The sequence below is a fragment of the Bacteroidota bacterium genome, assembly GCA_039821555.1.
GTDB lineage: Bacteria > Bacteroidota > Rhodothermia > Rhodothermales > Rubricoccaceae > JBCBEX01.
Map to the genome: position 1 here is coordinate 1 of JBCBNX010000027.1, position 44,491 is coordinate 44,491.

A 44,491-nucleotide genomic window follows, 5' to 3' on the forward strand; every position below is an offset into this window, starting at 1 on the left:
GGCGTGTCGCTTGGGTGGCATCGGCGTGGCTTGGAAAAGCGCCGAAGTTACCTCACATTTTCCAGACAGAGCCTAGCAGCATGGATACAGCAGGACGACAGGGAGGTCCCACCGTGGCGGCGCGTCTGGTGGCAGAGACGAAGGCCGCGCTGGCAAGGGTGGCTAACACCGACATCTACACGTTGGACGAGGCCGCGGCGAACCGCGAGGCAGACCTCCTACGGCCGCTAATCCGTGGACATGCCACCCGCTACTACCGCGATGACGCCCCGCTCATCGCCGACGCCGAGTACGACCGCCTCTTCCATGCACTCAAAGGCATCGAGGCGCGCTTTCCCACGCTTGTCACGCCCGACTCGCCCACCCACCGGGTCGGCGGCGACCCGCTCGACCGGTTCGAGAAGGTGCGCCACCCGGAAGCTTTGCTCTCGCTCGGCAATGCCTTCGACGGTGACGGACTGCGCGCCTGGTACGAGCGCATCCAACGCAAGCTGGCTGACGAGGACATCGGGACAAAAGACGAGCCGGCACAGCCTGCGCTCGTTGCCGAGTTGAAGATCGACGGGCTGGCGATGGCGCTGACCTACGAGCAAGGCGTGCTCACGCTTGCAGCAACACGCGGCAACGGCACGGTCGGGGAAAACGTCACGGCGGGCGTTCGGACGGTCAGGGCGATCCCGTTGCGGCTTGCCTCGCCTTCCTCCACATCCGCCGCTCCCCCCGGCGATCTCTTCGCCGCTTCGCCTGCGGCCCCACGCTCACCAGCGCGCATCGAGGTCCGAGGCGAGGTCTACATGGGCACGACAGACTTCGACGCGCTCAACGATCGCTTGGCTGCCGAGGGAGCCAAGACGTTCGCGAACCCGCGCAACGCCGCCGCCGGGAGCCTCCGCCAACTCGACCCAAACGTGACGGCGCAGCGGCCGCTGAGCTTCTTTGCCTACGGCCTCGGCCCGAGCGACTTCGGCGACGGATCGTCCCCATCTGGTCAGCAAGAGGCGCTCAACGTACTCCAGACGCTTGGCTTGCCCGTGAGCCCGGAGACGCGGCGGTTCGCCTCCATCGACGAGGTTGTCGCGTTCTGCGAGGCCTGGACGGCACGCCGTGACGACCCGACCGCGCTCGACTACGAGATCGACGGCGTCGTCGTCAAGGTGGACGACTTCGCGCTGCAAGCCAAGCTGGGCAACGTGGCGAACGCGCCGCGCTGGGCCATCGCGTTCAAATTCCCCGCGCGTGAGGCCACGACTCGCCTGCTCGGCGTCGACCACAACGTCGGGCGGACCGGCGCGATTAAGCCGGTCGCCGACCTCGACCCCGTCGGTATCGGCGGGGTGACCGTCTCGAAGGCAACGCTCCACAACGCAGACTACCTCGCCGACCGCGACATCCGTATCTGGGACCTCGTTGTCGTCAAGCGCGCAGGCGACGTGATTCCGGCCGTCGTTGGCCCCGTCGTGGACGCACGGACCGGCGACGAAAAGGTGTACGAACCCCCGACTATCTGCCCATCCTGCCGCCAGCCTATCGAGCGAGCAGATGGCGAGGCCGACACGTACTGCGTCAATGCCTCGTGCCCGGCGCAACTCAAGCGGCTGGTGCAGCACTACGCCCACCGCGGCGCGATGGACATCGTTGGGTTGGGCGAGAAGGTGGCCGTCCAACTCGTCGAAGAAGGGCTCGTTGGGCACCTGGACGACCTATACCGGCTCGCGGAGCGCCAAGACGCATTGCTCGCGCTCGACGGCTACAAAGATAAAAAGGTCGAGAACCTCCTGGCGGGCATCGAGGCGTCGAAAGCACGACCGCTGCGGCGCCTCCTCTTCGGGCTCGGCATCCGGCACGTCGGCGAGACCGTCGCCGAGACACTCGTGGAGGAATACGCTTCCCTCGCTGATCTCGCCGCTGCCGATGTGGAGACGTTGACGGCCATTCCAGGCGTCGGCCCTGAGATTGCTGAGGCGGTCCGCGCGTGGTTCGATCACGCGCCGAATCAGCAGCTTGTCGATGCGCTCCGCAGTCTAGGCGTCAATACGGTTCGGCTACCCGAAGAGGAGCCGGTGGTTGCTTCCGAAGGCGGCGAAGGACCGCCGCTCGCGGGCAAGACGGTCGTGCTTACGGGCTCGCTCTCCGGCCGCACGCGCTCGGAGGCGAAGCAGCAACTCAAGGGCCTCGGCGCGAAGGTGACGAGCAGCGTCACGACCAAGACGGACCTGCTGGTCGCCGGAGAGCGCGCAGGCTCGAAGCTCGACAAAGCACAAGCGCTTGGGATCCCGGTCCTCTCTGAGGCTGACCTCGACGCGCTCCTGGACAGCGGGCGTGAAGGAGGAAGAGAATAGCGTGAAGAGCAAAGGGGCGAGGCCGGGACGCGGGTGAACTAGCTTGACGGCGGACGTGGGACGCGCATCTTTCACCGCCTCACCGCCTCACCGCCTCACCGCCTCACCGCCTCACCGCCTCACCGCCTCACCGCCTCACCGCATGCGCCGCCTGCTGGTCGTAGCCTACTACTTCCCGCCCTCGGGTGGGCCGGGCGTCCAGCGGGTGCTCAAGTTTGTGAAGTACCTCCCGGCGCTCGGCTGGCAGCCCACGGTGCTCACCGTCGATGCTGGGGCCTATCCGAGCCACGACCCGACGCTGTCGAGCGACATTCCGGCGGGCATCCGTGTCTACCGTACTGCCGCCCTCGACCCGTTCGGCATTTACGCGAGGGCTACGGGGAAGTCGAAGTCTGACGCCGTGACGGTGGGTGCTGTGGAGCAGACTCCATCGCTTGTCGAGCGGACGGCGCGGTTCGTCCGGGCCAACGTGTTCGTGCCCGACGCACGCGTTGGCTGGGTGCCGTTTGCCGTGCGTGCCGGGAAGCGCGTCATCAAGGAAGCACAGGAGGCAGGGCGTCTCATCGATGCTGTGCTCACGTCGGGGCCGCCGCACTCGGCCCACCTCATCGGCCGCGCGCTACACCGGAAGTTTGGTACCCCTTGGGTGGCGGATTTCCGCGACCCGTGGGCCCGCCACGCCTTGGCTGAGGTGTTGCCGATGACAGGCTTGGCAAACTCCCTCGACCGCCGCATCGAGCAGAGCATCCTCAGCGAGGCGAGCCGGCTCCTCACAGTCAGCCCCTCGTGGCGGCAGCACCTCGCAGAGCAAGCCGGGCGCTCCGAGAGTGACGTCGCCCTGGTCCACAACGGTTTCGACGCCGACGACTTCGCGCACGCCGCGCCCATCTCATTGCCGGACACGTTTACGCTCACGCACGTCGGTAGCCTCTACGAGACGCGCGACCCGGTGGCGCTCTGGGACGCGCTCGCAGACCTGCGTGCTCAAGGCGCCACTCCGCATCTGCGGATCCGACTCCTGGGGAGTGTGGCCGACGCGGTGCGCAGGAGCCTCGCCGCCCGAGGTCTTGACCGTATCACTGACATCGAGCCGTATGCGCCGCACGACGCGGCCATTGCCGCGATGAGGGCCGCGACGCTGCTGCTGCTCTCCATCGAACCGTTCCTGCTCGACCAGGGCATGATCACCGGGAAGCTCTACGAGTACTTGGCCGCCGGGCGTCCTGTGGCCGCACTCGGTCCGGTCGGCGGCGATGCTGAGGCCATGCTGCAAGAGACGAAGGGCGGTACGCTCTTGGATCGGTCAGACCGAGAGGGGCTCGCTGCGCTGGTCCGTCGCCACTACGCGGCATGGGCGGGCGGCGCTCCTGTAGATGGTGCTCACCGGAGCGCTGTAACTCCGTACTCTCGCCAGGCGCAGTCGCAACGTCTCGCGCGAGTCCTCCGTTCGCTGTGCTGAGACACGCCCCTTTGCCATGTCATCGCCCGAAAGCTCCGCCCGTTCTGCGCTGACGCCGTCGTTGCGCCGTCGTTTTGCTCGCACCGAAGCCTTTCTCAGCACCTCGCTCCCTGCCCCGGCGCGCCTGCTCGACCTCGGCCCGCCCAACACGCTCGGCGAGCGGTTGAAGAAGCGGGGCTACGAAGTCGCGTTCACAGGGACCGCGGACCTGGATGAGCACCCCGAGGCGGCGGTAGCGCAGGTCGCAGGCGCCGACGCCGATGCCGTCACGGCGTTCGAGATCCTCGAACACCTCGTCAACCCGCTCGGCGTGCTCCGGGCGATCCGGGCACCGCGTCTCTTCGTCACCGTCCCTATGCGGCTGTGGTTCTCGTCGGCCTATCGCAATCCACGCGACCCGTGGGACCGGCATTACCATGAGTTCGAGGACTGGCAGTTTGACTGGCTCTTGGAGAAGGCGGGGTGGGAGGTCGTGCGTCGGGAGCGCTGGACCAACCCACCTCCTCGATGGACGGTCGGCGTGCGCCCGTTGCTGCGCCGCGTGACGCCGCGCTGGTACGTCGTTGAAGCTCGCCGCGCCGAAGTCGAGGACGGCTCGGCGTAGCTTTCTGACTATCGTTCCAGCCACGCTTCAGGCTCGTATGCCTCACCGACCCGTCATCGTCCACCTCGCTACGGCGCACAAGGCCAGTGATCCGCGCATCTTCCAGAAAGAATGCCGCACGCTTGCCCAGGCTGGCTACGACGTTCGCTACGTGGTGCCGCACACGCATGACGGGGTGGTAGATGGCGTGCAAGTGCTCGCGGTCGAGCCGCCGCGCTCGGGCAAGGAGCGCATGACCGTGACGACGTGGGCGGTCTTTCGCCGCGCGCTTGCGCAGCCGAAGGACGCCGTCTTCCACTTCCACGACGCCGACCTGCTGGTCCCCGCGCTCGCGCTCAAGGCACTCGGCCGCCGTGTGGTCTATGACCTTCATGAGGACGTGCCTCGCCAGGCGCAGTACTTTCACTGGGTGCCAAAGCGGCTTAGGCCGCTCGTGGGTGCGGCCTATGGCAGCCTCGAAGTTCTGGGCGCAAACGTGTTCGACGGGCTGATCGTCGCCGAGCCGGTGATCGCCCGACGGTTTGCAGCGTATCGGCCCACGCTCGTCCACAACTTTCCGCTTCGCGACGAACTGATTCCAGCAGCGCCGACGCCGTTCTCCGAGCGGCCGCCGCACGTGGCCTATGTCGGCACGATTACAGAAGTGCGTGGCATCAGAGAGGTGATTAGCGCCATGGGCCGACTTCCGCAAGGGGGCGGCGCACGACTTCAACTCGGCGGCAGCTTCCATCCGGCTTCGCTAAAGGGCGAGCTCGAGCGCGATCCTGGCTGGGCGAGGACGGACTACCTAGGCTATCTCAGCCGCCCGGCCGTCGCCCGGGTGTTCGATCAGGTTCGGGTCGGCGTGGTGACGTTCCATCCGGTCGAGCGCTACCTCGGCAACTACCCAACGAAGCTCTTCGAGTATATGGCGGCAGGGATCCCTGTGGTCTGTTCGAGCTTTGCGCAACTCAGGCCGTTTGTCGAAGGCGCTGGCTGCGGACTGCTCGTCGACCCGCTCAACCCCGACAGCATTGCCTGGGCGATTCAGTGGTTGCTAGACCACCCCGCCGAGGCGGAAGCGATGGGTCAGCGGGGCCAGGCGGCCGTCCGCGAGCGGTACCACTGGGCACCAGAAGGTGCTGCGTTGGTGAATTTCTACGACCGCCTCGTTGGGAGCCCGCCTGCCATTGATGTGGCGACGCGCTCTCGCTACGAGGTGCAGGCGTGAGCGCCGACGCTAGTCAACGCTCGCTCTTCCGACGGCTTTTGGGGCAGGGGGGGCTCTACGCACTGAGTAACCTGGGCGTCAAGGCAGCAGGGTTGCTGCTGCTCGGCTTCTACCTCGACCCAGATCTACTCACAGCGGCGGAATACGGCTACCTCGTCCTTCTCGAAACGACGGCGCAGGTGCTGGTGATTGTCGCAGGGCTCGGTATCGGGTCGGGCCTGCTGAAGCTCGCTACCGATCAGTCGTACGCCAACCGGCGGGACGCCTTGCTGACGACGGCATTGGCAGCCTCGTCGCTGTGCGGGGTAGGTGCCGTGGTGCTTGTTGGAGCGGCTGCGCGCCCACTTGCGGGTTTTCTCCTCGACGACGCGGAGGCCACCCTGGCCGTCTGGCTGATGGGCGCCTATGCAGGGCTCAAGGTGGTGGCGGCCGTGCCCTATGTGGTCCTGCGCGTGCGGGAGCGGGCTGGGTTGTTCGCCCTGGCCGCACTCACCGAGATCGGCTTGCTCCTGGGCGGCGTGGTCTACTTCCTCGCCGTCCGGGACTCCGGGCTCGTGGGCGTGATGCAGGGCTTCGTGCTCGCCGCCACAGGAGCCGTACTGTTGCTGGGGGGTGGGCTGTTGAGAACCCTGCGCTGGGAGTGGGACTCCCGGCTCGTGCGCCCGCTCCTGAAGCTCGGCGTTCCACTCGCGTTCGCGGCCGTCGCCAGCATCGCGCTCAACGCGGGCGATCGCTACATGTTGAAGGCCTTTGCTGATGCGGAGGTCGTTGCCGTCTACGGGCTGGCTGCGAAGTTCGGGGGCGTCATCAACATGCTTTTCGTGCAGAGCTTCAACCTGGCTTTCTCCGTGCTTGGGCTCAAAGCCATCGCGGCAGAGGGCCGAAGAGCACCGCTGCCGTTCCACCAGCGCATCGCTCGCCTCTACACCGTGGTCACAGGATGGGGCGTGCTCGGACTCGCTCTGTTTACGCTTGACGTGACGGCTTGGCTCTCGCCCAACCCGCTCTACCTTCAGGCTGATCTGCTCGTGCTGCCCATTGCCCTCGGTTTTCTAGTCTACGGGCTCTACTTCGTCGGAATGAACGTGCTCTACGCCCACCAGGCCACGGGCACCATCGCAGGCGCCGTGGCTGGGGCGGCGGCGCTGAACCTAGCGCTCAACGCCGTGGCGATCCCGACGCTCGGCGGGCTAGGCGCGGCGCTGACCTCGTTCATAGCCTACGCCGTCCTGGCAGCCGTGACGCTCGTGCGCGCAGCCCAAGTCGGTGGGCTGGAGGTATCCTGGCGTTCGCTCGTCGTTGTAGTGCTCGTCGTCGTGGGGCTCTGGTGGATAGCCCAGGCAACGGTCGACTGGGAACCGCTTGAGCGGATCAGCGCTCGGCTAGCCCTGCTTGCAAGCTATCCGCTTCTCATTCTCGTGCTGGGCGTCTACACGCGGGAAGAACTGCAGACGCTGAGAGCCCGGCTCACGCGACGCTGAGAGTCTGACTCACGCAACGCTGACGAGGGATGACGAATGGGAGCGAGCAGGACAGCGTACCTTTCACGGTCCGACTCGTCCCACCGCTGATGGCCTCCAACGACTATTTCATTCGGCTGCGCGATCTTCTCGCGAGCGTGCTACCGCGCGAGGCGGAACGGCCCGACGCCCGTCGCCGTGCCTTCGCGATGCTGTTTTCACTTGTGGTGGCGACGGTGCTTTGGTTTAGTGTCAGCATGGACGAGTCGTACAACCTCGGCGTAGACCTGGCTATCGAGGTGCGCCGTTTGCCCGACGGTCAGGCCCTGCGCTCGCCTCCTCGCTCGCCCGTACGCGTGACCGTGCAGGGGCGCGGCTGGGACTTGCTGGCGCTGAGCCGCAACCCCCCGGTCCTGACCGTCGATGCCGAGGAAGACCGCATCAACCTGCTGAGCGCGGCCAGCGAGATGGGACGGTTGCCCACGGGTGTGCAGGTCCAGAGTATCGTACCCACGGTGCTACCCCTCGACCTCGACGAGGAAGTGGAGAAGCGCGTCCCTGTGCAACTACGTGGGGCTCTCGAACTGGATGCTGACCACGAGTATCTCGAGTCGCCGAACTTGCAGCCCGACTCGGTGCGGGTGGTCGGTGCGCGCACCATCCTGCGTGACTTGGTGGCGTGGCCGACCGTCCCCGTGGACATGGACGATCTCGACGCGTCGTTCGAAATCCAGGTTGCCCTTGAAGACACGCTAGCCGCGCTGGTCGAAATAGATCGCACTCAGACGAGGCTGGCGGTGCGGGTGGACCGCTTCACACAGGCGACGCGCGAACTCGTGGTGCAGGTGGTCGGCGTGCCGCCTGGTGTGCAGGCTGTCCGTTTGCTCCCCAGCCGCGTGACTGCAACCTATCGGGTGCCTGTGAACGACGCGCTCTTTGCTCAAGCACAGACCACGGACGACTTCTTCGCGTTCGTCCCCTACGCCAACATTGCTCGCGACACGACCGGGACGGTCAGTCCTTTTCCGCAGCTCCCGGCAGACCTCCCGATCCGAGATGTGTCGCTGGAGCCGTCGCGTCTGCGTTACTACACGGTTGTCGAGTAGGATTGCATGCTCTTTCTCGCGCTCGCCGTTGCGTGCAGTCTCTCCATCGCGACCATTTTCAAGCTAGCGGCGCGTCACGACCTCGATCGCCTGAGCTTGCTCACGGTGAACTACGGCGTTGGGGCTGTCGTGGCGCTGGTGCTCATCTTGACGGACCCCGCCACGCGAACCAGCGGCTTCGACATGGACGCTGGGCTGCTGGCCCTTGGCATTGGTACGGGCGCGCTCTTCATTGCAGGCTTCTTGGTGTATGCGCTTGCAGTGCGCGACGCTGGGATGGCACTCGCGTCGGCCGTGATGAGGTTGGCCGTCGTGCTCCCTTTCCTAGCCTCCTGGCTCGTGTGGGGCGAAGTGCCGACGTGGGGGCAATGGCTTGGGCTTGCTGTGGCGGGTGTGGCCTTCGCGTTGCTAGCACGCCCTGCGCAGGCGACCGTGGGGGAAACATCCGCCTCGCGCTGGCGGCAGGCGCGGATCCTGGGGCTGCTCTTCGTGGCCGGAGGGCTCGGGGACGTGGCGATGAAGACCTACAGCGAGGGCTACGGTGCCACGCACAACAGCGCCCTCTTCGGCCTCCTCCTGTTCGTCGCCGCGTGCGGTGTCGGACTTGTGCTGATGGTGGTGCGCACGTGGCAGCGCCCGACAGCGGCCGAGGTGAAATGGGGCGTGGTGCTGGGGGTCGTCAACTACGGATCCGTCGCCTTCATCATTGCGGCGCTTAGCGCTTTGCCAGGCACGCTCGTCTTTCCATTCAACAACATCGCCATTGTCTTTGGCGCGGCCGTGCTGGGTGTCTTGGTATGGCGCGAGCAATTGGGGCGGGCCAACCGCATCGGCCTTGTTTTTGCAGCACTGGCGCTGGTGCTTCTCACCATCTAGCAGGCACCAGTTGTCCGTCCCGGCGCGTTCTTGCGCGACCTGCATTGTCTGCCTCCTCCATGCGCCGCATCCGTGCCCTGACTATCGCTGCCCTTGCCCTCGTGGCGGTAGGTGTCGTGCTTTCACTGGCCATTCAGGCCTGGCTACGCAGGACTGCGCTCACGGAGACCGAGGCTCGAACGATTGTCGTCGATACGCTGCTACGTGACCGCCCCGAAGCGTTTCTCGTGACCGGCACACTGGAGTTCGCGACCGGTCTCGAACAGCGTTCGAGCAAAGTGCTCCTCCCTGGCGTGCTCGATATCGATCTGGGCACGACCGTGGTTCGTGTCCGGGCACCGGCTCGTGCGGCATATGGGTTCGACGCGGCAGCGTGGCACACCGACGCCCTCCGGGTTCGCGGCGACACGTTGGTGTTGCCGCTGCCCCAACTCACCGTGTTTGCTGTCGAGCCCGATCTCGCAGCGATGGAGATGGAGACCGAGACAGGGTGGGCACGCACCCAGGGGCGGAGTGGCAACACCCAGGAGCGCGCCGCGCTTCGTCAACTGCTTCCGGCGATGCGTGATCGCGCCGAGCGCTATCTCCTAGACGCAGCGCCCCCACGAGCGAACACCACAGCCGCCATTGAGCGCCTGCTGCGTCCTGCCTTCGAGGCAGCTGGGTGGAGTCCCGTGATCGTGTTCGAGGACACGCCCTCCCCCGTAGCCGAGCAGCCTGGGTAGGCACTGCGTCTCATCGTCGAGCCTACTGATATGAGTACACGTACTGCCGGAGTTGTTGATTCTCGGCCTCCGCGTGCTCCTTTTCAAAGCGGAGGAGGTCGCGGATCGAGACGACGCCCACGAGCTTCTCTCCGTCCGCGACGGGGACGTGCCGGAAGTGGCCTTGCTGCATCAGCCGCAACACTTCTTGGTGCGAGGTGTCCGCCTGCACGACGACAACATCGGGGGTCATCACCTCAGCGACGGTTGTGCTTCCCGGGTCAAGACCGGGGACGACGACGCGGCGGGCCACATCGCGCTCGGTGAAAATCCCGACGAGGGTGCCTTCGTCGAGGACGAGCGTGGCGCCAACGTTGTGCGACGCCATGGTGGAGGCGGCCGTAAGTGCGGAGGCAGTGGGAGGGACGGAGACAGGTGGACCATTGCGGTGCACCACATCGACGATGCGAGACATGGAACGAGCGGTCTGGTGAGAGCATCGAAAGAAGAAGTGTACGCGACGCGAAAAGCGCTTCCAAGAGCAGCGAGGAACGTCTACTTACCTCTTCGGTCATGCGTACGCTCCGCTCGTGCCCCCTGTTGCCTCATTGTGCCATGTCTCGCCCCGACCCAGACGCCGTCTACATCGACTCGCCCCTGGGCCTCGTGACGCGCGAGGGGGTGCGGTTTAACACCACCGAAGCCCTCGTCCGAGACTACGCCGGTCCGGTGCTTGAAAAGGTACCCCTGGACGTGCTGGTACGCCGCGCTCTGGTCTGGCTTGACCTAGGCCGGACTGTCGCACTCTGCGTGCTCCTGCCGCTGGTCGTCTACGCGCACCCGCTGCTAGCCGTGCTCGGGACGCTCCTCGTCTATGTCGGTACTGAGGTACTGGCTCCGGCCTCCGCGTCCAGACCTGTGGCCGAGGTGGTGCGGTGGCTGCGGATGCCATGGCTCATAGCTATACCGTATGTGGCCGTCTTGAGCGTACTCGGCTATGAGGGGCGCCTGCTCGCGGTTGGCGTAGGTCTAGTTGGGTTCGTAGCCTTGCGCCTCGGAGCCGTAGCTGCGCTGGCGCGCCCGATCGTTGCTCCGCTCCAGGCAAAGCTCTACCGCCTTCCCGTGCCCGACCAGGTGCTTCGTGGGTTCATCGCCCAGGCGGCGATTCGGTATGGCATCACGCTACCCGGAATGGAGGACATGGAGGAACGCGTTCGCACCTTTTGGCGGCGAGGCAAGTCCTGAAGTCACGTCGCACGGTGCCAACTCGACGAAGCCCCCTCTCGAGTGCACGCTACACGTCACAGTGAATCGGCCTGCACGTCAGGACTGGATGCGCTGTGGTTGCGAGCTAGGTTGGGTAGCACAAGGCATGAGAGCCCATATGGATGCATACGCCTCGGAAAACCAATGAGGTGTCTCGAACCTCGTCGGTCCGAATATGGCTCGTTGCGCTGAGACATGGTGTCGGGGCATATCGGTAGACGGCTTACAGCATGAGGGAACGTCACGGCGTCGTTACCGAATGTTCGCGCTGAATCTAGCATGAAGGAAAGATGGAGAGGAACTTGTCAGCATGTTTTGGAAGCGCTTCCGAAAGCGAATATCTTTGTACTCAAGCCCGACACGCCGTCGCTCTTTGTCACTATTGAACATTCAGAGAGGACTCTACTTTGTCTCTTTTAATTGCGTTTAATAGATAATACAACTTAGAAAGTTAGTAGCAAGCTCTGTCTGGCTGTAGGTTTGCATACAGTCTGAACAGGTTCTCACCCTCCTAGCCCTCCCCCGACTATGCAAGCTCGCCTGGCTGCCGTCCTTGGCAACGATCGTGTGCATCTCACGCCCCTCCGGATTGAGAATATCTACACACACTACCGCTGGAACAACGACCCTGAGCTATGCTACTTCGATAGCGAACAGCCCTTCGAGAAAGAGTCGTTCGCCGGCTTCAAACGGCGATTCCTTCAGCTGGCACTCCACCCTCAAGCCGACGCCCACGACTTCGAGATCCACCGCGTCGCGGACGGCGCGCTCATCGGCGTGGCCTACATCGACCGCATTGACTCGTTTCACCGGCGGTGCCGGATCAGCTTAGCCATCGCTGAGCAGAGCGCGCAGGGACTCGGCTACGGCCGCGCGACGCTAGACGTGTTGCTCCGCTGCGCCTTCGACGAGCTGAAGATGCACCGGGTCACAGCGGAGGCTTTCTCATTCGCCCACGTGTGGAAGGGGCTGCTCGACGCGGTCGGTTTCGAGGCGGAGGGCCGTCTCCGCGATCACCTGTTCCGCGACGGCGCGTTTCATGACAAGGAGACGTTCGCGCTGCTCGAAGAGGAATACCAGGCACGTCAGGCCACCCGACCCCTGTTGGTGGAAGCTGCCTGAGCAGCCACGCCCTGGCAAAAGCACAGCCCGCTTCGGTTCGTCCGAGGCGGGCTGTTCCATGGGGTAGGTTGTGCGTTGTGCCGCTTAGTTACGCTGGAGCCAGAAGACGAGGATATCGTCGGCGAAGCGCGGCTCTTGGCTGCGGCGCAGGAGGTGCGTCAACAGTTCGTGTACAGGGCGGTCCGACCCGAACGACGACTTGGCGGCCTGCGCAACGCCGATCTCGCCAAACTGCTGACCGCTCATGGAAGTCTGTTCGATGAGCCCGTCCGTGTAGCACAGGAGCGCGCTCTGGCTGGGAAGCTCAAACGTCTTGTCGTGAAACTCAGCGCCGGGATCCAGGCCAAGGACCATGTCTGAGTACTCGACGATGCCTGCACGGTCGGGCATGACCAGAATGGGGCGGCAGTGGCCCGCGCTCGCGTAGGTGACCCGGTGATGGTCGGGCTCCCAGAGCATCAGCAGCAGTGAGGCAAACGTCTCCTCCAAGACCTGGTCCTTGATAAGCATCTCGTTGACCCGCCGCATGAGCGTCCCTGGCGAGGTCGTGTACTCGAGCATCGTGTGGACCATCGAGCGGATGTAGGACAGGAAGCTGAAGGCGTAGAATTTCGCCTGGAGCCCCTTGCCCATGATGTCGCCCACCGTAAAGAGGTAGGAGTTTGGGCCCGCCTGTACCCAGTCGAAGAGGTCGCCTCCGCCTGCTTCTTTGGGCTGCGTGTAGAACAGCGTACGATAGCCGGGAATGTTCGGCAGCGTCTTCGGGAGGAGCTTATCTGAGAAGTCCTTCGCGAGATTGCTGTTGAGCTTGGTCTGGTAGACTTTCGTCCGCTCCAGAATCTGCCGGACGCGGTTGAGGAGATAGTCGACGTCGAACGGCTTCGAGATGTAGTCGTCGACGCCTTGGCCAAGGCCTTGGGCACGGGCGGTCTCGTCGCTCTTCGCCGTGAGGAAGATGAACGGGATGGTCCGCGTGCGGTCGTCGTTGCGCAGCGCAGCCAGGAGGGCAAACCCGTCCATCTTCGGCATCATGATGTCCGAGATGATGAGGTCGGGGAGCCCGTCCTCGATCACGTCGAGGGCAGACTCGCCGTTGTCAGCGCTGCGCACGCGGTAATACTTCCCGAGGCGGTATTCCAGCAGGCGGCGCAGCGTCTGGTTGTCTTCGACGATCAGAATGGAACGGTCATGCATAGGTCGTCGTCGGCGCCGTCGATCCAGAACTCGAGACGTTGCCGTCCCTCTGAAGTGGTGGTGTAGGAAAGGTCGTTGGTGCAGGCCATCACCATCAGGAGGCCGCGTCCGCGCTCGGGCGGTTTGTGGCCCGTGAGGTGCAGCGTCTGAAGGGTGAGCTGGCGTTGCAGGTCGAAGCCCTGTGAGTTGTCTTCGATGGTGCACCGTAGGCGGTCGGCCCCCGGCCACATCGACAGGGCGATCTCTGGTGCGGTCCCTCCAAACTGTGCGTGCTGCACGAGGTTCGCCACCCACTCGTGCACCGCCAACTTAACCACCTCCAGCATGAAGCTGCTCAATGACGGCTCGAACGTACCGGCCTCTTGCCAGTGCGAAAACAAGCCATGCACCTCGTCGATCACCGAGTCGAGGTCGGTGAAGCGATGCAGGGTGGAGCGGGAGGGGGGAAATGAGGCGGAAGTCATGGCGGCTACCGACTTCACGTAGGGGTGTGTGACGAACCGGGGTGGCTCAGGGGCACGGCTGGCAGGCCGCTGCTCATGCGGAGCCTGTCGACCCCGACGACGGGGTCGCCGAAGCATTGGCGTTGCCGTTGATCTGCTGGAGCGCGGACTCTACCGAGGGAAACTGCCGGAAAACCTTGTAGGTCCGCGTGAGCTGCACGACGACCTGCACGGGACGGGAGACGCTCGCGAAAACCACCTGGCCGCCGAGCGGCGTAAGCTGGCGATACATCGAGAACACGGCCCCGAGTCCGGTCGAATCCAGGATGCCCGTCCCCGAGTAGTCGAGAACGAAGTGGCGAACGCCAGCGCGAATGTGGTTCTGGCAGGTGGACTTGAACTGCGCCGCATTGCGGAAGTCAAGGGCCTTGCCGATGCGAACAACGGCGGCGTGCGCGGACACTTTCTGGATCGTGAAGCTCATGACGGAACGGAAGGGTAGAGCCGGAAGGCGGAAACATGGGTGGGTCGATCCGCAACAGATCGGTGAGCCGTACGACCAATATCGTACCACTTCTGGTCGCCCGCGTCGAGACTGCCCGGAGAAGAGCAATACTCCACTCAAGCGGGAACGGCGGCATCCCAGAGGCCAGCCGCTATGGAAGGAAGTGTGCGTCCTAGCGAGGACAGGCACTCAGGCCGACGGGGCGGGATGCATTCTGTAATGAAGAGCGGGTGATTCGAAATACGGGAAGCCATCGGCTGCGCCGTGGACGGCGCAGATATGCCGTAAACTGCGACGCCAAACCGCAACGCCTCCGTGCTGCCGCAACCCTCGTGGTTTCCAGTGCCCCGACTCCACGCTGCTCCCCCGCCCAAGATTGACGAGGGCCGTCTGTACGGATGGCCTCGATACTGCGCGTGGGCGGTGCTTGTCCTCGCGGTTGCGCTGGCCGGATGCCGACGTGACTCGGCGACCGTGCCAGCCGACCTGGACCTGGAGGAACGCCCCGACCAAGAATCGTGGGACGCCACGCTCCTCGTCACCCGGGACGCCCAGCCGCGTGCTCGTCTAGCCGCGCCGTACCTCGCCCGCTACGACCAGGCCGATAGCTCCTACGCGCTCTTCCAGCCCCTCCCAGACTCGGCACGCGCGTCCAGCGACACCGTCCGCGTCGAGGTGCAGCTCTACGACGAGGCCGGAGAGCCTTCGGCATTCATGACCGCCGACCAGCTGCGCTACTTCGATCGCCGCCAACGGTTTGAGGCGCAGGGCAATGTGCACGTTGTCACCGCCGACGAGAAGCGGCTCTACAGCGAGCATCTCGTCTGGGACGAGCAGTCGCGCCGCGTCACCACCGACGGCTTCGTGCGCATCGTCACGCTGACCGAGCAGATCCAGGGGTATCGCCTCAACGCCGACGAGAGTCTCGACACCTACACCATCGCCCGGGTCACCGGCCAGGTTGAGGTGGAAGAGTGAAAAGGGATTCAGCGCTCCTCAGTTGGCATTGTGCGCAAGCCGTGGTGCTCGCGCTCGTCGCATTTGCCGCACCTGTGGTCGCGCAGGAGGAGGCTCCGACGACGCGCCTCGTGCAAATCGTCAACGCCGACTCCGTGGCGGGCGTCGTGGAAGACGGGCAACGTGTGCGGCGGCTGATTGGCAACGTGGTGCTGCGGCAAGACGAGACGCGCCTCCGCGCCCAGCGCGCCACGCAGTTCCTCGACTTCGACGTGACCGTGTTCGAGGGCGACGTACGCATCGTCGAGGACGGCGACACGCTCACGGCGCGGCTCGTGCGCTACAACTCGGCCTCCAAAACTGGCGAGGCCGAGGGCAACGTGCGCATCGCAGACTCGTCCGCCGTGCTCTTCGCGCCGAGTGCGACCTACGACTCGCGCGCCAAGACTTCCTACTTCACCGAGGGCGCGCGCCTTGTCGAGGACGACGCCACGCTCACGAGCCGCCGCGGCGCCTATAACTCGCGCACGAAGGTGGCCACCTTCACCGACGATGTGCGGCTCACCGACAGCACGACCGTCCTCACCAGCCGCCGAGGCATCTACAACACCGAGACGCGCCGCGCCGACTTCGCGGGCGATGTGCGCCTCGAACATCCTGACACCTACCTCGAAGCCGACTCGCTTACCCACTTCCGCGAGGTGCAGCTTTCTGAAGCGCACGGCCGCGTCTTCATCGAGCGCTTTGGCGACGAAGAGCAGGACGAAGGACCGGACGGGGCGTCCGAGGCCGACCGCGCTCCGGTGGCAAATGAGGCGGCTGTGCTGGCGGACAGCCTCGAAGCCCCTGCCGCCCGTGACTCGACCCTGCGCACGCTGCTCTTTGGCGACCGCGCCGTGCACGACGAGCGCCTCGGGTTCAGCCGCATCGACGGCCGGCCACTCCTCGTCACGCTCCGTACCGACTCGACCGGCGCCACGGACACGCTCCTCGTTCGCGCCCGCATCCTCGAAGCCTATCGTCTCGATCCAGCATCGCTCGATAGCATGGAGACGGCGGAAGCAGAGCGGCGCGTAGCCGCGAGCCGTGCACCCGCGGACAGCGTCGCAGCGGACAGCGTCGCAGCGGGGGATGGTGCGGGTACCGTGGGGATTGAGGGCGAAGAAGAGGAGGGCAGCGAGATGGACGGCGTCTCGCCAGAGAACGAAGCCGATCCGCTCGCTCCCCGGCAGGACGTCACGGGCGAGCAGGGAGGCGAGCTCCCGGACGCGAGACTTGACGAAGTCGCCGTCGACTCCCTGCGAGCACGGGATGGAGACGACTGGGAGGCCGTTGCCGATTCGCTTTTCGCTGAGACACCGCCTCCAGGCGCAGATCCAGAACTTGGTCCGTCTGCCCTGCGACCTGCAACCTACGACCTGCGACCCGGCACCGAGATCAGGCGCCTCGTTGCTCGCGATTCCGTGCGGATCGTGCAGCCCGACCTCGTGGCCGTGGCCGACTCAGCGGTGCTCGACCGCTTCGAGATCCCACTGCCGGAGACGGACCGGCCAGACTCGATAGGCGTGGCTTCGCTGGAGGCGGACGCCGACCCAGAGCCAGAGCAGCGCGATGTGTTGCGGCTCTTCTCGCGGCCGTCGGTGTGGGTGGACGAGACGCAGGTGACAGGTGCGGCGATGACCGTACTAGCCCGCGCTGAGACGCTCGACACGCTTCGAGTGGACGACCAAGCCTTCGCGGCGCAGCGCGATACGTCCCTCGCCCGCGTGAATCAGATTCGTGGCCGCACCATGCTCGCGCTCTTCGAAGACGAGGTGCAGCCCGACAGCACCCGCGAGAACACACTGCGGCGTCTTCTCGTCTGGCCAAACGCCGAGGCGATCTACTTCCGCGCCAAGGAGCAGCCCGAGGACGCCCCGCCGCTGGCGCCCGACAGCCTCCTCGACGGGGCCGTGCAGGTGAGCGCCGACAGCATCGCGTTTACGTTCGCCCAAGACACACTGCGCGCCGTGCGCGGGTACCGCGGCATCGAGGGGCTGAGCTATGCTGCCGACATCGTGCCGTCCACCTTGCGGCTCGACGGCTACGTCTACACGCCGGAGCGCCGTCCGTCGCAGGGTGGATTGTTGCGGCCGGGCAGCCGCGAGGCCGTACGGCTCGGCCTCACCGACTCCCTTGCTGCGCCGATCTTCGACATCCCCGACGTAGACGCCGCACGCGACAGCGTCGGCGCCCGCCTCGACAGCCTGGACGCCGAACGCTTCCGACTCGACTCGCTGCGCCAAGATTCGCTCGGCACGGTTCCTATTGAGGTGCGCTCGCCACCGCGTGAGGTGCCCGGCGTCCAGAGCGGCCAGGCGCCGGGACCTGAGGGGAGCCCAAGCAATCAAGCGGCGAGGCGACTTCGCCGTGAACTTGGCGAAGTGGGTCGTAGGCGGACGCGTCTCCGTCGCAAAGACTCTCGTCGCCCCAAAAAGCCGCTGCCTTTATGCTGACGAGGCCGCTGCCTTCATGCTGACGAGGCCGACGGCCCAGCGCGCCGCAGCAACCAGAGGAAGAAAGGCACACCACAAAGCGCGGTCAGTACGCCGACGGGAAGCTCTTGGTAGGGCAGCACCGTCCGAGCGGCTAGGTCGGCGAGGACCAGGAACGGCCCGCCGACCAGGAAGGCTATGGGCACAACGCGCCGGTGGCTCACGCCTGTCACAAAACGAACCGCGTGCGGCACAATCAGCCCAACGAATCCGACGACACCCGCTGCGGCCACAAGCATGCCGGTCACCAAGGCGCTCCACACGATAAGCCCCCACTTGATGCGCTCGATGGGCACGCCGAGCGCGCGGGCCGCATCTTCGCCCGTGAGCAACGCGTCGAGAGGGCGCGCCACCAACCAGAGGAGGGTAGTACCGAGGAGCGCGGTGCCAAGTGGCAGCCAGAGCGTGGACCACTGCGCTCCGGCGAATGACCCGAGAAGCCAGAACAGCACCGCGCGCATCCGGTCGGCGTCGGGCGAGGCAAACGTCACGAACGCCGTCACCGCGGCGAACAACGCTGAGAGCGCTACGCCCGCGAGGAGGAGGCGGGCCGTCGGGAGGTAGGAGCCCTCCCGTGCGACGAACACCACCAGCGTCATCGCGATGAGGGCTCCGAGGAAGGCGGCTAGAGGGAGGCTCAGCGTGTTGCTTAGTAGGGGAGGCAGAAACCCGAGGTAGAACAGCGACGCCCCGGCACTCGCGCCGCTCGACACGCCCAGCAGGTACGGCTCGGCCAGGGGGTTGCGCACGAGCGCCTGCATCCCGACCCCGACGACAGCAAGTCCTCCGCCTACGGCGAAGGCCAGCATCACGCGTGGGAGGCGCAGGGACCAGACGATAGTCGAAGCCGTAGGGTCTGAGGGCGACACACCCGTTAACCTGGCCGCGATCACCTCCATCACGACGCTGGGAGCCAGGTAGACACTGCCGAAAAGAATCCCTGCCAACACAGCCAGCAGCGGTACGACGCCGAGGGCGAATCCCCAGACGAGACGGTTCACGGTCATGCCACGGTCAGCGCACGTGCGGCGTATCCCGAGCACGCACGCGGAGAGAGCACGGGATCGGCGCGGGGCAGTAGGACGGGCTGGGGCGACACGTGGCGTGCATGAAGCGAAAAGCAGAAAGTGTACGGTTGCCCAATCTAGCATGGGGCGCACGGCGCGTGTAGATGGGTCTCGATGGGGCCGAATACACTATGAGTGTACACGATGGTGTACAGCGTTGACCAATCGGATAGAAAAAAGTTGGAACAGGATTTCGTTTTCACCGATAGATGTGCTTACTTTATGTAACGGGTCGCGCCACCGGAGCTACGATTTGCTCTCTCCATCCCTCCCAAATCACCCGGCGACGCCCCCTTCACCCCGTATGTCGTACACGTTCATCCTCAACCCAGCTGCCGCCCATGGGCGGGCCGGTCGGCTTCGTGGCCGGCTCAGCGACCTCGCCAAGCGCCTCGGCCTGGCGTTTGAGGTGAAGCAGACGCAGCGGTCCGGCCATGCCACCGCTCTTGCGCAGGAGGCTGGCCACCCTGGCCACCGCGTCGTTGCGGTCGGCGGCGACGGGACCGTTCAGGAAGTCGCCACAGGACTTGTCGGCTCCGGAGCGACCCTGGGTATCGTCCCCATCGGCACTGGCAACGACTACGCTCGCTCCCTCGGCCTGCCTACTAAAATGGACGAGGGTTTGCGGATGTTGCCGTTCCTCCAGCCCCAAACGACGGATTTGGGGCGAATCGGCTGGACAAATGTAGATGGCTCTGCGCACGAGCGTCTCTTTGTGAACGCCATCGGCGTCGGTTTCGATGCGCGCGTGGCCGTTCTGGCCGAGCGCTACAAACAGCTTCCCGGGCAGGCAGCCTATCTCGCCGGTGTCTTCAGGGGGCTTAGCTCGTGGACCAACCCGAACGTCCGCGTTGCGGCCTCGGAGCACGCTGCCGTGCTAGCGGGCGCAGAGGAGCCTCCGGTTTCTCCATCGCCGTGGTTCGACGGCCCCTTGTTCCTACTTGCTATTGGCAATGGCTGGTCGGTAGGAGGAGGCTTCCGCCTTACTCCAGACGCCCAGCCTGATGACGGGCTCCTGGACCTCTGCGTACTGCGCGGCGTCACCGCGGGCCGTGCGCTCCAACTCCTGCCCCGCGCGATGCGCGGCAAACACACGACCGCCGAGGAAGTCGCGCTTGGCCGCGTTGCCTCCGTCGCCCTCGACTCTGAATCCCCGCTGCCCATTCATGCGGACGGCGAGATTCTGACTACCAGCGCCATCCGGCTTACCACCACCATCGAGCCGGGTGCCCTGTCTGTGCTGCGTCCCTGAGCGCGCAGCCTCCACCACTCACACCACCGTCCACACCATCCCTCCAACTCACGCCCTCTGCTTCCAATGAGCAAGAAGCGCATTTTCATCGTGGACGATGACCCCAAGATCGGCGAGCTCTTCGCCACGGTCTTGAACCGCGACGGCTACAACGCGACCTCCTTCACCAGCGCCACCACCGTCCTCGACGAGATCGACGACGGCAAAGTCCCGGATGTCATCCTCGCTGACCTCCACATGCCGGACATTACCGGCATCAAGCTGCTCGACGAACTCCGCGACCGCAACCTCGCGCTGCCGGTGATCATCATCACGGCGCAGTCGTCGGTGACGACGGCCGTCGAGGCGATGCGGCTGGGGGCATTCCACTACCTCTCGAAGCCGGTCAACCTCGAAGAGATGCGCGCCCTCCTCGCGAAGGCGCTCGACCTCTACGGCGATAAGAAGGAGCTCAAGGAGATCCGCACGCAGCGCCGCAAGAAGCACTCGGCAAGCAAGATCCTCGGCAAGTCCGACGAGATCCAGCGCGTGCGCGACACCATCGACACGTTGAAGGATATCCCGAATACTATCGTGCTCGTGCGCGGTGAAACAGGGACCGGCAAGAACCTGATCGCCAAGACGATCCACTACACCTCGCGGTGGAGCGGGGGCCGCTTCGTCGAGATCAACTGTGCTGCGCTGCCCGACAACCTCCTCGAATCGGAGCTGTTTGGCTACGAGAAAGGCGCCTTCACGGACGCCCGCGCAGCCAAGCCTGGCCTCCTGGAGATCGCCGACGGCGGCACCCTCTTCCTCGACGAGATCGATTCGATGAGCCTCCCACTCCAGGCGAAGCTCCTCAGCTTTCTGGAGAGCCGCACCTTCCGCCGCCTCGGCGGGGTGGACGACATCAAGGTGTCGACGCGCATCATCTGCGCCACCAACGCCGCCCTCGAAGAGCGCATCGCCGAGAAGGAGTTTCGCAAGGACCTCTTCTTCCGCATCAACGTCGTCTCGATCAAGCTCCCGGCGCTCCGCACGATGGGCCGCGACCTGCTCATGATCGCGCGTGAGATCGTGAAGGGCTTTGCGAAGGACTTCAACAAGGAGATCGACGGCTTCACGACGGAGGCCGAGGAGAAGCTGCTCGCCCACGACTGGCCTGGCAACGTGCGCGAACTGCGCAACGTGCTCGAACGCGCTATGATTTTTGCGCAGGGGCAGAGGATCGAAGCCAAAGACCTCATCCTGCTCAAGGCCGATGGTCTCGACACGGACGACGCCGACGGCTACTTCCGCTTTCGCTCAGGCGGCTCCCTCGAAGACCTCGAGCACGAGTACATCCGCCACATCCTCACCGTCCGCTCGAACTCGTCCTACGCCGACGTGGCCCGCCTGCTGGGCATCTCGAAGAAGACGCTCTGGGAGAAGCGCAAGAAGTACAACCTCGACGAGGAACTGGCCGAGGCCGCCGCATAGAGGGCGGCGGCGTAACAGTCAAAGGCTACGCGCACCCCGATGTTTGATAGGAACCTCGGGGTGCGTACTATGTAGCCTAACGACACCAAATTGTAGGTTACACGGCATTCCCCGCCCTTCCGCTACTGGATATGACCGAATTGTGGTGCTGGCGGTGCCAGCAGGAGACGCCGATGCTGGATGAGGATGAGTGGCCCGAGATGGCCGCCGCTCTCCGACGCGGCATCCGCAACATCAAAGCGCGGCGACAGGCGACCGGCGCCAGCTTGGCTGAGGTGACGGAGGGCAACAAGCTGCAGGCTCAGTATGCCGAGGCGCTCGATCTGTACGAGCGACTGACGGGCTACCGCGAGACGAACCCTCTCGCGCTGCACCACCACCGAGTATCGATCTACGGCCCTCCGTGCCAGACGTGCGGCAAGCCGCTTCGCACGCCAAAGGCCAAACTGTGTGCAGCGTGCGGTGCCCGCCGTGCCGTGTAATCCGCGGCTGCAGGCCGACGCGGGGCTCCAGCGTTCTCAACTCGTGCGGGCGTCCACGTCTACCTTGCCTCGTTCCAACCTCACGGCATCAGCCCCGCGCGGCTGAGCCGCCATCTGTTGTTGGCGCAACGTGGACATCAGGGTGCTTCCGTTCCCTCCTCTTCAGCCTCAGCAGAAGAACCCATGGTGACTTCGGCCTGCTTCACGTAGGTGTCGAGCCACTGATCTTGCTCCCAGAGCATGTGGAGGATTGACTCGCGGGAGCGGTAGCCGTGGCTCTCGGCGGGGAGGAGCACGAGGCGTGCGGTGCCGCCGAGGCCGTTGAGCGCACCGTAGAGCCGCTCGCTCTGGAGCGTGAACGTGCCCGGGTTGTTGTCGGCCTGGCCGTGGATGAGCAGGATCGGCTCGTTGATCTTCTCGGCGTGCATGAACGGGCTCATGTAGGCGTAGAGGTCGGGGGCCTGCCAGTAGGTCCGCTCCTCGCGCTGGAAGCCGAACGGCGTCAGCGTGCGGTTGTACGCTCCACTTCGGGCAATGCCCGCGCGGAAGAGGTCCGAATGCGCGAGCAGGTTGGCCGTCATAAACGCGCCATAGGAATGGCCTCCGACGGCGACGCGTTCCGAATCCACCACACCGCGCCGGACGCCTTCCTCAATGACAGCCGCCCCGTTCATCACGAGCTGCTCGCGGAAGCTGTCGTTGGGTTCAGCCTCGCCCTCCCCAACGATGGGGAAGGCGGCGTTGTCGAGGACGGCGTAGCCGCGCGTCACGTAGGGCACCGCGCCCCAGTAGCTCACGCGGGTAAACTGGTAGGGCGAGTCGGAGCGCTGCCCGGCGGCGCTGGCGGACTTATACTCGCGCGGGTAGGCCCAGACGAGCGTCGGGAGCGGGCCGTCGCGCTCGGCGTCGTAGCCCGGCGGCAGGTAGAGCGTGGCCGAGAGCGGGACGCCGTCGGCGCGCTCGTACTCCACCGTCTCCTTCTGCACGGCGGCGAGTTCGGGGTACGGGTGCGGGAAGGCCGTCACGGCACGGTCCGTGCCCGCATCGAGGTCGCGCAGGACGTAGTTCGGCGGCTCTGTGGTCGTCTCGCGGCGGGTGAGAAGCTCTGTCGAGGCGTCGTCGAGGAAGGCGACGGGGCGCTCGTAGAACGGAGCTTCGGAGCGGAAGAGCTCCATCGTCTCTTTCGCCGTAAGGTCGAAGCGGCGCACGAAGGGGCGGTTGCCTTCGGGCGAGGCGCCCTGGCCCGTCAGGAACATGGCTCCGTTGTCCAGCAGCAGTTCGTTGTAGCCGGCGTCATTGCGGACGGTCATCGGTCGACCGGGATCGTTGTAGCGGTCCTCGAAGGAATACTCGAAGAGCAGTTCTGGTGCTGCATCAAGGCTGCCCGGCGTGAGGCGGTGTACGCGCAGGGCGCGGTCGGCCCACCAGTACTCGTAGAGGATCGCGGTATCGTCGTCGCCCCAGGTGAGGCTGGAGAAGCGGAGCGCGAGTTCAGTCCACGGCGTCGGCGCATCGTCGAAGGGGGCGGCGTGGACGAAGAGCCGGTCGCGGACGTCGGCCTCGGCTCCAGCATCGCCGCCGTCCTGCGCTTCGGTCCAGACGAGCGTCGACGGGGCGTCAGCGCGCCACTGCACCGAGCGGGGGCCGGTCCGTACCGAGCCAAACGCGATGGGAATACGCTCAGCGAGCGGCAGGGTCGCTACGGTGTGTACCACGTCACCCGAGGCGAGATCGTGCACGGCGATTGTGTGCGGGAAGCGCGACCACGGGACGAGATACGAGTAGGGCGGCGTAATTGTCTCCGTGAGCAAGTACTGCCCGTCTGGCGATGGCGCGAGGGCCACGTTGAGGCTAGGCGACCCGAACGACTGCACCGTCCCGTCGAGGCGTGCGACGACGAGTTGGCTCGTGACGTAGTGCTCCAAGAGTGCCTCGTCGTGGGCGCTTTCGAGGAGGTCCTGGTAGGTGCGTGCTGGGGCGGCCTCGCCTGCGGACTCGCGCACGACCGGGCCCGTCGGGACGAGTGCGACCTCGGGGGCCGCGCCTCGCCGGCTGGGAATCGTCCGCACGACGACGCCGTCGCTGCCCGGCAGCCACACGAACGGGGCACGCGGCGCAGCGTCATTGATGGGCGCCTCGATCCACCGGCGTGCGGTGCCTGCCGCTACGTCGGCCACCCACAGCTCGACCTGAGACGCCCGGTCGAGCGTGAACGCCGCGTAGGCTCCGTCGGGGCTCCACGCCACGTTGCGGATGCGCGGTGCGTCGGGGAGCCCCGAAATCGAGCGCGGATCCCCCTCGCCATCGACGGCGCGGAAGGCCAGGTCGCTAAACGACGAACTCCGCGTCGGTCCGGGACCGTTGAGGCGAGGGTTGATGCGAATGCCTGCCAGCCCGATTTCAGGCTGTGCCATCTCTTCGATGCCGGGAAGACCTGGACGCTCCAGAAACGCCATCACCGAGCGATCGGGGCTCAGGGTCACAGAAGGTGTGCGCGGCGCATCAACGAGACGAGCCAGCTCGGGAGCTGGCGACTGGTAGGACACGGTGGCATCTTGAGCGAGCAACGGCGAAGCAAGAAGGCACGTGAGGGCGAGGAGCGAGAGGGCGCGAGACATAGGCGAAGTCGGCAACGAATACACGGCAAGGACAGCGGTAGCGCGGTGGGCTGAGTCTACGAACAACGAAGGCGCCCGGGACACGTGAGAGGTCGAGCAGGGTCGTCGCGACGAAACGGAGAACCGGCGAAACGGTCGCTATGGCGGGCAGGGAAGCTGACCTCGCCGTAGCTTTCAACTTTTTCCCAACCGCGCATTGCCGATGCGATTTGTCCTCACGCTCTTCGTCCTCGGGTCCGTACTCGCCTTGTCAGCCTGCTCTGGCCCGCAGAAGCCCGACGATCCAGCGGACGTACCTACTGCAGGCCAGGCTCCAGACTACGAGACGTTCGACCCGGCGCCGTACGATCGCGAGCCGGTCGCGCAGACGCAGACGGGGCCGATTCAGCACGATGTGCCCGAGACCCTGATGGCTGGGCAGGTGGAACCGCCTGAGCCCGAGGGGCCACGCTACGTGCAGGGCTTCCGTATTCAGGTGTTTTCGTCGCCCGACAAGGCTGCCGCCGACCGCGTCGCTGACAACGTGGAGGCGTGGTGGCGCTCCGTACGCCGCAACCCCCGCGTCCCGTCGTCGATGGTGGGCAATGCTACCCCCGAGGTGCTCTACCTCCAGCCCTACTACCGGGTGCGGATGGGGCGCTTCCGGTACCGGGACGAGGCCGAGTCCGCGCTTGGGTTTGTCCGGCAGCGCTTCGGCGATGCGTTCTTGATGCCCGAGCGCATCCGCGTCAGTGGCTGAGCCAGCTAGTTGCCGCGTCTGGCCCGGAGTCGTTTCAGCGCGGCCAGTCCGCCTTCGCTCTCGGGATTGAGCGACAACGACCGCTCGTAGGCGGCGATGGCTTCGTCGGTGCGCCCCGCGAGCGCGAGCGCTTCGCCGAGACTGTCGTGCACGTTCCAGGAATCTGGGAAGACGTCCGCGTTGTAGGCAAAGATGAGCAAGGCCATCGTGGTGCTGTCCTCGCCAAGCGTGGCATACCCAGTTGCGTTGATCGCAGCCTCGTTCAGGATACCCGCGTCGAGGCCAGCATCGAGCGCAGCGCGGAGCACCTCGGTGGCCTTCAACGGAAAGCCAGCGTCCAGGTAGACCCCGGCCTCGTGCATGCCTTCGCGAAGGGTGGTCATGGCGGGCACCCGCTCCAGCGTCGCGGGTTCTTCGGACCGGACAAGGAAGTCGATGCGACCCTCCGCATCGCGTCCGAAGTGGAGCGCCCGGTCGCCCGATTCGTGCACAAACACGTCGCGCTCGGCGGTGGGGAGGTAGTGCTGGTCATTGAGGGAGAGGCCCCGCTCAGTTAGCCGCACCGGGCGAAGTGCGGAGACGCCCCAGGCACCGCGCGCCCGCTCGTCACGCGAGCAGGTCCGGCAGAAGGTGCCGAAGGTGTAGTCGCCGACGTAAGGAGAGAGGTCACGCCCGTCGAGCGGCACGGACAGTGGCATGACGGGAGAGGGAACGTCATCGTAAAACGCCTCGGCGATAACCTCGTTGATGCGCTGGCCTACGTTGACGAAACCGCCCCCTGCCTCGTGGTTGCGGTTGGTGACGATGAACACCCCGACGTTCGCGTCCGGGTAGAGCGTCAGCGAGGTCCAATAGCCGAGCATGCTCCCGCCGTGGCCGACCGTGCGGATGGCGGGTCCGTCAGGCAGGTCGAAGCCGGGTGATTCCCAGAAGCCGTGCGTGACGCCGGTGAAGCCTGGGGCCGGACGAAACTGCGGCGCGAGGACGGCCCGGGTAGCCGCCGGGGAAAAGAGCCGGCCCTGCCCGCTGGCACCGCTGCCAGTCATAGCTTCCATAAGTCGGCCCATGTCAGCCGGCGTGGCGTCGATGGACGAGGCGGGCGTGGTGACATACACCTCGTAGGGCTGCGCCACATACGCACTATCGACCCAGCCGTGACCTACGGCAAGGTCATCGACGTGCGCGGTGTCGACCTCGACGAAGCTGCGCTCCATGCCGAGCGGTGCGAACAACTCCTGCCGCATCGCCTGGTCGTAGGGCAGCCCCGTAACGCGTTCCAGAACGAGGCCCGCGAGTGTGATGCCGTAGGTGTCGTACCGGAAACGCTGTCCCGCAGCGTGCGTGCGGCGGAGGTTGCCGGCCTCCAAATAGGCAGCCAGGGAGGGCCGTTGCGCTTTCCGCTGGGCCAGTGTCTGGTCGAGGTCCCAGACGTGGCGGTCGAGCCCGATCTGATCGAACGCAGCCGTGTGCGTGAGCAGGTGCTCGATGGTCACCGGCTCGTCGGATCCGCTCAGGTTGGCGATGCCATCGACGTACGCGGACACGTCGTCGTCATAGGCCAGCCGCCCGTCGTCGATCAGCCGGGTCACGGCCAGCGCGGTGAGGGCTTTCGAGACGGAGCCGATGCGGAACAGCGTGCGCTCGGGGTCTACGGGACGGCTAGAGGCGACATCGCCCACCCCATAGCCGCGTTGCACCAGCGTTGCCCCGTCCTTCACGACGACGACCGCCACACCAGGAAGGTGCGTGTCGCGCATCTCTTCCTCGACGATCGCATCGATGGTGGTTGTCAGGTCATCGACGGAGGGCGCCGGCTGCGCATCGAGCCAGGCACTCGACGAGAGCAGCGCAAAGACAGAGAGCAGGGCGGGCAGGAACGAGCGCATGGAGACAAGAGGTACTGCGTGGAGGAATCGTGCTCAGGTCCACGAGCGCTCGACCTCAAGGATGCGCCGCCCGGCGTCAACGGCTCTCAGGCCGGCCGAACGTCTCATCGGTCACGGGGAGTCCGTGTGCAGCCCGAGTCGCTTGCGAAGGTCATCGACACGCGTACGACCGACAGGGAGCTCGACGCCCGACCTCAGCACGGCCGAGTAGCGACTGCCGGGGCGCACACGGAGCTGCACGATGTCGCCGAGCCGGACGAGGTAGGACCGGTGGATCTGCACGAACGAGGTCGGCAGGATCGTCAGGAGCCGTTCGAGCGACTTCGCATGGAGTCGGACGCTGCCGTCGCGGAGCACCAGTTCGGCATAGGAGTCTGCCGCGTGCACGTGCGCGATGTCGGCGACGGGGACCAGCTCGATGCGCCCCGGCGAACGGACCGCCAGCGTGGCGGCAGGGTGCGCCGCGCGCGCACCGCGCAGTCGGTCCAGCGTCAGCGCGAGCCGGTCTTGGTCGAACGGTTTCGGGACGAAGTCGAGCACGCCAACCTCGAACGCTTCGAGCGCTCGCTCCGTGTGCGCTGAGACGACCACGGTGTGAAACGCACCCGCCACGACGTCACGGAGAAGGTCGAAGCCGTCTTCGCCGTGGAGGTTGAGATCGAGGAAAACGACATCCGGCGGCATCGCATCGAGGACAGCCCGCGCGTCCGTGAGCGTCGGCGACACGTCGACGCGCGTCAACTCACTGCCTGCGAGGCCGCGCAGTAGCCGCTCCAGCCGCTGTGCGATGATGCGCTCGTCTTCGACAATCAGGACACGCATCAGCGTGAGGAGATAGGCTTGAGGTCGAGCGGAAGCAGGACGCGTGTCACCCAGGCGCCTGATTCGGGACCCGAGTCGAGCGACCAGCGGCCCGGCGCGCATTCGTCGAGCTGAGCACGGACGTAGCGAAGGCCACCGCGCTCTGGACGGACCGCAGGCGATGCCGAGGCGAGAGGTGCCTCAAACGTGAGGGCGCGGTGCGTGTCCGTGCGCTCCTCGCACAGCACGAACGTCACCCGTCCTTCTGGGTACGCGTTGTGCGTGATTGCATTCTCCACCAGTGTGTGGAGCACCGCCGGAGGAATCGGCGCGTCCATGTCGACGTTTTCCGTCGCCAACGCGAACGTGTTGCCCTTGCGGTAGCCCATCACATCGAGATGCGCGCGGCATAGGGCGAGTTCGTACGCCATCGAGATCACAGTCTGGTTCGACACCTCGGCGAGCATCTGGAGTTCGCTAGACAGCGCCTCCAGCGCGCGTGCCCCTTGCTGGGGGTCTGTCTCGACCCATTCGATGATGGATGTGAGGGCATTCATCAGGAAGTGAGGGTGGAGGTGTTTGCGGAGCAACTCAGCCTCCAGCCGGGCCTTCGTCGCCAGCGTGGCGATGTGTCGCTGGTGCTGGCGACGAGTTTGCAGCCCGAGGTTGGTCAGCAGCCCGGCGAGGAGGACGCCGAACGCCGGAAAGAGCGCCGCCTCCATGAAGTCGAAGCGGGCCACGGCCAACGCAACCAAGCATACGGCGACGCCTGAGAACGCCAGGCGTGCACCTGGCTTGCGATGAAAAGCGGCCCAACCGACGACGCCTGCACTCAGCGCAAAAGCCACCGCGAAGACCGTGAACGTACCCACTTCATGCGAGCCGCTCGCCAAAAGCACCACGGCCAACAGCGTAGCCACACCGAGCGCAAGCGCGCGACCCTGTGGCACCACAAACTGCGCGGCGAGCGTTGCCACCACCAACACCCCCGTCATCCAGGTCAAGGCCTCAATGACACGCAGGCGGACGACGTGCCAGTCGTATGTGTAGCCGATCACGACCCGCCAACCCTCGGCCACGAGCAGCAGCGCCATGGTCAGGCAGAGTGCCCCCGTCAGCAGCGATGCCCAGCGTCGGTCGGCAGTAAAGAGGAGCCCGTGGTAGAGCGCGATCAGCACAAAGGCACCGAGGAACACGAGCGGCAGCGCGATGCCGTAGAGGGGCTCTCGTAGAAGTGCACGGTACTCCCCGGCCACAATGTGAAGCAACAAGCCGTTGGCCCCGTCGGGTCGATGAAACGACGAGAGTCGGAGCGCGAGAAGGTGGGGTCCTGCCGCCGCAAGGCTGTCCGGCACGCGGAACGAGGCGTCCATCGGACCTGGCACCTCCTCGCCTGGGGAGGAGCCAACATGGCCAGTAGCGCCAAGACGGGCACCGTCCCAATAGACCTCGCGCGCTGCGGCCCCGGCCACCAGGAGCCCGAGGGTCTCCGTCGCGGGCACGTCGATGTCAATCCGTACCCAGAGAACGCCCGCCGAATCGGGCAGGGCATGGATCGCAACGTTGGACCAACTCGCATCGTCCGCCGCCGCCGTTGCCCAGCGGGGGGCGTCGCCGTACTGATAGCGCGCCTCGGTGGCTACGGTGAGCGGCCATGGCGAGGCGCCAAGACACCCACTCAGCGCAAGTCCGAAGCCGAGACACACGAAAGTTGGGAACGCAAGTCGACGTGTGAGAGGGCCACGGCGTGTACGCGGGCCACGGGGCTGAGGCGAGCGATGCCGCCTCCTCAAAACAGCTCGTCCGTCTGCGCCTGAATGCTCTCGTAGACCACCGGCGAGCCGTCGCCTGACGCATCCGGTAGGGGTTGCTCCATCGCCCGGAAGAAGTCGGGGCCGTAGGTCCGCGTCGTGAGTTGGATCGGCATGGGGAGTGCGTGACCAAAGGCGAGCACCTGCTGCTTCGAGTCGAGGGTGGCGAGGATCTTCCGCAGCGCGCCTGCGCCTGCCGTGCCCACAAGTGCCGCCGCGATGTCCTTCTCGTCCGAGAGTTGCGCGACGATCTTCGTCCCGATCTGGCTCAGCACCTCCTCGTCGATGCCGCTCGGGCGCTGGTCGACGATGAGCAGGCTCACCGAGAACTTGCGCATCTCGCGGGCAATTTTGCCGAACGGTGTCTCGCGCGCGGTCTGGGGCCCGAGGAATTTGTGCGCCTCCTCGATGGTGATCAGGAGCTGCTGAGGCTTATCGGCGGGGTCGCCGGAGCGCTCGAAGTCCTCGTAGCGCCGCTCGTAGCGGTCGCGCAGCCGCCGCGTGAGCACGTTCGCCACGAGGAGGTAAATCAACAGGTTGTTGTACTTCCCGAACTCGAAGACGACCGACCTGCCCGCATCGATGCTTTCGAGGAGCTGATCCAGGATGTCGATGCGGGTGCCGCGCGGCTCCATCCTGAAGAACGGCAGCCCGCTCAGCCGGTCGAGCTTGCGCTTGAGCGCGAGCAGCGAGCCCTCGTGCGCGCCCGTGTCGGCGGCGATCTCGCCGATCTCCTCGGTCGAGGCGTCGAGGAGCCGGACGAGCCACTGGTCGCCGAACTTCTTTTTGAGCTGGAAGGTGCTCTCGGCGGAGGTCGCCGTCAGGTTGAGCGTGTCCGAGAGCGGGAGGATGTCCTCGGGTGTGATCTGGTCCGCATAGAGGTGCACCTCCACGTCCGGCTGTTTGCCGCGCCGCCGCGTTGAGGTCGGGTCGAGCGAGAAGACGTGCACCTTCGACGGGAAAAGTTGCTTTAGGCCCTTCGTCTGCGTGCCCTGGCCGTCGGCGGTTTCCTGCATCGCCGTGAAGCCGTACTCGTTGTGCATGTCGAACACGAGGTTGACCGCTTTGCCCGTGCGGATCGCGCCGCACAGCAGCAGGCGCGTCAGGAAGCTCTTGCCGGTGCCTGTCTTGCCGAAGACTGCGTTCGAGCGCTCGACGAAGCGCTGGAGGTCAAGGCACACCGGCGTCTCGTCCATGCCGACGGGCGTGCCGATCTCGAAGTAGCGCGCGGGGTCGCTCGCCTCGCTTGAAAACACGCGCGCCACATCTTCTGCCGTCGCCTCGCCGACCGGCGCGAAGTGGGCGGGGACCGTCTTGACGGGGCGCGGCTCGTCGTCGCCGAGGCCCTGCGGGAGCATCAGCATGGGCTTGAGGCTGACGGTGGCGTAGGTCGCCGCGCCGCGCAGCACCTCGCGCAGCAGCGTCGCCTCGGGCGCGGGCGGGTGGAGCAGGATGTCCTCGTTCGCCGCCGCGATTTCCAAATCGGTGATGAGCGAGAAGAAGTCGAACTGCTCCCCCTCGACCACGACAAAGGTGCCGGCGCGGAGCGTCTCGACGGAGCGCCGCGCGTCGAGCTTCATCTGCACGCCCTGGCCAAGCGAGCCGTGGGTGAGGACGCCAAGGGCAGGACGGTCGGGCATAGCGGTGTGGGCTGGTCGGGAGGGCTGGAAAGTACGGGGTGAGAGGAAGCGCGAGGCGCAAGGAGTGAAGCGGGGGCGGCGAGGCTCGGGAATAGCGACTCGGGAATAGCGACATCCGAATAGGGAGGGGGAGCACCAGCGTTCGATAGTCGTTTGACAAAGCGCGAAGCCAACCACACCTTTTTCGACCTTCGACCTTCGACCTTCGACCTTCGTGCAAATCGTCCGCGCCTCCGATCTCGTCTTCAGGCTGCTCATTGGTGGGCTGCTCGGGCTCGTCGTGGGAGTGGTCGGCGTTGTGGCGATGGGCGCGGTGGGCGCGGTGTGGGCGCTCGGGCCGATGCTCGTTGTGGTCGCGCTGGCGGGGCGCACGCCGTGGCGGCGGTGGCGCCTGGCGCAGCAGAAGATGCCTGCGTCGTACCGGACGTGGCTCGAAACCCACGTCAGCCTCTATGCGCGGCTCGACGACGCAGGCCAAGCACGCTTCGAGCGCGACGTGCGCTTTGCGCTGGCAGAGCGCCGCTTCGAGGGCGTAGACGGGGTGGAGGTGACCGACGACCTCCGGCTCGGCGTCGCGGCGGGCATCGCCTTGCTTTTGCACGGGCGGCCCGACTGGGAGCTGTCCGACGGTCGCACCTTTCTTTTTCTACCGACCTACTTCGGCGATCATACGGACGAGATCTACAGCGAGGAGGACTACGGCACCGCGGACTACGACTACGATGGCATGGTCCACGCTCAGGGGCCGGTGCTCCTCGCGGCACCGTCCGTGCGCGACGGCTGGGCACGACCCGACGGCCAGAACGTCGTCCTGCACGAACTCGCGCACCTCTTCGACTTCGACGACACCGACGCCGACGGGCTGCCGTCGCTCCTCGACCCGGGCTCGCGCGATGCGTGGATCACGCTGATGCACCGCGAGATGCGCGCGGCTGAGCGGGGCCGTTCCATGCTGGGGCGCTACGCCTCGACGGCGCCCGCCGAGTTGTTTGCGGTTGCCACCGAGGTGTTCTTCGAGCGGCCCGTCGTGTTTTCGCAGCGCCACCCCGAACTGTTCGACGCGCTGGCGGCCTTCTACGCGCTCGACCCGCGCTCGCCGGGCTGGGAAGCCACGGCCAACAGCCCGCCCGAGCGACAAAGCCGTATGGCGCGCCGGTGGGGGTCTCAAGGCACGGCGTGAATACGCTTGAGGCAACGCACGACGATCTTCGCTTGACGGGGTAACTCTGGATGCACACCTTCCTCGACCCTCGACCCTCGACCCTCGACCCTCGACCCTCGACCCTCGACCCTCGACCCTCGACCCTCGACCCTCGACCCAGCCCATGCATCCCCGCGCTCTCCTCAATCACGCGCTCGACGCCATCGATGCCTGGGAGGCGTCCTACGGCAACTTCGCCCCGCACGCTAGCACCGATGTGCCCGCTGAACGCTTGCGGACGGCGATGGACGAGTATCTCGCACGCATCACGGCGCCGCCGCAAGGAGAGCGGCACGGGACGTATCCTTTCTTCCACCCGCGCTACGCCGGGCAGATGCTCAAGCCGCCGCACCCCATCGCGCTGGCAGCCTATGCCGCAGCCATGCGGACCAACCCCAACAACCACGCGCTCGATGGCGGGCCGCCGACCGGCCAGATGGAGAAGGAGGTCACCCGCGACCTCGCGGCGCTCTTCGACTTTCCGGACGGCGAGGACGGCAGCGCGGCGCTCGGGCACCTTACGAGCGGAGGTACGATTGCCAACCTCGAAGCGCTGTTCGCGGCGCGCGAACTCGCGCCTGGCACGGCGATCGCGTCGAGTGCGGACGCGCACTACACCCATGCGCGGATGGCGCACGTCCTCGGCGTCGAACACCGCACGGTGGCTGCTGACTCCGATGGACGCATCGACTTGAACGCGCTGGAGGACGCGCTCGCGGCGGGCGGCATTGGCACGGTTGTGCTGACGGGTGCCACGACGGGCCTCGGCGTGGTCGATCCGCTGCAGGAGGCGATCCCGCTGTGTCGGCAGTATGGCGCGCGGGTCCACATCGACGCGGCCTACGGCGGTTTCTTCCGGCTGCTGGCCAACGAGGCGTCGGCCCCCGCAGGGTTTCCTCACGAGGCTTTCCACGCGATGCGGGACGCTGACTCTATCGTTGTCGATCCACACAAACACGGGTTGCAACCCTACGGCTGCGGCGCCGTGCTCTTCCGGGACCCAGCCGTGGGACGGTTCTACAAGCACGATTCCCCGTATACCTACTTCTCGTCCGACGAACTCCACCTCGGCGAGATTAGCCTCGAATGCTCGCGAGCGGGCGCGGCGGCCGGGGCGCTCTGGCTTACGCTCCGTTGCCTCCCGCTTCGCGCCGACGAGGGCCTAGGCCCCATCCTAGCTGCGACCTTGCGGGCAGCCCGCCTCTTTGCGGCGCAAATCGACGCGTCGGATGCGTTCACGCTCTACGCGCCACCCGAGACGGACATCGTCGCCTATTTCCCAACAGCAGAGCGGCTGTCCGACATCGACGCCATGAGTGCGGCCCTCTTCGACGCGTCGATGCAGGATCCGGACGACCCCGTCTTCCTCAGTCTCTACCGGATGAGCGCAGCCCAGCTTCATGCCCGCCACCCGAATCTCGTTGCTGACGTGCCCCATGCACGCGTCCTTCGAAGCGTGCTGATGAAGCCAGAACACGAGCACGCGGCGGGCTGGCTCGTGGAACGGCTCCACGTGTTTGAGGCGCGCCACCGTGCGCACATGGGTGCCTAGAATGGCCTCGGAGGGACTAATTCGTCAGCGCTACTTTGCGCCTCCTCGCCGCCCTTTTTCGTCGCCCTAGTCCTCGCCCAGTCATCTCATGACCGTTGCCCCCCGTTGGCTTGTCGCAAGCCTTGCGTTCGTCCTGCTGTCGCCGATCTCTTCGGGCCAAGAAGCTGCCGGATGGAGTCTCCTAGACGCCTCGCCCTGGAACTTCTACAGGTTCGAGGACGGTAGTTTTGTCAGCCCCGAGCGCGGGTGGATTGTCAACGGCGACGGGGAGGTGTTCCAGACGGCCGATGGCGGCCAAGCGTGGAGCCGGCAGGCCGTGCTCCCGGCCTACCTGCGGTCGGTGGTGTTCGTGAACGACTCCCGCGGGTTCATCGGCACGCTCACCCAGCCCAACATGCTGTACGAGACGCGGGACGCCGGGCGGTCGTACCAGGACATCTCGGACCGCATTGAGGGGCCTCGCCCGTGGGGGATTTGCGGCCTCTGGGCTGTTAACGACGACGTGATCTACGGCGCCGGATGGTTTGCCGCGCCCGCCCACATCGTCAAGTCGACGGACGGTGGCCAGACCTGGACATCTACACCGATGGACGCCTACGCAGGCTCGCTCATCGACGTCTACTTCTGGGACGAGCAGCGCGGGATCGCCGTGGGGGGTACCAACGGCCTCGAAGCGGACGGCCGGGCGCTGGTCTTGCTCACCGAAGACGGCGGCGAGACGTGGACCACGCAGTATGTCAGCGCCGATCCGGGCGAATGGAGCTGGAAGATCTCGTTCCCGACCCCTACGACCGGCTACGTCTCGGTCGAGGAACTCGACGGCGGCTTCCCGGCCAAAGTCTTGAAGACCACGGACGCGGGGGTTACGTGGACGGAGCTCTCCATTCCGAATAGCGACCACCTCCAGGCCATCGGTTTCATCACAGAGGACACGGGCTGGGCGAGTGGGCGCGGGACGACCTCGCTCACGACCGACGGCGGCGAGACGTGGACGCCGATCGACCTCGACGGCTCCATCAACCGCTTTGAGTTTTTCGGCGACTCGCTGGCCTATGCCATGGGGCGTCGCATCTACCAGTATGCTACGCCGCCTGCAACGAGCATCGGCGAGGGGGCAACTCCCCGTGCAGCGCTCGCGCTCCAGCCGGCGTTCCCAAACCCGTCGACGGGTGGCGTGACAATCCCATATTCGCTCGACGAGCCGGCAGCGTTCGAGGTTGTCGTCTATGATTTGACAGGCCGCCGCGTCGCCGTCGTCGCAAAAGGCGAGCGGTCCATCGGCGCGCATGAGGCGTACTGGGACGGACGCGACGCGCGAGGAGACCGCGTGGCTCCCGGCGGCTATGTGGTGACGCTCACTGCGAACGGCCGCCGCATCTCTAGCGCCCTGCTGCGGATGTAGAGATCCTGCTCACAGCAGAAGACTCCAGCGAGCGAGCCCGGTGGTCAGGCAGCAGTCGCCCTGCATAGAGCTTTCCGGCATTCGATGCCAGACGGAGCGGGTTCAGTGTCCCTTGATTGCAAGGCGCCCGTTTTGTGTCCGCAGGCGCACGAGCGGTCCACCGTCGCCCAGCGAAAGCTTGGCCACGCGACGCTCTAAGATGTCGGTCGCGGACGGCGTTGGGGTGGGAATACCGTAGTCGAGGTCGCCGTTGGTAACCTGGGCGTCCAGCGATGCCGAATAGGCTTCGGGTAGCGAGAGCGAGAGCGTCCCGTTCACCACGTGCACATCGAGGCCTTCCCCGACCCACGTGGTGCCCGTGAGACGGACCTGCGCTGATCCGTTGAGCGTCGTCCCGCTGACGTCGCCGCCGAGGTCGGTGAGGTCAACCCCGCCGTTGACAGTACGGTACCGCGTCGTGCCCACCATCCCGCGGACGTCGATGCCTCCGTTCTGGGTGGAGAGGTCGAGTTCGGTATGCCGGGGGAGGCGGAGTCGGTAGCTGACATCGACCAGTTCACCGCGCCGGGTGCGCGGCACCGAGGCGCTGAGCGCGTCGCCCTCCCGGAAGACTACCTGTTCGGCGAGCGAACGGGCCCGGCGTTCGTCGCTGCTGAACACGAGGATGCGTGCCTCTACCGTCGCATCATCTCGGTCCCAGCCAGACGCGGCGATCCCCCCCGCGACTCCGGCATCCACCCGGATCGGCCGCGTGAGGTCAACCCGGATCGGCCGAACCTCGCAGTGCGCAGCCTCCGCACCGTCCAGCTGAAACCCTGGAGCTTCGCACCACGTGGCATTGCCTTGGCTCAAAGCTGGCTGCTGGTAGGTCAGCGACGAGGGGGACACGCATCCCACCATCAACACACTGGCAGCGAGCGACGTGAGAACGCGTGCCATGCGAAGGCGTGGAGCGAAGGGCAGACCGAGTAAGGAGGAGCGCATGCCGAGGTGAAGTGGGAAGCCGAAACGGAGAACGCGCAGCGACAGATTGCACGACAGAGCGTCCGTACGGCGCGTCACTCGGCGGGTTACGTGTAGGCGAGGCGCTACGCTTTGTGATACAGCTCACCTCCAGCCGCAGCAAACTCTTCGGACTTCTGGCGCATGCCCTCGGGGATGGCCGCCTCGACCTCCACGCCGTGCTCGGCGGCGTAGTCGCGCACGTCCTGCGTGATCTTCATCGAGCAGAACTTCGGCCCGCACATCGAGCAGAAGTGGGCCACCTTGGCTGAGTCTTTCGGGAGCGTCTCGTCGTGGTAGCTGCGCGCCTTCTCCGGGTCGAGGCCGAGGTTGAACTGGTCCTCCCAGCGGAACTCGAAGCGGGCCTTTGAGAGCGCGTTGTCGCGGGCTTGCGCGCCAGGGTGGCCCTTGGCGAGATCGGCGGCGTGCGCGGCGATCTTGTAGGTGATGACGCCCTCGCGCACGTCGTCGCGGTTGGGGAGGCCGAGGTGCTCCTTCGGCGTGACGTAGCAGAGCATCGCGCAGCCGTACCACCCGATCATCGCTGCGCCGATGCCCGACGTGATGTGGTCGTAGCCGGGCGCGATGTCCGTCGTGAGCGGCCCGAGCGTGTAGAACGGCGCCTCGCCGCACCAGTCGAGCTGCTTGGTCATGTTCTCCTGGATGAGGTGCATCGGGACGTGACCCGGCCCCTCGTTCATCACCTGTACGTCGTGCGCCCAGGCCTTCTTCGTGAGCTCGCCCTGGACGTAGAGTTCGGCAAACTGCGCGTCGTCGTTGGCGTCCTCGATGGAGCCGGGGCGCAGGCCGTCGCCGATGGAAAAGCTCACGTCGTAGGCGGCGCAGATCTCGCAGATCTCGTCCCAGTGCGTGTAGAGGAAGTTCTCCTGGTGGTGCGCCAGGCACCACTTGGCCATGATCGAGCCGCCGCGCGAGACGATGCCGGTGCGTCGCCGTGCCGTGAGCGGGACGAAGCGCAGGAGCACGCCCGCGTGGATGGTGAAGTAGTCGACGCCCTGCTCGGCTTGCTCCACGAGCGTGTCGCGGAAGAGCTCCCACGTGAGGTTCTCGGGCACGCCGCCGACCTTTTCGAGTGCCTGGTAGACGGGGACTGTGCCGATGGGGACGGGGCTGTTGCGCAGCATCCACTCGCGCGTCTCGTGGATGTGCTTGCCCGTCGAGAGGTCCATCACGGTGTCGGCCCCCCAACGGATTGCCCAGACCAGCTTCTCGACCTCCTCGGCGATGCTCGACGTGACTGCCGAGTTGCCCATGTTGGCGTTGATCTTGACGAGGAAGTTGCGGCCGATCACCATCGGCTCGAGCTCCGGGTGGTTGATGTTGGCCGGGATGATGGCGCGGCCGCGCGCGACCTCGTCGCGGACGAACTCGGGCGTGATGACCTTCGGGATCTGTGCGCCCCACGGCTGGCCCGGGTGCTGCTGGAAGAGCGCTGGGTGCGTCTCGCGCAATGCGTCTAGCTTCTGGTTTTCGCGGAGGGCGATGTATTCCATCTCGGGCGTCACCTCGCCGCGGCGGGCGTAGTGCAACTGTGTCACGGTGCGTCCGCTCACGGCCCGGCGGGGCCGGTGCACGTGCTCAAAGCGGAGGTGCGCCGTCTTCGCATCGTCAAGCCGCTCGCGACCGAATGCCGACGAGGGGCCGTCGAGCACCTCGGTGTCGCTGCGGTCCGCGATCCACGTGCCGCGCACGCTCGGCAGGCCCTGCCGGAGGTCGATGGCAGCGTCGGGGTCGGTGTAGGGGCCGGAGGTATCGTAGACCGGGATCGGCGGGTTCTCCTCCACGCCGAAGCTCGCGGGCGTCGGGCTCTGCGTGATGAGCCGCATCGGCACGCGGAGGTCGGGCCGGGAGCCCTCGACGTAGATCTTGGACGAGCCTGGGAGCGGGCGGCGTACCTCGTCGGACAGTTGATCGAGGCGTGCGTGCGTAGCGGCGTTGGCGGCGTGTTGCCCCTTAGGGGTGCCAGATTTTGAGGGCGCAGCAGCGGGGGTGGGCATTTCCATGGCGGCTTCCGGGCGTGGGTCCGTGGGACAGGTGAGCGGAAGCCGGTTGTACCCACGGGCGGAGCACGCCCGGTGGACCGTGAAGCCTCCCTACGCCGGTACGAGCCGGATCAGGTGCAGAGGGACTCTCTCAGCCGTCGCTACTAGGACGGCACCCCTGGCTTCCACCGCCAAGGTACGACCGACGGCTTCGAACTAGGCGGCACGTCAAATCGACGAACCGGCTTGACGTGGGCTTTCTGACCGTGCATCTTTGTGGACGAGTACAAGCCTCGCGTCGTTAACCCGCTTTTGACGCAGCGTGCTCGCTTGCGGTCCTCGCCCACCACCGGGTACGCATACGCCTTTTGCACGCCTTGCCGGGCGGCTGCCCGGGAGTGCGGTGCATTCACCTGACCGCTTGCTGCTATGTCGACGCTTCGTCTAGTCGTTGCCTGTCTCGCGTTGGCAACGCTTTTGCTGACCGCACACCCCCTCGTGGCGCAGGACAGCGACCCGCGCCCCGTTGTGCTGACCGGCGCCGAGGTCGCCGACCTGCTCGGCGCGGCCGTCACGGCCCCGATCTGCTACGCGCACGGTGCGGGCGCTTGGGCCCCGTGCCCGATCCAGGTGGACGAGCGGGACTGGCTCGACCCGGCAGTCGCGTACCCTGCGACGATTTCGGATGCGGACGAGCTCTTTGGAGGGGCTGCGCAGCTCCACTACACGGCGCCTCAGGACTATCCGCATCCCGGCTTCGACCCGGTCGTCCCGCCGGACTCAGACCCGACCCTCGACGCCAACGACGAGATCGTGACCATGCTGCGGTTCTTTGGCGACCGCGTCGATACGGTCACAGACCCGCCCCCGTTCGCGCCGTTCCAGATCAGCGAGGTGGCCGTAGAGGGCCGCTACGTCTATCTGTATGTGCCCACTACACCACAGAGCCAGGCCGCCGGGCATGACCTCGTCACCTATCAGTTTGACCTGCTCGCTGGCGACTTTCCGGCGGCCTACAACTTTGAAGGCGACACCCGGCTGCCGGACGCTTGGGCGGTCGGCGATCATTTGGCTGCCAATCCCGAGTACAGCCGCGTAGAGACGGCGCACTACGCGACCTCGTTCGAGGACCGTTGGATACAGCGAGAGCTTCGGCTGGCGACGACTCCGGTGGAAGAACGTGCATCGGTTGCCTATGGCCCAGACCTCCTAGACCGGGTGAAATACGGCTCTCGCCCACACCTCATCGGGGAAAACGGCTGCGAGCGTTCCATCTTCAGCGCGAGCGCCCGGCGCGGTACGCTCGGCATCCAGAAGGACGGCCCTGTCCGCGCCCTCCGCTTTGCGCAAGGGTTCAACTCCGGCGGACACAACTACGTGCTCCACGAGCTCTACGAGCGTGTCGTCGTGCTTCGGATGGCACACCAGATGCACCGCACGCCAGGGGCCACCATGTTTTTCGACTATGCGCCGTCAACTGTGGGCATGACCTACTACAGCAACCTCCAGCCGACCGGCGTGAGTATCGACGGCCAGCCGGACCGGCTCCCGGGCAACCACTACGCGAACGACTACCTCACCTGGGACATGCTTATCGGACCGGAGGGGAGCCTCATTGGCACCTGGAAGGCCGATACGAATATTGACGACCTCTACCCGTATTCCTACTACGAGGACAACGTCACGCCTGAGGTGACGCAGTGCACGGGAGACGGCGGTGCGTACGCGTCGAGCGGTAACGTCTATTTCGTCGGCGAGCCTGACGACGGCTATCTCCCCTGGACAGACCCGCCGGATGTGCGCTCGATCGACACGGAGGGCGAGTTGCGATACCTACACCAGATCCGTCGGTTCGTGGCGGACGGGGTCCAGCGCACTAAGACGGAGGCAGATGCGGTCCGGGCCATGCTCACGGCACCCCCTATGCCAACCGTGGCGCTGGTCGATGCCGGGGGCAGCATTCCCGTGGAGCTGGCCCGCTTCGACAGCGTGATTGACGGCACCGATGTCGTGCTGACCTGGGTCACAGCCTCCGAGACCAACAACGCCGGGTTTGCTATCGAACGGGCGACGAACGAGTGGCTAGAGGCGGATGTGCCCGGTAGCTTCGAGGAGATCGCGTTCGTGACCGGGGCGGGCACAGCGTCCGTGCCTCACGCCTACGCCTGGCGCGACGAAACGCTGGCCCCTACCGCCTCGCACGCAACCTACCGGCTCCGCCAGATCGACTTCGACGGGGCCTTCGCGCTGTCCCCGGAAGTAGAGGTCACGCTGCCGGCTCCCTCCAGCCTTCACCTCGCGGCGCCGTATCCCAACCCGGTCACCGATGCCGCGACGCTGGCGTACGCGCTCGCTCGCGCTGGTCAGGTGCGTATCGACGTATTCGATGGACTCGGTCGGCTGGTCGCCACCCTCGCCGCTGAGCGGCGGGAAGCCGGGCGCCACCAGGTAACGTGGGAGCCCAACGAGCAGGTCGGCGGCATCTACCTGGTGCGGCTTTCAACGCCGACCGGGACGGCGGTGCAACGGCTCACGCTGCTCCGGTGACGGCGTGCGGCACGGCGCTCTCCCCGTATCGTCTCCCGTCAGGCTCCTTGACGCTACATGTCCAGTTCGGCGAGGCTCTCCTGTAGCACCGCCGCAGAATTCGTGAGCCCAGCCAACTCATCGTCGGACAGCGTCGGCGGCACGTGCGCTTCGATGCCGCCGATCCCAACGACGCACGGGATGCTCAGGCACACATCGCCCAGCCCATAGGCATCGTCGAGCGGGACGCTGACGGGGTGGACGCTCCGCTCGTCGGTGAGGACGGCCCGGACGAGCCGCGCGATGACGGTCCCGATGGCGGTGTTCGTGTAGCCCTTCCGCTCGATGATGTGGTAGGCGGCGCGGCGGGCGTCGTCGAAGAGCGCGTCCATGGAGGCGCGGTCCCAGGGGCGGCCGAGCACGGTGCGGTTGAGGATGGGCTCGGTGCCGATGGTGACGCCGCTCCAGATCGGGACCTCCGAGTCGCCATGCTCGCCGAGGATGTAGCCGTGCACCGAGCGCGGGTCGACGTGGTAGTGCTGGCCGAGCAGCGCGCGGAAGCGGGCCGAATCGAGCGTGGTGCCAGTCCCGAAGATGCGGTTGGACGCGCGGCTCGACTGCGCAATCGTCACGGCCGTCAGCACGTCGACTGGATTGGTCGCAATCACCAAGATGGCCTTTGGTGCGTGCTTGTCGAGGTCCGCCACGATCGACTCGAAGATGCGAGCGTTGCGCCGGAGCAGGTCGAGGCGCGTCTCGGACGGGTCCTTTTGACTTGCACCGGCTGTCACCACGATGACCTGCGCGTCGGCGAGGTCTTCGTAGGTGCCAGCGCGGACGGTCACGCGGCCGACTAGGGCTTGGCCGTGCATGAGGTCCATTGCCTCGCCCTCTGCCTTGTCTCGATCGAGATCGACGAGGACAAGGTCGCTGGCGAGCCGCTGTAGGAACAGGGCGTAGGCCGCAGCCATGCCGACGTGGCCTGTTCCGATGAGGCCGACGGTTCTGCGCTGAATCATGATCTGAAGCACATAGGTGAGAAAGAGCGGGGTCGATACACAGGGAAGTACCTCGGGTTCGTGCTAAGCGGCACCTCGCGGGATCTTCGTGCGGCGAAACAAACCGCCGGTACGGGCGGTGCATCCCCTCGCTACTCTCCTGCATCTCTGCCTTTGCTATGACGACGCGCCGCGTACTCTACGGATTCTTACTCGTGGCGCTTGGTCTGGCGGTGGGGCTTCTTGCAGCGCGGTGGCTCTGGCCTGGGGTTTCAGACGAGGGACCACGTCCGGTTGTCACGGTTGCACCGCCACCTGAGACGGTCACGCTCGGGCGGCAGGCCCCGTATGAGGAGCCGCTGCCGCGCATGCCGCAGCTCGATGTGATGGACGACTTGTTCCAGACCGTGGCGCGTCGGGTCACTCCCACGGTGGTATTCATTCGCGTAGAAACCCGCGGGCGCGGCGATGGCTTCCAGCCGTTCCAGCGCGAGCCATTTCGCCGGTCAGCGGGCTCCGGCGTCGTGGTCTCTGAAGAGGGCTTCGTCCTCACCAACCACCACGTAGTGGACGACGGTGACCGCATCCAGGTACTCTTCGATGACGGGCGCGAGTTTGACGCCCGCCTCGTCGGTACCGATCCGTCGACCGACCTCGCGGTGATTCAGCTGGTCGACTACGATGCAGACAATCCGGTGCCCGTCATCGCCCTGGGCGACAGCGACGCCGTCGAGGTGGGGCAGTGGGTGCTTGCTGTGGGCAACCCGTTCCGCCTCCGCTCGACCGTCACCGCAGGCATCGTCTCTGCGCTCGGGCGCCAAGTCGACATCATCACCGACACCTTCCGCATCGAGGATTTCATCCAGACGGATGCCGCCATCAATCCCGGGAACTCCGGCGGAGCCCTCGTGAACCTGCGCGGCGAACTCGTGGGCATTGCCACGGCGATCGCGACCGAGAGTGGTTCCTACGAAGGGTACGGGTTTGCCGTGCCGAGCAACCTGGCCGCGCGGGTCGCTCAAGACCTCATTGCCACGGGCGAAGTCCAACGCGGCTACCTGGGCGTCGAAATCCGCCCCGTCACGGAGGCTGACGCGGAGGCCGTCGGCCTTGACCGCATCGCGGGCGTGCTCATTGCGGGCGTGGCCTCAGGCGGGGCCGCCGACCAGGCAGGTCTGCGGCGCGGCGACGTATTGACCGCCATCGACGGGGTCGATCTCGCTGCGCCCAATCAGTTTCAGAGTCAGATCGCCCGCCGCCGCCCCGGCGATGTCATCGCGCTCGACGTGTGGCGCCGGGGGCGCTCGCTCGACCTCGACGTGCGCCTCTTCGGCCGGGACGATGCGGCCTTCCAAGCCTGGATGAATGACCTCGGCGACGACCGCGGTGCGACCCCGCCGTCGCTACCGGAAGGGCACCCTGAGCTGCCTGAGGGACACCCGCCTCTCCCTGAAGGGCATCCCGAGATCGGTCCGGCGCCCGATGCCGATGGCGTCCCGGAGTCGGTCACGTTGGAGAACTGGGGCGTGGAGCTTCGGGATCTTACGGCCCGCGAGCGCGACCTCTACAACGTCCGGAGCGGTGCCTTCATTGGCGGCGTGAGCGAGGGAGCGGCAGCATCCCTCGGTGGCCTGCCCACCGGCTCGGTCATCACCAGCCTTGAATTCGAAGACGGCCGGCCACGCCGCGTCCGCTCGGCGGAGCAGGCGGCACAGGCGCTGGCACTCGCTGCGATGGGAGCCGGCGAAGTGCTGGTAGAGGTACGGCGTCCCGATGGGACTGTGGCCTTCTACGAGCTCGTGCTAGGAGAGCTATGATACCATCTCCGGCTAATGAGTTGCGATGTGGTCAGCGCCGCCCGGCCACCAGTGGTACAGCGTCAGCGAACGCACCCGCTCCGCCTCGCACGTCACCGCCACGCACCGCTCCGCCAGCGCTGCCTCCAAGTCAGCAAGCCGCTCGAACACCCGGTTGGCCAGCGGCGCGTCCGTGAGCGACCACAGCCGCTCGGCGGGTTGCAACTCCGGGCTGTACGAGGGCAGATGCTTCAGGCGCAACGCCTCGCTCTCCAACGCGAGCGCCCCCTCCGAGACGTGCCACCCCGCTTGGTCAAGCACCAGCATCACCGCCTCCTGCCGCCGCCGCAAGAACGCCCGCACGATGGCTCCGAACGTCTCCGTGTTGACGTACGGGGCCAACCAGAACTCCGTCTCGCCCGTCTCGGGTTGCACGAACGCGTAGACGTAGAGCCATTCGTACCGAGGGCGCACT

At 66.0% G+C, this 44,491-nt stretch carries 35 protein-coding genes and 1 riboswitch; of the genes, 21 read left to right on the forward strand and 14 right to left on the reverse strand.

What is annotated here, in order from left to right; translation table 11 throughout:
- Positions 1-158: 158 nt before the first annotated feature.
- The 8 genes from ligA (at position 159) to AAFU51_17545 (ending at position 9,779) form a co-directional block, all read left to right on the forward strand.
- Positions 159-2,339 carry an NAD-dependent DNA ligase LigA gene (gene ligA / locus AAFU51_17510; protein MEO1573051.1) on the forward strand — a complete coding sequence of 727 codons (2,181 nt, stop codon included), beginning with the start codon at positions 159-161 and terminating at the stop codon, positions 2,337-2,339.
- Between the two features lie 142 nt (positions 2,340-2,481).
- Positions 2,482-3,798, forward strand: coding sequence for a glycosyltransferase (locus AAFU51_17515; GenBank protein MEO1573052.1), 1,317 nt, complete (start codon positions 2,482-2,484; stop codon positions 3,796-3,798).
- Between the two features lie 16 nt (positions 3,799-3,814).
- Entirely contained in the window at positions 3,815-4,402 is a 588-nt protein-coding gene (locus AAFU51_17520; GenBank protein ID MEO1573053.1) for a methyltransferase domain-containing protein, read from the forward strand.
- Between the two features lie 37 nt (positions 4,403-4,439).
- Entirely contained in the window at positions 4,440-5,612 is a 1,173-nt protein-coding gene (locus tag AAFU51_17525; protein ID MEO1573054.1) for a glycosyltransferase family 4 protein, read from the forward strand.
- Positions 5,609-7,093, forward strand: coding sequence for a polysaccharide biosynthesis C-terminal domain-containing protein (locus AAFU51_17530; protein ID MEO1573055.1), 1,485 nt, complete (start codon positions 5,609-5,611; stop codon positions 7,091-7,093). Before AAFU51_17525 ends, AAFU51_17530 begins: the two co-directional genes overlap by 4 nt.
- An 89-nt stretch (positions 7,094-7,182) precedes the next feature.
- The gene (locus tag AAFU51_17535; GenBank protein ID MEO1573056.1) at positions 7,183-8,178 is read left to right on the forward strand and encodes a YbbR-like domain-containing protein; all 996 of its coding nucleotides are present in this window, start codon (positions 7,183-7,185) and stop codon (positions 8,176-8,178) included.
- Positions 8,179-8,184: 6 nt separating this feature from the next.
- Complete coding sequence (locus AAFU51_17540) at positions 8,185-9,054, forward strand: DMT family transporter (GenBank protein MEO1573057.1); 870 nt, start codon at positions 8,185-8,187, stop codon at positions 9,052-9,054.
- Positions 9,055-9,113: 59 nt separating this feature from the next.
- On the forward strand, positions 9,114-9,779 hold the full coding sequence (locus AAFU51_17545; protein MEO1573058.1) for a DUF4230 domain-containing protein: 666 nt from the start codon (positions 9,114-9,116) through the stop codon (positions 9,777-9,779).
- Between the two features lie 22 nt (positions 9,780-9,801).
- On the opposite strand, the gene AAFU51_17550 is transcribed toward AAFU51_17545, so the two are convergent.
- The gene (locus AAFU51_17550) at positions 9,802-10,233 is read right to left on the reverse strand and encodes a CBS domain-containing protein (protein ID MEO1573059.1); all 432 of its coding nucleotides are present in this window, start codon (positions 10,231-10,233) and stop codon (positions 9,802-9,804) included.
- 140 nt (positions 10,234-10,373) lie between these two features.
- Between AAFU51_17550 and AAFU51_17555 the strand changes: the two genes are divergently transcribed.
- A complete protein-coding gene (locus AAFU51_17555; protein MEO1573060.1) occupies positions 10,374-11,003 on the forward strand; it encodes a hypothetical protein in 630 nt (209 codons plus the stop codon).
- Between the two features lie 549 nt (positions 11,004-11,552).
- Positions 11,553-12,146 carry a GNAT family protein gene (locus tag AAFU51_17560; GenBank protein ID MEO1573061.1) on the forward strand — a complete coding sequence of 198 codons (594 nt, stop codon included), beginning with the start codon at positions 11,553-11,555 and terminating at the stop codon, positions 12,144-12,146.
- 84 nt (positions 12,147-12,230) lie between these two features.
- Here the strand turns inward: AAFU51_17560 and AAFU51_17565 are convergent, their stop codons facing one another.
- The 3 genes from AAFU51_17565 to AAFU51_17575 form a co-directional block, all read right to left on the reverse strand.
- Positions 12,231-13,340, reverse strand: coding sequence for a SpoIIE family protein phosphatase (locus AAFU51_17565; protein MEO1573062.1), 1,110 nt, complete (start codon positions 13,338-13,340; stop codon positions 12,231-12,233).
- Positions 13,319-13,804: an ATP-binding protein gene (locus AAFU51_17570; protein ID MEO1573063.1), complete on the reverse strand. Its 486-nt coding sequence runs from the start codon at positions 13,802-13,804 to the stop codon at positions 13,319-13,321. The genes AAFU51_17565 and AAFU51_17570 overlap by 22 nt, the downstream gene beginning before the upstream one ends.
- A gap of 73 nt (positions 13,805-13,877) precedes the next feature.
- Positions 13,878-14,267: an STAS domain-containing protein gene (locus AAFU51_17575; GenBank protein MEO1573064.1), complete on the reverse strand. Its 390-nt coding sequence runs from the start codon at positions 14,265-14,267 to the stop codon at positions 13,878-13,880.
- Positions 14,268-14,711: 444 nt separating this feature from the next.
- Here AAFU51_17575 and lptC point away from each other — a divergent pair, with 444 nt between their 5' ends.
- Complete coding sequence (gene lptC, locus AAFU51_17580; GenBank protein ID MEO1573065.1) at positions 14,712-15,266, forward strand: LPS export ABC transporter periplasmic protein LptC; 555 nt, start codon at positions 14,712-14,714, stop codon at positions 15,264-15,266.
- Positions 15,267-15,307: 41 nt separating this feature from the next.
- Positions 15,308-17,740, forward strand: coding sequence for an OstA-like protein (locus AAFU51_17585; protein MEO1573066.1), 2,433 nt, complete (start codon positions 15,308-15,310; stop codon positions 17,738-17,740).
- A 14-nt stretch (positions 17,741-17,754) separates the two neighbouring features.
- Here the strand turns inward: AAFU51_17585 and AAFU51_17590 are convergent, their stop codons facing one another.
- Complete coding sequence (locus tag AAFU51_17590; protein MEO1573067.1) at positions 17,755-18,780, reverse strand: iron ABC transporter permease; 1,026 nt, start codon at positions 18,778-18,780, stop codon at positions 17,755-17,757.
- A 370-nt stretch (positions 18,781-19,150) separates the two neighbouring features.
- Between AAFU51_17590 and AAFU51_17595 the strand changes: the two genes are divergently transcribed.
- The 3 genes from AAFU51_17595 (at position 19,151) to AAFU51_17605 (ending at position 22,041) form a co-directional block, all read left to right on the forward strand.
- Positions 19,151-20,098 (forward strand): diacylglycerol kinase family protein, encoded by a 948-nt coding sequence (locus AAFU51_17595; GenBank protein MEO1573068.1) that lies wholly within the window; start codon positions 19,151-19,153, stop codon positions 20,096-20,098.
- 66 nt (positions 20,099-20,164) lie between these two features.
- On the forward strand, positions 20,165-21,559 hold the full coding sequence (locus AAFU51_17600) for a sigma-54 dependent transcriptional regulator (protein MEO1573069.1): 1,395 nt from the start codon (positions 20,165-20,167) through the stop codon (positions 21,557-21,559).
- 131 nt (positions 21,560-21,690) lie between these two features.
- A complete protein-coding gene (locus tag AAFU51_17605) occupies positions 21,691-22,041 on the forward strand; it encodes a hypothetical protein (GenBank protein MEO1573070.1) in 351 nt (116 codons plus the stop codon).
- A gap of 137 nt (positions 22,042-22,178) precedes the next feature.
- On the opposite strand, the gene AAFU51_17610 is transcribed toward AAFU51_17605, so the two are convergent.
- The gene (locus AAFU51_17610) at positions 22,179-24,659 is read right to left on the reverse strand and encodes a prolyl oligopeptidase family serine peptidase (protein MEO1573071.1); all 2,481 of its coding nucleotides are present in this window, start codon (positions 24,657-24,659) and stop codon (positions 22,179-22,181) included.
- Between the two features lie 202 nt (positions 24,660-24,861).
- Here AAFU51_17610 and AAFU51_17615 point away from each other — a divergent pair, with 202 nt between their 5' ends.
- Entirely contained in the window at positions 24,862-25,398 is a 537-nt protein-coding gene (locus AAFU51_17615; protein MEO1573072.1) for an SPOR domain-containing protein, read from the forward strand.
- A gap of 5 nt (positions 25,399-25,403) precedes the next feature.
- Here AAFU51_17615 and AAFU51_17620 read toward each other — a convergent pair whose 3' ends face one another.
- From AAFU51_17620 to AAFU51_17635, 4 genes are all read right to left on the reverse strand, one after another.
- Positions 25,404-27,284, reverse strand: a complete 1,881-nt coding sequence (locus tag AAFU51_17620) for a serine hydrolase (protein ID MEO1573073.1) — start codon at positions 27,282-27,284, stop codon at positions 25,404-25,406.
- 111 nt (positions 27,285-27,395) lie between these two features.
- Positions 27,396-28,106 (reverse strand): LytTR family DNA-binding domain-containing protein, encoded by a 711-nt coding sequence (locus tag AAFU51_17625; GenBank protein MEO1573074.1) that lies wholly within the window; start codon positions 28,104-28,106, stop codon positions 27,396-27,398.
- Positions 28,106-29,791 (reverse strand): histidine kinase, encoded by a 1,686-nt coding sequence (locus AAFU51_17630; GenBank protein ID MEO1573075.1) that lies wholly within the window; start codon positions 29,789-29,791, stop codon positions 28,106-28,108. The genes AAFU51_17625 and AAFU51_17630 overlap by 1 nt, the downstream gene beginning before the upstream one ends.
- 83 nt (positions 29,792-29,874) lie before the next feature.
- Positions 29,875-31,536, reverse strand: a complete 1,662-nt coding sequence (locus AAFU51_17635) for a DUF87 domain-containing protein (GenBank protein MEO1573076.1) — start codon at positions 31,534-31,536, stop codon at positions 29,875-29,877.
- A 214-nt stretch (positions 31,537-31,750) separates the two neighbouring features.
- On the opposite strand from AAFU51_17635, the gene AAFU51_17640 reads away from it, so the two are divergent.
- From AAFU51_17640 to AAFU51_17650, 3 genes are all read left to right on the forward strand, one after another.
- Positions 31,751-32,716 (forward strand): zinc-dependent peptidase, encoded by a 966-nt coding sequence (locus AAFU51_17640; GenBank protein ID MEO1573077.1) that lies wholly within the window; start codon positions 31,751-31,753, stop codon positions 32,714-32,716.
- 145 nt (positions 32,717-32,861) lie between these two features.
- Entirely contained in the window at positions 32,862-34,289 is a 1,428-nt protein-coding gene (locus AAFU51_17645; protein MEO1573078.1) for an aminotransferase class I/II-fold pyridoxal phosphate-dependent enzyme, read from the forward strand.
- Between the two features lie 88 nt (positions 34,290-34,377).
- Positions 34,378-35,691 carry a YCF48-related protein gene (locus tag AAFU51_17650; protein MEO1573079.1) on the forward strand — a complete coding sequence of 438 codons (1,314 nt, stop codon included), beginning with the start codon at positions 34,378-34,380 and terminating at the stop codon, positions 35,689-35,691.
- A gap of 102 nt (positions 35,692-35,793) precedes the next feature.
- Here AAFU51_17650 and AAFU51_17655 read toward each other — a convergent pair whose 3' ends face one another.
- Positions 35,794-36,630 (reverse strand): hypothetical protein, encoded by an 837-nt coding sequence (locus tag AAFU51_17655; protein ID MEO1573080.1) that lies wholly within the window; start codon positions 36,628-36,630, stop codon positions 35,794-35,796.
- A gap of 149 nt (positions 36,631-36,779) precedes the next feature.
- A complete protein-coding gene (thiC, locus tag AAFU51_17660) occupies positions 36,780-38,717 on the reverse strand; it encodes a phosphomethylpyrimidine synthase ThiC (GenBank protein MEO1573081.1) in 1,938 nt (645 codons plus the stop codon).
- Positions 38,718-38,787: 70 nt separating this feature from the next.
- Positions 38,788-38,886: riboswitch (TPP riboswitch) on the reverse strand.
- Between the two features lie 239 nt (positions 38,887-39,125).
- On the opposite strand from thiC, the gene AAFU51_17665 reads away from it, so the two are divergent.
- Entirely contained in the window at positions 39,126-41,243 is a 2,118-nt protein-coding gene (locus AAFU51_17665) for a T9SS type A sorting domain-containing protein (protein ID MEO1573082.1), read from the forward strand.
- Between the two features lie 53 nt (positions 41,244-41,296).
- Here the strand turns inward: AAFU51_17665 and AAFU51_17670 are convergent, their stop codons facing one another.
- Positions 41,297-42,241, reverse strand: a complete 945-nt coding sequence (locus tag AAFU51_17670) for an L-lactate dehydrogenase (protein MEO1573083.1) — start codon at positions 42,239-42,241, stop codon at positions 41,297-41,299.
- Between the two features lie 158 nt (positions 42,242-42,399).
- Between AAFU51_17670 and AAFU51_17675 the strand changes: the two genes are divergently transcribed.
- A complete protein-coding gene (locus AAFU51_17675; protein ID MEO1573084.1) occupies positions 42,400-44,037 on the forward strand; it encodes a trypsin-like peptidase domain-containing protein in 1,638 nt (545 codons plus the stop codon).
- Between the two features lie 12 nt (positions 44,038-44,049).
- Here the strand turns inward: AAFU51_17675 and AAFU51_17680 are convergent.
- Positions 44,050-44,491, reverse strand: a 442-nt coding sequence (locus AAFU51_17680; GenBank protein MEO1573085.1) for a transposase, incomplete at its 5' end; no start/stop codon positions are given.

Coding starts and splice junctions, on each gene's coding strand:
- AAFU51_17555 (MEO1573060.1), top strand. CDS start 10,374: ATGTCTCGCCCCGACCCAGACGCCGTCTACATCGACTCGCCCCTGGGC.
- AAFU51_17605 (MEO1573070.1), top strand. CDS start 21,691: ATGACCGAATTGTGGTGCTGGCGGTGCCAGCAGGAGACGCCGATGCTG.
- AAFU51_17635 (MEO1573076.1), bottom strand. CDS start 31,536: ATGCCCGACCGTCCTGCCCTTGGCGTCCTCACCCACGGCTCGCTTGGC.
- AAFU51_17675 (MEO1573084.1), top strand. CDS start 42,400: ATGACGACGCGCCGCGTACTCTACGGATTCTTACTCGTGGCGCTTGGT.
- AAFU51_17560 (MEO1573061.1), top strand. CDS start 11,553: ATGCAAGCTCGCCTGGCTGCCGTCCTTGGCAACGATCGTGTGCATCTC.
- AAFU51_17545 (MEO1573058.1), top strand. CDS start 9,114: ATGCGCCGCATCCGTGCCCTGACTATCGCTGCCCTTGCCCTCGTGGCG.
- AAFU51_17540 (MEO1573057.1), top strand. CDS start 8,185: ATGCTCTTTCTCGCGCTCGCCGTTGCGTGCAGTCTCTCCATCGCGACC.
- AAFU51_17515 (MEO1573052.1), top strand. CDS start 2,482: ATGCGCCGCCTGCTGGTCGTAGCCTACTACTTCCCGCCCTCGGGTGGG.
- AAFU51_17570 (MEO1573063.1), bottom strand. CDS start 13,804: ATGACTTCCGCCTCATTTCCCCCCTCCCGCTCCACCCTGCATCGCTTC.
- AAFU51_17595 (MEO1573068.1), top strand. CDS start 19,151: ATGTCGTACACGTTCATCCTCAACCCAGCTGCCGCCCATGGGCGGGCC.
- AAFU51_17670 (MEO1573083.1), bottom strand. CDS start 42,241: ATGATTCAGCGCAGAACCGTCGGCCTCATCGGAACAGGCCACGTCGGC.
- AAFU51_17600 (MEO1573069.1), top strand. CDS start 20,165: ATGAGCAAGAAGCGCATTTTCATCGTGGACGATGACCCCAAGATCGGC.
- AAFU51_17650 (MEO1573079.1), top strand. CDS start 34,378: ATGACCGTTGCCCCCCGTTGGCTTGTCGCAAGCCTTGCGTTCGTCCTG.
- AAFU51_17655 (MEO1573080.1), bottom strand. CDS start 36,630: ATGGCACGCGTTCTCACGTCGCTCGCTGCCAGTGTGTTGATGGTGGGA.
- AAFU51_17625 (MEO1573074.1), bottom strand. CDS start 28,106: ATGCGTGTCCTGATTGTCGAAGACGAGCGCATCATCGCACAGCGGCTG.
- thiC (MEO1573081.1), bottom strand. CDS start 38,717: ATGGAAATGCCCACCCCCGCTGCTGCGCCCTCAAAATCTGGCACCCCT.
- AAFU51_17575 (MEO1573064.1), bottom strand. CDS start 14,267: ATGAGCTTCACGATCCAGAAAGTGTCCGCGCACGCCGCCGTTGTTCGC.
- AAFU51_17565 (MEO1573062.1), bottom strand. CDS start 13,340: ATGCATGACCGTTCCATTCTGATCGTCGAAGACAACCAGACGCTGCGC.
- AAFU51_17610 (MEO1573071.1), bottom strand. CDS start 24,659: ATGTCTCGCGCCCTCTCGCTCCTCGCCCTCACGTGCCTTCTTGCTTCG.
- AAFU51_17550 (MEO1573059.1), bottom strand. CDS start 10,233: ATGTCTCGCATCGTCGATGTGGTGCACCGCAATGGTCCACCTGTCTCC.
- AAFU51_17535 (MEO1573056.1), top strand. CDS start 7,183: ATGGCCTCCAACGACTATTTCATTCGGCTGCGCGATCTTCTCGCGAGC.
- AAFU51_17615 (MEO1573072.1), top strand. CDS start 24,862: ATGCGATTTGTCCTCACGCTCTTCGTCCTCGGGTCCGTACTCGCCTTG.
- AAFU51_17665 (MEO1573082.1), top strand. CDS start 39,126: ATGTCGACGCTTCGTCTAGTCGTTGCCTGTCTCGCGTTGGCAACGCTT.
- AAFU51_17520 (MEO1573053.1), top strand. CDS start 3,815: ATGTCATCGCCCGAAAGCTCCGCCCGTTCTGCGCTGACGCCGTCGTTG.
- AAFU51_17525 (MEO1573054.1), top strand. CDS start 4,440: ATGCCTCACCGACCCGTCATCGTCCACCTCGCTACGGCGCACAAGGCC.
- AAFU51_17620 (MEO1573073.1), bottom strand. CDS start 27,284: ATGCGCTCGTTCCTGCCCGCCCTGCTCTCTGTCTTTGCGCTGCTCTCG.
- AAFU51_17645 (MEO1573078.1), top strand. CDS start 32,862: ATGCATCCCCGCGCTCTCCTCAATCACGCGCTCGACGCCATCGATGCC.